This window comes from Hungatella effluvii (assembly GCF_003201875.1).
In the GTDB taxonomy this organism is placed as follows: domain Bacteria; phylum Bacillota; class Clostridia; order Lachnospirales; family Lachnospiraceae; genus Hungatella; species Hungatella effluvii.
Genome location: NZ_QJKD01000017.1, coordinates 1 through 57,671 on the forward strand (window position 1 = coordinate 1; position 57,671 = coordinate 57,671).

Below are 57,671 nucleotides of genomic sequence, written 5' to 3' on the forward strand. Positions count from 1 at the left end.
CATTCGTATAGGATTTGGTAATGTAAAAGGATTCTGAGTTTTTTGATCTGGATGTAGTAACCCGCATAAATAATCACCTCAACACCATTATAGCACATATCACTAAATATTACTATATAATAAATCTAAAAAGTTGACAAAAAAATAAGCCTACAATAAGGCTTTGCAGCACTTTTAGATTGATTGATGTGTCAAACGCCCGTTTCCTTTTCCGAGGTTCGCAGGAACTTAAGCAGAAAGACGGGAAAAAGGGGTGGTGAAATCTGGCCTCCAAGCCAGATTTCAAGTGGACACGGAGGTGAAGTCCTTCAGGAGTTCACCGTAGTTTGCGCGATCCGCCTCTTTTTCCCGTCTTTCTGCTTTAGTTCCTGCCACCGAGGAAACAAGAAACGCTTCCTTCTCCTGCCCCTTCCACACACCGGAACACCGGCGGAAACTTTCAGCGGGGCCGTGAACGGTAACACTATTTTTTATTTTTTTCCAAAATACCCTTGACATTTTATTTCCATTGGGTATAATAATGTCTATATTCCTCGATAGCTCAGTCGGTAGAGCACGCGGCTGTTAACCGCGCTGTCGTAGGTTCAAGTCCTACTCGGGGAGTTTTTCTTATAAAAAAGATCAGATATCTGTCACGATATCTGATCTTTTTTTGCTGTTAAGTATGGGATTACTCTTCCACTGCCTTCTCAATATCCATATTTTCCGGCAGTATCAGGTTAAGTACGAGAGCCAGTACAAACACAACCGCCACACAGTTTTCCGCAAACACGTCCTGAATGATGGCCGGGAATATCTGGAATATCTCCGGAAGCAGGGTAAATCCGATTCCCACGCTCAGAGACAGGGAGCTGATAATCGTGTTTCTCTGGCTGAAACCGGCGCGGGCAAGCATCTGCACACCGCTGATGATGATGGAGCCAAACATCATGATCGTACATCCGCCCAGAACTGCATCCGGAAGTGATGCGAAGAAGGAGCCGATGGGCGGGAACAGTCCGGCCAGAATCATGCAGATGGCGCCCGTCATGATGGTAAAACGGTTGACGACCTTCGTCATGGCAATCAGCCCCACGTTCTGGCTGAAGGAGGTTACCGGAAGGCAGCCGAACAGTGAGGAGATACTGCTGGCAAATCCGTCACAGGCCAGGGAGCCGGATATCTCTTTCTCTGTAATATCGCGGTCGAGGCCGGATACGACCATGGCGGTCGTGTCGCCGATCGTCTCCGTCGCCGACACCAGGAAGATCACAACGACAGACAGAATGGCTCCGGCGTGAAACTCCGGCAGAAACGGCAGAATACGCGGAAGGGATAAAATACCGCCTTCCAGCATCCCGGACAAATCCACAACGCCAAGAGCGATGGCGAGCACATAACCTACCACCAGGCCAAACAGGACGGAAAGCTGTTTCCAGAAGGACTTTGCAAATACATTAAACAGAATACAGCTGAGGAGCGTAACAGTACCGATTAATAAGTTGGTTGCAGAACCGAAGGAATCGGAATAACCGCCGCCGAAAGAGCGCGCGCCCACTGTCAGGAGTGAAAAACCGATGGAGGTCACGACACAGGCCGATACGATGGGGGAAATCAGCTTTCGCCAGTACTTGGCAAACAGGCCCAGAGTTCCCTCCACCAGGCCGCCGACGAGAATGGCCCCCAGCATGGAGGGATAGCCGTATTTGGCCCCCACAGAACTCAAAATGGTCACAAACGTAAAGCTAACTCCCATAACGATCGGTAGCTTCGCACCGATGCGCCAGACCGGATACAACTGAATCAGCGTAGCAACCCCTGCGATGAACATGGCGTTCTGGATCAGGGCAGCCGTCTGGCTGGTCTCTAAGCCCGCCGCCGCAGTCACGATGACGATTGGAGTCAGATTCGCCACGAACATTGCAAGTACATGCTGCAGACCGAAGGGGATCGCTTTTCCCAAAGGCACACGCCCGTCCAGTCTGTAAATGTTGTTAATGCTGACTTCTGCATTGCTTTTCATGATATTCTCCTTTATCATTTTCTTATTTCAATGTTTTTGCCGTCGTCTGCTGAACTGTCCGCGTTCCGCCCCCTGTCATCAAAGCAGAGAGCACCGTCTGCAGTTTCCTTCATCTACGGCACTTTTCAGTCATCATTCACCCCCTCTTTACCATGAGAATCGGAATCTGCCGTATAGCGTGTCATACCGTCCAGCCGGGAAGTCTTTTTGGTTCCTTAGGATGTCCTTTTTGGTGAAACAAAAAAGACTTCCCGGCTGTCGGAGACAGGCAGCTTAAAAGCTGCTCCTGTAGCCCTGACATTTAGGAAGTCGGATAGAAACGTCCAGGCCATTATCCTGGACATATACAAGATGCATACGGTTATTTCTATTCAATTTTCACAAAAACATTGATTTGATATGTTTTATTATAAACATTTTTATCAATAAAGTCAACATATTTTTTAGGTATTCTTAAATTATTTTAGATATCATGCATAATAAAACTTTTTATTTTAATCTGCATATTTTTAAGATTTGTGAATAGAAAAATCCGATCCATCTTCTATTAATTCAACCGTTCCGCCCGCCGGAACCGGTACGGTGAGAATCCCGCCGTCGTCGGTCAGAAGGCCGGAGGACAGCAGCCCGCCTGTACACTCCCGCACCGTCATTTTATACACCGTTTTGCCGCTTCCCAGGCGGAGGAGCAGTCCCTCTCTCCCGGTTCCATTGACAAACACCATCTCTCTTGCCGGCTGACGCACGGAGACCAGCTCCCGGCTGTGGTAAGTGCAGGCCAGCTGCTCCCCCGCACGGCCCATGATGACGTTATAACGGCACTGCGGGTTCAAAGGTTCAAAGCTCCCCTCCAGAAACGCCTTCTTATACCGTTTCCACAGGCCGCAGTAGTAAGCCAGCATCTCCTTATGCTCCCGCGGAAGCTCCTCCAGCCTCATGGAGAGCTGCGGCACGCTGAACAAAATCTGTATCATCTGCAGGGCCGCCCCCGCCGCAGTATCCTCCCGATCCCACATGAGCATATCGGAGTGCACCGCGCTCTCCCCTGCGATCAGCCGGAGGTCCGTCACGCGCACATGGTTCTCTGCATCGTCGAAGGGGCAGTCCACGGCGCGGAAAATATTGCCGAAGCTGCGCATGCGCGGCCCGTTATACGTCTGCCGGAATTCCAGCATAATATCCGCCTTATGGCTTTTTAACCGCGCCATGCAGTCTTTCATCAGCCGGTCGGCCGCCTCGGTAAAGGAAGTGCAGTCCCGCCTTTCGTCCTCCTCCCTTCCGCCAAATGGCGTAACCACGAATTCATCCACAAAGTCCAGCTTGAAGCCGTCTAAATCCCAGTCCAGAAGCGCTTTTTCATAAATACCGATCAAAAACTCCCTGACCTCGGGATACCGCGGGTCCAGCACATGCCACTCCCGCTCCGCATCCGGGTCGATGAGCATGTCCTTAAACCGCTGGAAATTTTCCGATCGCTCACCGATAAAGGGAACCGAATACCATGGGATGACGCCCATACCGATATCGTGCATCCGTTTTACAAATCCAGCCATATCGGGAAATTTGGAGGGAGCCGGTTTCCAGTCTCCGCAGTATGCATAACCGCGTCCGGTATCCTCCGTCTGCCATCCGTCATCCAGAAGAAGGCTGCCGCATCCGAGTTCCTTCGCCAGCTCCGCCTGGGCGAACAGCGTCTTTTCATCCACGTTCTGGTGGTAACTGTACCAGGTGGAATACATGATCTCCCTGGCCGCTTCCGGCACCACGGCCGGTTCATTGCCAGGAATGGTCTCCCACCATTTTGCCGTGTCCGCAAGCGCTTCATAATAAGGCAGGGGACGGGTATCCACGCGCACCGCAACCGAATACTCCAGCCCACGGTATGCCTCCCGGTCAAACAGGGCTATCTCCACATCGTACTGTGCGGTCTCCTCCACGGGGATGCTTTTCAGTCCGATGGTATGAAGCGTGTCGGACAGGGCGATAACGGCGCAGTTTTTATTATCCTGCGCGATCAGGCACTCCACCGGCGCCCCCGTGAATCCGCTGGTTTCATACAGGTTCTCGAACCAGTCCGAATTGAGGGCCTTGATCAAGTGGAGCTTGGGTGTCCAGCGGTAATGGATGCCTCTGGCCGGAACCGCGATATGAACCCGCATCGGCGGAAATACCGTCTCCCGCTCAGCGCGGAAGGACCAGGACAGAAAGCGGACGCCGCCTTCCTCCCACGATTTCCTTACCACTAAAAGCTCCTCCGGCACGCCTTCCTCCCGGATTTCTATTGTTCGTTTCATCATGCTGCACAATGGCTTTTCCTCCTGTCATGTCAGTTTTTTCTGCCTTCGGCCGCTTTAGCTTTTAACAGCGCCTGCAATCATCCCGTCAACGATATATTTCTGTGCAATACCGTAGATCAAAAGAATCGGAAGGATCGACAAAACGATAAACGCGCACACATAGTTCCATTTATACGTCATATAGCCGACAAAGCTGTAGATGCTGAGAGGCAGCGTATTCTTGGCCGTATCCGTTACAAAATACAGGGAGATCTGAAAATCGTTCCATACCCCCATAAAGGTGATAATGATATTTGTGAAGACGGCCGGCTTTAACAGCGGAAAAATCACCCGGTAAAACATGCTTAAGAGTCCGCAGCCCTCCAGCATGGCCGATTCATCCAGGGACCTGGGAATCCCCTTGATGACGCCCGAATAGATCATGATGCTGAGCGGCAGCCTGGAAGCCACATGGATCAGAATAATCGCGGCGTAGGTTCCGCTGAGTCCTAAAAACTTAACGATCATCACCTCTGGTATAAGAGAAAGGGGCGCGATCATGCCGATCAGGAAGTAATTGCTCAAAATCCGGCTCAGCCTGTCGGAACGCCGCGTCAGGACAAAGGCCGTGATCGAAGCCACAAACACCGTCAGCGTCACCGCCGAGCCGGTGATAATCATGCTGTTCTTAAACGCCCGCAGCAGCTGTCCCTTCTCGATTACGTAGGCAAAATTCTCCCACAGGAATTTTTCCGGAAGGGAAAATGTCACCACTGCGGCCTCAGACACGGATTTGAAGGAGGTCAGAAGGACCAGCAGAAACGGAAACAGCACGAGAAACGCCATAAACACGCAGATCACATAGACGATCCCGCGGGAAACTCTCTTTTTTGTCTTTGCATTCATCAGATATCTGGCTCCCTTCTTCTCAGTATGCCTAACAGCGGTGAAATAACGATCACGATCAGCAGGAACTGAATCAGGTTGATCGCGGAGGCGTATCCCATGGTTCCGATCCTCATGGCGTCATATGACAGCTTGCTGATCACCTGGGTCGCCCCGTTTGGCCCGCCGTTTGTCATGGACATGACGATATCGAATATATTGAAACCGCCGATGACGCATAAGGTAATGGTGGTATTAATGGACGGCGTGACCAGAGGAAGCGTGATATGGCGCGTCGTCTGCCATGCGCTGGCCCCGTCCAGCCTGGCCGCCTCGTAGACATCCGTCGAGATCGACTGAAGGCCCGCCAGAATAATGGCCGTATTGAATCCGATCCACATCCAGGATTCCACGGCGCACACGGTAAACAGGACGATCTTCGGATCTCCCAGCCAGTTGAGCGCCAGCCCGCTCAGACCGATGCCGCGCAGAAATTCGTTGAGTACGCCCGTGTCCGGCTGGAGAATAAAGGTGAAGACGTAGCCGATCACCAGTGCTCCGATGGTACACGGCAGGAATATGATGGCCCGGAAGAAATCCCGGCCCTTAAACGCCCGGTTTAAAAGGAGGGCGAACACCAGGCCCAGCCCCACTTTAATGACGGTGGTAATCACGGCAAACGAAAAGGTATGGCCGAGCGCAGGCAGAAAGCTCTGCGACGCGAATAAGTCCTTAAAATTCTCGATGCCGATAAACTCCGGACTTTCAAAGTTGTAGATACTCCAGTTTGTAAAGGAAAACACAAAGCCGCCTGCAATCGAGCAGACATAAAACAGGGTGAATATGATGAGCGCCGGCACGACAAACACCAGCGGATAATACTTTTTCTCCAGCTTGCTCACAAGACTGCCTCCTTTTAAAAAGGACTGTCATACAACCGCTCCCGAAAAAGCTCTGTAAGACAGTCCATTCGATCCAATCACATGTTTAAATCCTTACTTAAATCCGTCGAATCCCAGCTGCTTCCCTACCACGATCACCGCGTCGCTCCATATCTTTGCGCAGTCCTCCGGGCTCTTCTGGCCGAGAAGGACGGAAAGGAACGAGCTGTTGGCATCGTCGGATGGGGTAATTACATACGTCTGGTTATAATGAATTTCTGTCAGCCCCTGATCGATATAGCTCTGGGTATCCTGAAGCGTCACGCTTAAATTTTCCGCGTCAACAGACTTCCAGACCGATGTACACGCCCTCGTATCCATGTTCAGCTTTAAATTCTCATCAGATGCCATGTAATTTAAGAAATCCTTTGCCGCATCTACATTGGCAGACTGATTCGAGATATAATATCCGCCAGGGCCTGCGATCGCAAGACGGCTGTCGCCATCCTTCGTCGGCGCCGCGAACATGCCGATCTTTCCTTTTCCGGATGGCTCTGTCTTGGCATACTCCGGGTCTGCCCAGTCGCCCATGTACATCATGGCAGCGGTTCCGGAAGCGATTGCCTTCTGTCCCATCTCGTACGTTGCGGTAGCCATGTCGCTGTTCACATATCCGTTGTCCACCCAGCCCTTCATTCTAACGTATAAGTCATTGAATTCCGGAAGGGAATCCCAGCGGATCTCGTTCTTATTCAGCTTCTCCAGCACGTCTGGATTAGCAGCCAGAATATTGGGCCACTCGCCGTTGATGATCTGGTTTACGGTCCAGGCATCCGCCATGGACACGTAGACCGGTGTGATGCCTGCCGCCTTTAACGTGTCGCATACCGCGTTAAATTCCTCGAAGGTCTTCGGCACTTCCAGGCCGTTTTTCTCAAATACCTCTTTGTTATAGACGATTCCAAAGGAATTGACTCCTCCGTTGGGGAAACAGTAGATTTTACCGTCACTGTGGGTGACAAATTCTTTCCCCGTATCGGTTAAATTGGCGACCCATGGCTCTGACGACAAATCCACCAGATTCTTTGCATGCTGGTAGGAAGCCGCCTGCGTACCGGTATCTCCAATGAAAATATCCCACATGCCGTTGGTGGACATCTTCGTCTGAAGCAGGGAGTCGAACTGGTCATCATCGATGGCCTGCACATCCACGGTGTTGCCCGTAGCCTCTTCCCAGCCTTTCTTAAAGGTCTCAATATTGGATATCTCCACATGCGAGGCCTTTAAGCCTACGGTGATGGTTACGCCCTTTGCCTTCTTCTCTCCCTGATTCTCCTTCTGGCTTTCCGCCGCAGTCTGTCCTCCTGCCGTTTCTGTCGTCCCGGCCTTCTGGCCGCACCCTGCCAGCATTCCGGCCGCAAGAGCCGCGCATAACAGAACACCTGTCAATTGTCTTTTCTTCATAGCTACCTCCTTCAATTTGTTTCATCTGTTGTGCAATCAGTATAATTGATTCTCAGAAAAAAGCGAATGGAAAAATTTCTCTTATCCGTTTGTATTTTTTTGACCTCTCTTTTTTCCATTGTCATTCCACCGATTTTTGGCTATGATATAGGTAATCACACAGAAGGAAATGGAGACTGACATGGATTTAAAAAAGAGGCATTTCAAACTAAAATTCAAATTCCGGCTGTTTCTTTCCGTGGCCGGAATTTTCCTGTTCATCGCGCTTTTCGTATCCCTTTTATTTTCCATGACTTCACTTAAAAATGCAAAGGATAATGATTACCGCGGCTCCGTCATGGTTCTGGAGCGTATCTCCTCCCAGATCGCGTCGCTGTATGAGCAGATGGATGTGGCCGCCACCTCCATCACAAAGAATTCCACGCTGCGGGGCACGGTGCTGAATTTGAATATCCGTGATTCCCAGCTCACCCAGCAGCAGATGATGGAGGAGCTGGAAAAGACCAGAACAATCCAGAAGACGCTGATTAACATGATGTTTTCACCCATCATCTCCAATGTGCTTCTCTACAACCGGAATCTGGACTATTTCTATTATACGGGCCTCTATCTTCACGATGAAGGCCTGTTAAAACGTGCCCTGTCGTCGGACCGCTCCTTCGAAAAGCTCATGGAGGCACGGTACGACCAGCTCTACTTAGGCCCCCACCTCTCCCCGTGGTCCGGCGACGACAAGGTCGTGCTGTCCGCCATACGGAATTTTTCCGACATCACCACGACTCAGGACACACTCGTCGAGATCCAGGTGCCCTATGCCCACCTGGATTCCATCTGCCGCCAGGAAAGCTTCGGAGACGAGAAGGAGATCGTAATCCTCGATTCCGGCTGCCGCCAGATCTATCCCTACGAGGAGACCGTCACCGTCCTTCCCCCTGAAACCATCGATCATATTGTTGCGCAGTTTAGGGACGGCGTTCCGGATTTCTACAGCGATGAATACGCCTATTACGGAAGCTCCATCTTAAATAACCGTTTTCACGTACTCTTAGTCTCCAACCAGAGCACGCTGGCACAGTATCGGAAGCAGAATGCGACCAATACCCTCCTGGCCGTCATCCTCATTCTGACCACCACCTGCGCCATCATATTCGTCATTATCTCCATCGTTTCGAAGCCGCTGAACCAGATGATCCGCTACATCAACGCGCTGAGCCTCGACCAGGATGCGCCCTTAAACCTGTCCTCGGACTTCCTCGATGAGTTTGAGCTCATCAACAGCTCCTTCAATCAGATGCTGGTAAAGCTGAAGGACTCCATCAAGGAGGTATACGAGGCCCAGATCCGGGAGAGCAACGCCAACTTAGCGGCCCTGCAGGCCCAGATTAACCCTCATTTTCTCTACAACGCCTTAAACTCCATCAGCGCGGCCAGTGAGATTTACGGAAGCGAGGTCACCTCCAGGATGTGCCAGCAGTTCTCTTCCATGATGCGCTACATCACCTCCTCCAGCCCGGAGGCCAAGCTCACCGAGGAGATACGCCACACCCGGAATTACCTGGACTTCATGAAAATCTCCTATGACGGCAGCTTCGATTACACCGTTGACGCCCCGCTCGAAACGGCCAATCTCTTTCTGCCCAGGCTGACCATCGAGCCGTTAGTGGAAAACTGTTTCAAGCACGGCTTCCGGGAGTGTCTGCCCCCGTGGCACATCACCATCAGCTGCGCCATCGAAGGTGCCTCCTGGTTCATACGGATCGCCGATAACGGCAGCGGATTTTCACCGGAGGCGCTCTCTGATTTCCAGGAATTCAAGGACGCCTACGGCTCCAGAAAAACGGCAGACTTATACCGTGACCTGGAGATTGACGGCCTGGGATTAAAAAATATCTACGGCAGGCTGTTCCTGTATTTTAACGGAAATGTGGATATGTACATAGAAAACGGCGGCTCCCGGGCCCTGTGCGTGAGCCGCCCCGACAATCAGAACAGCCCCGGTGGCTGTCTCATCACAATAAGAGGAGAAATAACACATGATTAAGATCGTCGTCGCCGAAGACCAGCCACTGATTCTGAAGGATTTGTGCTTGAAAATTGAAAAATGCGATCCGGATATAGAGATAGCCGGGACCGCCACCGACGGCAGAGCGGCCTATGAAAAAGCGGCGGAGCTCCAGCCGGATATTCTCTTTACCGATATCAAGATGCCGTTTTTGAGCGGACTGGAGGTGATCTCCCGGCTGAAGGCCGAAAACAGGCAGATCCACACCGTCATCATAAGCGGATACCGGGACTTTGAATTTGCCCGGGAGGCCATGAAGCTGGGTGTGGATGAGTATCTCTTAAAGCCGCTTTCGGCAGACGACATCGCCTACGTTCTCTCAGAGCTGAAAGAGAAAATATCCATGAAAAAGAAAGATTACAACCGCCATCTCCTCGAATCCCTGATTCAGTCTCCCGGCACCCGGACCGGGCATATCAACACGACGTTTCCCTACGGCTGCTATCAGCTTCTTCTGATGACGGCGGGCTCTTATTCCACGTTCCTTTTGGATTACGCCCTGCCCCATGAGGATGTGGGGGCGTTTCACCTTTTGGAAACCGCATGCCGCTCCCGGAAGCAGGAGGGCGAGATGACTTACTTATTCTCTGGCAGGCACGAGAACGAACGCATCTGTCTCGTCTGCTTCAGCAATCCCGAATCCACGACGGCGAGGCAGATCGCAGAGGATGTTCTCTCCGCTTCCTCAGGGTCCGGCCTCCCCATAACCGTCTGTATCAGCCGCCGCATCCGCCATGTGGACAACATCGGCATGGAGGTTCAGATCATGCGGACTTATACGGAGCGGAACCTGCTCTTCGGGCGCTCCTCCCTTCTGGAAGCCAAACCATTTGAAATGAATATGCCTGACTTATCGTCCTATCTGACCGCCGCACAGCTTCAGAAATTCCTGTTCTGTGTCAGGAACCAGGATGAAGCCAGATTCCAGGAGACCATGGCCGCGCTTTTGGATGCCCTCGAAAGTCAGAACGCGGCCCAGATCACCGTCGATTACTGCTTAAAAAAGCTGTTTAAAGACTGTTTTCCGGAGCAGACCTCGGTGGACTTTGATTTGGAGATCGACGAATACATCACCTACTCCAAGAGCTACGGGGATCTCTTCTCCTACCTGAAGTTTTTCGTGGAGCAGCTCATGCAAAACGCCTCCCTCTGCAACACCTCCGGCCAGTCCGACTCTGCCAGAATGGCCGCGGATATTCAGGAATACATCGAGAAGAACTACGCCGCCAACATCAATATCAATGACATCGCCACCGCTTTTTCCCTGACGCCGGCCTATTTCAGCCGCATGTTCAAGAAATATACGGGAACCCGGCCCATCGAATATCTGACCTCCGTACGGATCCGCCACGCCTGCGAATACTTTGCCAACTCCGACTTTTCCGTGCGCCAGGTGGCGGAGTTCTGCGGTTACTCCGATCAGTATTATTTCAGCAAGGCGTTTAAATCCATTACGGGGAAATCTCCTTCCGAGTACAGGATTCTTTCCCAGCCGTAGCGCAGGTTCCCCATCAATCCACCGATATCTTAAATACCAGCGGATAACCGCCTGACACCTTCGTCCGGATATGAAGCCCAGCCTCATCGCGGCTCCACTCCGGCGGCTCTGCGCTTTCCAGGACCTCGACCGAGCGGATGATTCCATGGAATTTCGGCAGCTTCGACGCGTCCTGCTCCGCCAGGGATTCAATCACGTATTCCCCGCTTTCACTGCACGCCAGGACGGCAGCGTATAAGTAACCATTGGCCGTCGTAAACCGAAAATCCCGCGGGGTAAAATGCTTTCTGATTCCATCGGTAAACTGGCCCTCCTCCACCTTTGTGGGACCTTCGCCGTATTTTCTCCAGACCCTGCTGCCGTATACCGCCTCGCCGTTGACCTTCAGCCATCTTCCGATTTCGAGGAGCACGTTTCTGTCTTCCCGGGATATGGTCCCGTCTGCCTTGGGCCCCACATTCAGCAGGAGACAGCCGTTTTTGCTGACAATATCGATCAGGTCGCAGATAATATCCGCCGCCGGGCGGTACTCGTTGTTTTCCGTGTAGCACCAGGAATTTAACGCGATGGCCGTGTCTGTCTGCCAGAAAAACGGCTTTACATCGGCAAACTGGCCTCTCTCCACATCGGGAACCGCCGTCCCGAACAGAAATGCGTCATGCTTATAATTGATGACCACCGCTTCTCCCCACTGGACTCCGCGGTTATAGTAGTAAGCCGCCAGCTTCCGTAAATACGGTTTGAAGCTGCTGTGTTGAATCCACCAGTCGAAATAGAGGATTTTCGGATGATACCGGTCGATGATCTCGCAGGTGCGGACCAGCCAGTCGTTTAAGTACTCCTCTGTCGGCTCCGGCTTTCCATAGATGTCGTGATGGTCCGGCTCCGGCATGGCCGGCCAGTAGAAATCCCCCCGCTCCATCGGCTCCTTGATATCGCTGTCGAACGCTCTCCCGTGTCCCATGAAAAACCAGTGCTCCGCCCGATGGGACGACGCTCCGTTTACCAGCCCCCTCTTTTGGCATTCCTTTGTCAGTTCTCCCAGAACATCTCTCTTCGGCCCCATCTCCCAGGCATTCCAGCGGGAAATCTCACTGCGGTACATCATAAATCCATCGTGGTGCTCCGCCACCGGAACTACGTAGGAAGCTCCCGCCTCCGTAAACAAATCCGCCCAGGCGGCCGCATCAAACCGGTCCGCCGTAAACAGCGGAATAAAGTCCTTATATCCGAACGATTCGTGTTTTCCATAGACGGCCGTGTGATGCTCATATTCCTTCGATCCCTGGATATACATATTGCGGGAATACCATTCATTTCCAAATGCTGGGACACTGTAGATTCCCCAGTGAATAAAAATACCAAATTTACCGTCCCGGTACCACTTCGGCGGCTCGTAGGCCGACAGCGATTCCCACGTATCCGTGTAGGGTCCCTGTTCGATCACCCGGTCAATTTTCTCCAAATACGGTTGTAAATAATACATGCTTCTCCTTTCCGTGCGCGGTTCACCGCACAACGCAGCCATTCCTGTTCCTCTCTATCATACGGAATTACGGCTTGGAAACCAAGAGAAGGAGCTGACGTATTTTACCGGTATATGTCGTGTTTTCGAATGTTTATGTTTGACTTTCCTTTATTTACGGGATATGATAGTTCTGTCTGAAAACCAGAACAGAAAACTTCATTTCCACGGCACGGAGGCGGTATTTTATGCATGATAACAGCTTGAATTTTACCTTTCCATTAGAACATGTTTCCTTCCAGGTTTCCATGGTATCCACCGGCAGAATGGTCCAGTCCATCCCCGCCCATGCCCACGGCAGAGGGTGTTACGAGATTCATTATATCCGGTACGGCTCCGGGACCGTGGTGATAGACGGCGTCCCCCGGCGCGTCGGACAGAATACGCTCTATACCACCGGGCCTTCTATCCTTCATGAACAGATTCCCGATCCGTCTGATCCCATGGTGGAATCCTGCATCTATCTGCGCGTATTCCCAGATTTCGAAAAAACGGAGCGCGGAAGCTCCCACGCCCGCAGGCGAAAGGATTCCAAGCGCGCCTCATTCCTGACTCCATTTTTGGAGCAGGCCTTCTGGATGGGGCAGGACACCCAGCAGGTTCTTCCCCTGTTTGATACGATTTTCCAGGAGCTGGAACAGAAAAAGCCGGGATACAGGCCGCTTCTGTCCGCTCTCTTTCAGCAGCTGATCGTCTGTATCGCGCGCAATTATCTGGAGACGGAGGCATATTATCCGGTTCCTGAAAACGGCTTCGAAGATGCTTCCGGGGACAGCAGCCTGTCTCTGATCGTGGAGGAAGCGTTTTTAAATGAATACCGGACCATCACGCTGGAACGGCTTGCCCGGCGGATCCACCTCTCGCCCAGGCAGACGGAACGGCTGATCCGGCAGTATTACAACAGCACCTTTTTGAAGAAACGGACCGAAGCCCGCATCGGCGCCGCCTCTGTTCTGCTGAAAACAACGGAACTGCCGATCGGTGAGATCGCGGAGATGACCGGCTACTCCTCCTCCGAACACTTTTCTTATGCATTTAAAACGTATACCGGCATGAGCGCCCGGGAATTCCGCAGGAAATCGTCTTCCGAAGCAGGTCCGCACCCCTTTTCGGAAAATGTTTTTTAGAAAAACGCAAGATTGGGTCACTACTTTGATAAAATACAATACAATAATTATAAAGACATTAATTAAGGAAATATCTTATGACTCAATTTGAAACGCTTCCTCTTTCCGCAACACAGGCAAATGATGACGATATCGATCCGGGTTTTTTAGTACCGGACTATGGCAACGTAATCCCTCCATTTGATGAGGAGATCGATCCTGATTTTTCCGTTATGCCTCCATACCCGGATGGCGTTATCCCGGATCGTCCTTATCCGGAAGGCCCCTCTTATCCTCCTTTTTACCCGCCGTTCTTCCCGACACCGATGCCCTGTCTGTTCTGCAACACCAACCAGTGGGCGCGCGGAAGCATCCGGTTCCTGAATGCGGCAACCGGCTATAATGCCTTTACCATCTACATCGATAACCGTCCGGTATACTCCAACTTAAACTTCCCTGAGCTGACGAGGTATCAGCAGATCTCACAGGGTTATCACAGATTTTCCGTAGTCGGAAACGGCTATACCTACGTCCAGAAATCCATGTATGTCGGAGACGGCATGGCCACCATCGCAGTGATCAATTCGTCCACCGGACTGGATTTGACATCGATTGCCGACACCACCTGCCCGACGCCCAATGCAAACGCATGTTTCAGAGTCTGCAATCTGGCCTACTACAGCGGGCCGGTGAACACGGTCATCGGAAATGTCTATTTTAACTCGACCAACTTCAATCAGGCGGCCAGCTTCAGCTCTATGGGAAGCGGAACCTATACGGTAAACGTCGCCCGCTCCGCCCAGCCGCAGAATACGCTGGTCTCCACCACCGTCACGCTGCGTCCAGGACGCACCTACACCCTTTACGTATTGAACTGGAGCCCAACTCCTGATACGATCCAGACACTGCTGGTGGAAGACCGGAGAAATTGATCCTGTAAGAATTCCCAGCGGTTGTAAATGAGGATTCACCGGGCAATAAATAGAGACGAAACACAAAAATCCCCTGTAAACACTTATCACGCGTTTACAGGGGATAGATTTATCATCAATTAAGCCACTTTCGCTTTAGCAAGTTCTGCTAATTTGGCGAAGCCTTCTGCATCATTAACAGCCATGTCAGCCAGGACTTTTCTGTTTAAGTCAACACCAGCTAACTTTAATCCATGCATAAATACGCTGTAGGATAAGCCATTGATACGTGCTGCTGCGTTGATACGTGCAATCCATAACTGTCTGAACTGTCTCTTTCTTTCTTTTCTGCCTGCATAGGAGCTGGTTAATGCTCTCATTACGGACTGCTTTGCTACTCTATACTGTTTGGAACGAGCGCCTCTGTAGCCTTTAGCCATCTTTAACACTCTGTTATGTCTCTTCTTAGCGTTCATACCGCCTTTAATTCTTGCCATCGGTTTTTCCTCCTTCTTAACTTAAGATCCTATAAATATGGTAAAATCTTCTTCATTACTTTTGCATTAGTTGCGTCTGTAACGATATCTTTTCTAAGATTTCTTTTTCTCTTTGTAGACTTCTTAGTTAAGATGTGAGATTTGTAAGCTTTGTTTCTTACAAGCTTTCCTGTACCGGTCTTTTTGAAACGCTTTGCAGCTGCTCTGCTTGTTTTTAATTTAGGCATTGTATTTTCCTCCTTGATAATGTTCTATTAACGTTTTGGTGTTAAAAACATAACCATGCTTCTTCCTTCCACTTTGGACGGCTTGTCAATAACCGCTATATCGGCTAATTCCTTTGCGAAATCCTCAAGAATATATCTTGATTTTGACATATGCGCCATCTCACGACCTCTGAAACGTAAGGTTACCTTAACTTTATCTCCTTTTTCGAGGAACTTCCTTGCGGCGCCCATCTTTGTGTTTAAGTCATTTGTGTCAATATTGGGAGATAAACGAACTTCCTTGACTTCGATTACCTTCTGTTTCTTCTTAGCTTCTTTTTCTTTTCTTGCCAGTTCGTATCTGTATTTACCGTAATCGATAATCTTACAAACCGGTGGCTTTGCGGTCGGAGCAATCTTTACAAGGTCCAGTTCTGCGTCTTTTGCCATCTGTAAGGCATCTCTCGCAGGCATAACCCCTAACTGTTCTCCATCTTCACCAATCAACCGAACTTCCTTGTCTCTAATTTGTTCGTTAATCATTAAATCGCTAATTGTCGTGCACCTCCTATAGTGTGTTTGGTCGGAATTCACATTACTGCCCGTCAAGGCATAAAAAAAGTAGATAGACAAACGCTACCCACCATCAAAGTCTCTACACAGTATACCTATGTAAATAAGGCTATGAACCAGGGTCACTTACTCGTGCCGTGGTGAGGCGGATACCTACTTTCCTGACTGTTGTTTCCACAACTTGTTATAGTCTACAATATGACAGACGAAAAGTCAAGTGTTTTTTTTATCTTACGAAATTTGCAAGGAATAAGTAAAGAACAATAAGGAAGATTGTGGTATTGTAAACATATAAAATATATGATACCACAGAACCGCATAAAAAAACAGGAGGAATAATTCTTGAATAAAAAAACATTACTGCTTTCTGCCATTCTTCTCACCGCAGCGCTGAGCGCCTGTTCCAGCCGCCAGGCCAGCCCGGAACCGTCGGAAGAGCCGAATGCCACAGTGGAACTCATGACAACAGACGGCAGAGCGGAAGCGCCATCCGTTTCCGGTCCGGTGGAAGAAAACAGTTCTCCCGTTCCGTCGGAGATTCCTTCCGATGCTTCTGACAGAACCGGACGATTTTTAAAATCCACCAGCGGAGACGGCATTCTGGTAATTGACAACTACGGTCCCGTCGTCTTCACCTATGCCTCCGGCGACAGAAGCGTTTTGGACACGCTGGATAACGGCGACGCCGTTTCCATGAAGATCGGGCCGATTATGGAGACGTGGCCCGGACAGACTACCGTCTATAGCTGTGAGCTTCTCAGAAAGGGAAGACGCGGCGCGGTCGATCCCGATACACTGGCTTCTCTGATGGAGATGGGACAGATTCCAAAAGAGCCGCTCTCTCCCATGTTTTATGCCAGAGATACCCTTTTTATCGGCACAGGCAGAACCGCCAGCCCCACCTGCGGAACGGAAGACGGCAGCTTCTCCTCCGTCATTGACAGCTTAAAGGTCCCGTCGGAAAATGGCCAGTCCAACTTCGGCAGTGAGGGCGACGGCTACATTTCCCTCTGGGATGGCGCCATGGCAGTCAGGGACGGCGACCATTACACGCTGTTTCTGGCAAACGGAACGTTGGAATATGAAGGCCGTTTCTTTCGTCAATCGGATTTGAGCGACGATACGGTCGCATGGCTGGATTCCTATAACAACCTCCCGGAGGAGGGCCGCATGTCCATATCCTACGTCCCTTATGATCTTATGCCGGAAGACAATACAGGCATAACAGCAATGGAGACGGATGCCTCAGCTCCCTGAGGAATCCGTCTCCATTACTTTCTATACTAATTCATTATATTTTCCGCGTTTTACGTAGTGGGTATGCAAAAGCTTATGGGCCAGATGGCCGCCGGGTTCTCCCAGGAACTCCTCATACAGCTTCATAAGATCCGGATTCTCGTGGGACTTGCGCAGAGGCTTGTGTTCGTCCTCGCTGTAGAGCGCCGCCGCACGTTTTTTCCGGAAATCGTCCTCCTTCGGACGCGGCTGGCCGCCGCCTGCGATGCAGCCGCCCGGACATCCCATGACCTCGATGAAATGGTACGGTGAGGTGCCTTCCGCCACCTCTCTCATCAGCATGGAGGCGCCTTCCAGTCCGCTGGTTACCGCCACCTTCACTTCCACGCCTTCCAGATGCTTATACTCCAAAAGCGTGTCTTCGATGACGAAGGACGCAGTCTTAATCTGTTCCAGACCCACGATCGGAGTCACGTGAAGCCCTTCAAAGGGCAGTTCCCGTCCCGTTACCAGTTCGTACACGGTACGCAGCGCGGCCTCCATAACACCGCCGGTTACGCCGAAGATATCGGCGGCACCCGTGGAGAGTCCCAGCGGCGCGTCAAAGCTTCCTTCCGGCAGATTGACGAAATCGATGCCCGCCGACTTGATCATCCGTGCCAGTTCCCTGGTCGTCAGAACCGCATCCACATCCCGGTTTCCGTCTACTTCCATCTCGCCCCTCTGGATCTCATACTTCTTCGCCGTACACGGCATCACGGAGACGACGTATAAATCCCGGGGATCCATGGAAAGGCGGTCCGCATAGAACGATTTTACCACCGCTCCCATCATGGTATGCGGGCTCTTGCAGGTAGACAAATGGTCCAGCTCCTCCGGGAACTGGTGCTCGATGTGCTTGATCCAGCCCGGTGAACAGCTGGTAATCATCGGCAGAACCGCGTCCCCTCCGGTGAGTACATCCTGAAGCCGTTGCAGAAGCTCTGTTCCTTCCTCAATAATCGTTAAATCCGCGGAGAACAGCGTATCGAAAACGTCGTCAAAGCCCAGCTCGTGGAGGGCCGAAGCCATTTTCCCGGTAACCGGAGTTCCGCAGGGGAGGCCAAATTCTTCGCCGAGGGCCGCGCGGACAGCGGGCGCCACCTGAACGACCACACGCCTGCCCGGGTCGCCTAATGCCTTCCAGACCCGGCTTAAGCCATCCGTCTCCTGCAGCGCGCCGGTGGGACAGACCACCGTACACTGGCCGCACATGGCGCAGGCCGTGGAATTAAGCGGAAGCCCCATAGCCGGACTGATGACCGTGTCGAAGCCGCGGTTCTGCGCCTGTATGGCCCCCACGTGCTGTATCTCGTTGCACACGGTCACGCAGCGGCGGCACAGGATACATTTGCTGGTATCCCTGGTGATGGAAGGGGAAATGTCCACGCTGCATCCGGAGCGCTCGCCCTCCAGCCGGGTCTCCGTGATTCCCAGCTCATACCCCAGCTCCTGAAGTTCGCAGTTCTGGTTTCTGTTGCAGCTTAAGCAGTCCTTCGGATGGTCGGAAAGCAGCAGTTCATACAGGACCTTTCTGGCCGCGCGGACCTTCGGCGAATTCGTATGAACCACCATGCCGTCCCTCGCCCTGACGATGCAGGAGGCCTGGAGATTCTTCATCCCATCCACCTCCACGACACAGATTCGGCAGGAACCGTATGTATGGACATCTTTTAAATGACAGAGGCTTGGGATTTTGATGCCGGCTTTGGCCGCTGCCTCCATGATGGTCGCTCCCTCTTCTATTTCTACTGTTTTTCCATTGATTGTCAGCTTTATCATCTCTCTTACCTCCTGTCACAGTGCAGGCACCGGAACGCCTCACCGATTGCGTCTAATTTGTGGAAGCCGCACGCCACTTCCTTAAAGTTGTCGATCCTCTCATCCACAGGAAGCGTTCTGACCGGGAATCTCATATGCGGTTCGGTCACTTCCATGTCGGGGATCACCGGAATCTCCAGCCACTCGCCCATGTTCAGTTCTCCGCTGCCGCCTAAGTACTTGTCGATATTGACGGCTGCTTTCTTTCCGTCGGCGATGGCGTTGACGGCGACATTGGCTCCCCACGGGCTCGTATCGCCTCCCGCAAACACGCCTTCCTCCGAAGTGCGGCTGGTGAACTGATGAACATCAATCCTGCCCTTTCCGTCGAAGTCCAGCTGGGTTGTCTGATGGAATTTGTGATCCACATCCTGGTTGATGGCCGTTATGATGCCGTCACACTCCAGCACAAACTCGGAGCCCTCGATATGTGCGCTTCTGCGCCGGCCATCCGGACCGTAATCCGTAAGCTGCCGTTTTACCAGCTCGATGCCGCAGACTGCGCCGTCTTTCTCTGTGATTCTCACAGGGGATGCCAGGGTGATAATGCGGATTCCCTCTTCTCTCGCTTCCTTAACCTCCTCGGCGCCGGCCGGCATTTCCCGCTCGGTTCTGCGGTAGACGACCGTTACCTCCTTCGAGCCGAGCCGGACCGCCGTACGCGCCACATCCATGGCTGTGCTTCCGCCGCCTATAACGACAAGGCGTTCGGGAACCGAAAGACTCTGTTTTAAACCGATTCGTTTTAAGAAAATAAGGCCGTTTTCCACTCCCGGCAAATCCTCACCCGGAATCCCTAAGGTTCTCGACTGCTGTGTTCCGATCGCCACGTAGACGGCGTCGCTCTGATTTTTCAATTCCTCAAAGGAGATTGCCTCCCCGATTCTCACGTTGCAGTGGATGTTCACGCCGCTCTGTTCGATGGCCTTCACCTCTTTTGCCAGCACCGCCTTCGGAAGGCGGTACTCCGGAATTCCCCAGTAAAGAACTCCGCCGGCAACGCTCTCCGCCTCGTATACGTGAACCTCATGGCCTAAATTAGCAAGGTAATATGCACAGGTCAAACCGGATGGTCCGCCTCCCACGACAGAAATTCTTTTTCCCGTGGCCGGCTTCGCCTCCACCTTTGGAATCTCGTATCCATCCTGAAGCACATAGTCTCCGATGAAGCGCTTTAAGGAACAGATGGAGACGGCTTCGTCCACCTGGGCGCGGCGGCAGCGGTCCTCGCACGGATGCGTACAGATACGGCCACAGACGGACGGGAATGGATTATCCTGGCGGATCAGCCTGTATGCGTCCTCAAACCGTCCTGCGGAGAGCAGGCTGATATAGCCTGGTACAAACACGTTGGCCGGACAGGCGTTGCGGCACGGCGACGTCTGCAGCTCGGAACAGACTCCGGCGCGGCAGTGTTTTTCGTAAATATGTTCTTCGTATTCATTTCTGAAATAACGGAGTGTGGAAAGCACCGGATTCGGGGCGGTCTGGCCCAGGCCGCACATGGCTGTCTGCCTGATGGTCTCCGCCAGCTCCTCCAGCAGTTCCAAATCGCCTTCCTCGCCCTTTCCTTCCGTAATCCGTTCCAGAATTTCCAGCATCCGCTTTGTGCCGTTCCGGCAGGGCAGACACTTTCCGCAGGACTCATCACGGATAAAGTCCATAAAGTATCTGGCGGTATCAACCATACACGTGTTTTCACTCATAACCACCAGGCCGCCGGATCCCATGATGGCTCCCAGCTTCGCCAGGGATTCATAATCCACTGCCGTGTTTAAATGTTCTCCGGTGAGACAGCCGCCGGAAGGACCGCCGGACTGAATCGCCTTGAATTTCCGTCCTCCCGTGATGCCTCCGCCGATTTTATAGATAATGTCTCCCAGCCGTATTCCCATGGGGACCTCGATAATTCCCGCGTTGATAATGTCTCCCGCAAGGGCGAATACCTTGGTGCCTGCGCTCTTATCCGTACCGAACTGCCGGTACCATTCCGCGCCGTTCAAGATAATGGGCGCCGCGTTTGCCAGAGTCTCCACGTTGTCTATAATCGTTGGCTTATCGAATAAGCCACGTTCAAACGGGAACGGCGGTTTCTGCCTCGGCTCCCCGCGTTTTCCCTCTATGGACGCCAGAAGGGACGTCTCCTCCCCGCAGACAAACGCGCCCGCGCCGATCCGGATCTCCAGATCGAACTGAAATCCGCTTCCCAGAATATCGGTTCCCAGAAGTCCCCGGTCTCTCGCCTGCTCGATGGCGGCGGAAAGACGCTCCACTGCGATCGGGTATTCCGCCCTGACATAGACGTAACCCTTGTCTGCGCCGATGGCATAGGCGCCCAGCATCATGCCTTCGATAATACTGTGAGGATCGCCTTCCAGAATACTGCGGTCCATGAACGCGCCGGGATCACCTTCATCGGCGTTGCAGACCATATATTTCTGTCCGTCCTCGGACACGGCTTTCAAGCCCGATTCCCATTTGATTCCCGTCGGGAAACCGGCGCCGCCGCGGCCGCGGAGTCCGGAGGCCTTCATGATCTCCACCACCTCTTCTCTGCTTAAGCCGTCCAGTGCTTTCGCAGCAGCCGCGTAGCCATCCCTTGCAATGTAAGCTTCCATGGAAGCAAACTCCATGCGCCCGCAGTTGCGCAGCGCGATGCGTACCTGCTCTTTAAAGAAATTGATGTCATTAAGCTTCGGAATGCAGCGTTCCTCCTCCGCATCGTAAAACGTATACTCTTCACAGACTTCCCCGCCGATCAGATGGCGCTCCACGAGATCCGCCACCTTCTGCGGATTCATGGCCGTGTAGAAAATTCCGTCCGGCTCCACTAAGAGAACGGGCCCCGCCGCACACGTTCCCATACAGCCTGTCACCAGAATCTCCACCTCCGACTCCAGCTGATGCTCTGCGAGAGACATTTTGAGCGCCTCCTGTACCTCTCCGCAGTGAGAGGAGATACAGCCAGCACCTCCGCAGACCAGAATCCGGCGTTTAAAGGCTTTTCTTTTTTCTATGTAATCCTTTTTGATTTCTGCAAGCATGGCAGAATTTGTTATTTTATTTTCCATTCCGTTATTCCTCCTAGTTATGAGCGCTCAGCGTGCCCGTCATAATATCTTGCAAGAATCTGCTCCAGCTTATCCGGATTCACCTGTTTGTAAACCTGGCCGTCAATGGACATCGCCGGGGCCAGACCGCAGGCGCCGATGCAGCGCGCCACCTCCAGCGTAAACTTCCGGTCCTCCGTCGTATCGCCGATCTTCACATCTAAAAGCTCCTGAAGCCGTTCCGATATCTTCTTTCCACCCCGCACATAGCACGCCGTTCCGAGACAGACGCGGATCGTGTGCTCTCCTCTCGGCTGCGTGGAAAAGAAGGAATAAAAGGAAACCACCCCGGATACCTCGGACAGCGGAATATCCAGCGCGTCCGCAACCGTCTTTTGTACCTCCAGGGGCAGATATCCATAGATTCCCTGCGCCATGTGAAGCACAGATATCAGAGACCCCTCCTTTCCCCTGTACTCCGAAGCCAGCTCCCCAATCCGTCCGAGTAAAGTCTCCGGACTGCTGTCACACCCTTCGCAGCAGCAATGTTCCGTGTTTTCTTTCATCATGATTCCTACCTCCTCATTATATTGTGAAAAATTATACAAAGTTAAAGAGAGAGCAGCCTCATCAGCTGCTCTCTCTCATCCACCATGTATTATTGAAACACCAAAACCTCTTATGCTCAAAACAGTATCCCGACATCGTCAATCCTCACTATTCTGAAATCTAAAAAATTTTTAGGTAATCTAATTTTTTTATAGTTTCATACTATCATGCAGTGACAACTCCTGTCAAGCCATTGTTTTTTTTTTGACACAATCTGCGCTGCCACTATCACAGTTCACTCTCCTGCGCACCAGGTATTTTATGAATTTACAGGCATGATGAGATTGAATATTTGCGGGAAATATCTTACAATCATTCTATCAGGCTTCATGGCCGCCGCACTTTATGAAAGTTCTGGTGCGGTCTGAAGCATTTTAAAGGAGGAATCTCATCCATGTGGTTTTTGTTTGCTCTCCTCTCATCGGTTTTTGCCGCTCTGACATCCATACTCGCCAAAGTGGGGATCGAAGGCGTCAATTCCAACCTGGCTACCGCAGTCAGGACCGTCGTGGTCGTGATTATGGCGTGGGTCGTCGTATTCATGACCAACACCCAGAGCGGTCTTCCCGATATCGGCAGGAAAAGCTGGATTTTCCTGATTCTTTCCGGCCTTGCTACCGGCGCCTCCTGGATCTGTTATTACAAGGCGCTGCAGATGGGGGAAGCCTCCAAGGTGGTTCCCGTAGACAAATTCAGCATCGTGCTCACCGTCATCCTGGCTTTTCTCTTCCTGCATGAGCAGATCACCATCAAAAAACTGGTGGGAATCCTGCTTATCACGGCCGGAACCTTTTTCATGATCCTTTAGGAGGCAAAAACACCGCATGGCAAGAAGCTTACGCGCTTCCCGCCATGCGGTGTTTTTATTTTCTATTATCTTTCCCTGAATGATGCACATTCCGTGTGGCTGGCCTCACTCGCACCGTCTCCGGCGATACCGATATGATCCGCGGAACAGTGGCGGCCTTCGTTATATACACATTTTACCGCTTCACAGTCCACTTCCAGCCTGTTTTCAGGTGTCTTGAACAGGTTATGGTAAGCACCGTCCTTATTCTCGTCAAAGCTGCCGCAGCACGTATCACACGTGTCTTTTGCCTGCTCGCCCTCTACGATGATCGCAGCCTTACAGCAGCAGTTTTCCGCATTGTGAAGGCAGTTTGTCACGTTACAGTCCAATCTCGTCATGGAATATCCCTCCTTGAGAATTCTTAAATTCTATCGCTTCTGCAGGAGTTATTATGCGCAGGCGGAACAGGAACTATTCGACATTAATTGTTTTAATTTCCTTTGTACGGATTTCACAGCTGATGGCGTCGATGAAATCGGAAAGGGACTTCTGCCCTTCGTCTCCGTTAAAACGGCTGCGGACAGATACAAGGCCGTCCTCCTCTTCCTTCTGTCCCACGACCAGCATGTATGGAAGCTTGGCCAGACGCGCCTCTCTGATCTTGTATCCGATCTTCTCCGCGCGCTCATCCACAGTCGCCAGAATACCGTTAGCCTTAAGCTCTGCTTCCACCTTTTCCGCGTAATCATGATACTTTTCGGATATCGGGAGCACTCTCACCTGTTCCGGACACAGCCATGTCGGGAACGCGCCTTCGTACTTCTCGATCAGCCAGGCCAAAGTTCTCTCATAGCAGCCCATGGAGGTGCGGTGGATAATATACGGACGCTTCTTGGTGCCGTCCTTATCCACGAAGCTCATGTCGAACCGGTCGGCTAAGAACATATCCAGCTGAATGGTGATCATGGTGTCTTCCTTGCCGTATACATTTTTCGCCTGGATATCCAGCTTCGGGCCGTAGAAGGCAGCCTCGCCCACTTCTTCCGTGTACTCGATGCCGATGTCGTCGAGAATCTTTCTCATGGCAGCCTCAACTTCATCCCACATCTCAGCATTTCCCAGATAATGGTCGGCATTCTCCGGATCCCATTTGGACATACGGTAGGTCACGTCTTCTTCCAGTCCCAGCGTCGTCAGGCAGTATTTTGCCAGGTCCACACAGCCTTTAAACTCCTCTTCCAGCTGGTCCGGTCTCACCACGAGATGGCCCTCGGAAATGGTAAACTGGCGCACACGGGTCAGTCCGTGCATCTCACCGGAATCCTCGTTGCGGAAAAGTGTGGAGGTCTCGCCGTATCTGCATGGCAGGTCGCGGTAGGACTTGGGACTCTGTTTGTATACGTAATACTGGAATGGACAGGTCATGGGGCGCAGTGCGAATACTTCGTCGTCCTTCTCCTCGTCACCAAGCACGAACATTCCTTCTTTGTAGTGATCCCAGTGATCGGAAATCACATATAAATCCTTTTTCGCCATCAGAGGAGTCTTCGTCCTCATATAGCCGCGTTTCTCTTCCTCGTCCTCGATCCATCTCTGAAGCGTCTGGATGATCTTTGCGCCCTTCGGCATCAGTAACGGAAGGCCCTGTCCGATTACATCCACGGTAGCGAACAGCTCCAGCTCACGTCCCAGCTTGTTGTGATCGCGGTTCTTGATATTGGCTAAGTACTCCAGATATTCGTTCAGCTCTTCCTTCTTCGCAAAGGCCGTTCCGTAGACACGGGTCAGCATGGCGTTCTTCTCACTGCCCCTCCAGTAGGCTCCTGAGGAAGAGGTCAGCTTAAAGGCCTTGATCGGCTTCGTGCTCATCAGATGAGGTCCTGCGCATAAATCCGTAAAGTCCCCCTGGCGGTAGAAGGAGATCTCCGCGTCTTCCGGTAAATCCCGGATCAGCTCCACTTTATACGGCTCCCCTTTTTCCTCCATAAATTTGATGGCTTCCTCGCGCGGAAGCGTAAAACGCTCCAGCTTTTCGCCGGCCTTGATGATCTTCTTCATCTCGGCTTCAATCTTATCTAAATCATCCCTTGAAAAGGAAGGAGTCTCAAAATCATAGTAAAAACCGTTCTCGATGGACGGTCCGATGGCCAGCTTCGCCTCCGGATAGAGGTGCTTCACCGCCTGTGCCAGCACATGGCTCGTCGTGTGACGGTAGGCCGCCAGTCCGGCCGGATCATGAACGGTCAGGATACTTAAGCTGCAGTCCTGCTCTACCGTAGTTCTCAAATCCACTACCTTGCCGTCTACCTCGCCTGCGCAGGCATTTCTCGCAAGGCCTTCGCTGATATCCGCCGCAATCTCATAAACGGACATCGCCTGTTCGTATTCTTTTACTGAACCGTCTTTTAATGTTATCTTCATCATTAAGTTTCTCCTTTTCTATCATCTTTCCCCTTTGTCAGAGGCAAAATACGTTTTATACTTCATCAGGAAAGCCCTTCACCGCGCCCAAGCGTAAAGTAGAGAATCACCGCGATCACAAGAGGCGCCAGAAATCTCACGATAAAACTCCACGTTATCCTCATCACCATCGGGTATCTTCCCTCCGATTCGATCTCCTCCACCGCGTTCTTCGTCCCCCATACCCATCCGACAAACAGGCAGAAGGCCAGAGCGCCCAGAGGGATCATCAGGTTGTCCGTAAATTTTTCCATCACTGTATTCATCGGCAGCATGGTAAAGCCCTGTGAGAAATCGAGCCACGGAAGCTTAATGCCTCTCGCATCGGACTGCGACAGGGAGTATCCGGCGCTCAGCACCGTCATCGGCACCGATAAGGCAATCGTGGATTTCAGCCTGCTGAAATGAAACTCTTCGCTGATAAATGCCACGCAGCTCTCCAGAATACTGATCGCACTGGTCAACGCCGCAAAGAACAACAGGATAAAGAACACCAGTCCGAACAGCTTGCCGCCCGGAAATCCGGCGAACACCTCCGGCAGCGCCATGAAGGCAAAGCCGCCGCCCATTCCCAGTCCTTCCGCCCCCAGCGTGACAAACACAACCGGGATGATCGCAAAGGCCGCCAGGATGGCCACCATGGTATCCAATGCGCAGATGCTGACCGCACTCTTCACCAGATGATCATCCTTCGGAACGTAGGAACCGTACGTCACCATGATCCCCATGCCTACGGAAAGGGAAAAGAATGCCTGTCCCAATGCCCCTACCAGCGTGTTGCCGTTAAATGACTCCGGCCGAATGGTCAGCATAAAGGCAAGTCCCTCTTTCGCACCCGGGAGCGTAACCGCCCGGATCACACAGGCCAGAAGGAGGAGAAACAGTGCCGGCATCAGGACCTTGCTGACCCGCTCAATTCCTGAAGACACGCCCTTTACCACCACATAGATACAGAGTAGAAGAAATGCCGCTCCCCAAAGAAGCGGTTCCACCGGCTTCGCAATGAAGTCCGCGAAATACGTCTGGTACGGATTCGCCGCAGCCCCGAAATGCGCGCCGCTCGCATAGACCCAGATATATTTCATTACCCAACCGCCCACAATGCTGTAGTAAGACATAATGACGAAGAGAGTCAGAACGCCGATTCCTCCCACGAATGTGAATCGCTTATCCAGCTGCCGGAATGCCCCGATCACATTTTTCTGCGTCCTCCTTCCGATTGATAATTCCGCCAGCATTACCGGAAAACCAATCAGGGCGACGATAATGATATAGCAGAGAATAAATGCGCCTCCGCCGTACGCCCCCACCTTTCCCGGAAACTTCCATATATTGCCCAGGCCGACCGCAGAACCTGCAGCCGCCAGTATGAATCCTACGTTGCTTGCCCACTGGCTTCTCTTCTGATGCATAGTTTCCTGTACTCCTCTTGTCTGTTCGTTTTGTTATTCCCGCGAGCAGCGAGTCAGCCGGGCGCGTTTGCGGGTCCACTTAACGACTGCCGCGAGGGTCAAAAACCCCGCCTCTCGCGGCGCTGCGAGTTTGATGCCCCGTTGCTTGCGGCGGGGTTTTTGACTTACAGCAGTATAATAAGTGCGGCTGTAATCGCTGCGATGCTTATGATGATGGAGAGGGAGTTGACCGCGCTCGCCATCTCTACATCTCCATTCAAGGCCCCCGTAAATGCCGGAGCGATCGAGGCCACCGGACCCAGAGACACGATGGCCAGAGTCTGGCGCACTTCCAGTCCGAAGGGGGCGAAGAAATAAAAGCCAACCGCCATCAGAACCGCGATGCCGTAGCGCATCACGAGAATCTGCACAATCTGTGCAATTTTTTCCCGGTCCATGTGGATTTCAAATCCGATCCCAAGCATGAGGAGCGCCAGAAACGCATTGGCACCACCCGCTGTATCCGCGAAGCTGATCATCACTGCCGGAAGCTGCAATTTTAAAATGCTGAGAATCGTCATGACGATATACGCGTCAAACGGAATCGAGGAAAAGAGCTTCTTCGTCATTCCCAGGAGAGACGGCTTTTCATCCTCTCCTACCACCATACCTGCCAGTGTAAACGTCATCCCCGTACACATAATGGAGTTGCCCGCGTCAAACAGGCTGGTGGCCGCAAATCCCACAGGGCTTAAAAAGCTCTGCACAAAGGGCATAGTGAAATTGCCGATATTGTAGCCCGACATATTGAGCATGGCAAAGGCCCTCGTCTCCTTCGGCTTTCTTATATTGATCCCATATCCGACGGCGATCGTCACAAAATTGCAGAGAAGTCCGATTACGCACATGGCAAGCAGTGAATAATCCATGGTTATCCTGCTGAAATTCGATACAATAGCCGCCGGCAGTGTTATTTTAATCACGATATTGGAAATCAGGTAAAAATCCTTTGCGTGAAAAAAGCCCGCCCGCTTCAGAATATAGCCCATGGCGATGATTGCAACAAACGCAAACGCTTTTGTCAGTACTGCTGTCATATCCAGTCCCCTCCCGGCCATTGATCACGGCCATCTTTTGCCTCTTAAAATTTGCACACAATTTTCATCCTAACCTGTTCTGAACATTTTGTAAAGAGTAATTTACGAATCCGTTTCAATTTCTTTGTCCATATGCATTGCATAAGAGACATCCGGCCTCAGTTCGGCCTCCACACGCTCAAAATTCTCCTCCAGAACCGGAAACGGAGGCCATGCGTAATCGCAGATCAGCTGCAGCACCGCCTCTTTCACGGAAAGCGTATTGTCACTGACGATGACCACCTGCAGAAGGTCCACAATGGCGTCCTGATACGGCAGCTGATACCCAAACCACGGATCCAGAAAACGGTCCAGACAGAAAAGAAGGCTCTCCTTCTTCCCCATATCCGTTCCCATCAGGACATTCCTTATGGCCTCTATCCCGCTCTTCACGATCTCCATCTCATCATCGGTATAAGTTATGTAAGACATCTGACATCTCCCGCCTTCCTCTCATCATGACAAAAGGAGCTGCCCACTGATTACCCAGCGAGGCAAGCTCCATCAAAACTTGTCTGTTCCGGTTCTTTTATTCTGTTCCCATTATTTTGCTGCTTCATGCGTTTTCTCTAAGATACCTTCCCCTCTGCCCTCTTTTTTACCTTCCCTGCGGCTCAACTCCTTTTCATCAGCAATATGCCGCTGCTCATCATATTCCGTCAACAGCACCTCGAACACCTCCGCTGCCCTGTAAAGTCACAGGAAAGATCCGGGAAACGGGAGCGCCAGACCAGACAGCAGCAGCCGGAAGCGGAGACTGAACTGTTACTCCGGATCCCGTCTTGTTTTTCCTCACACTACCAGTACACAGCCCGAGGCCTTCCGGGTGGTCTGGGGAGCAGGAGAGACGGGAGAACGAATGGTTTCCTTTTCCGAGGTTCGCTGGAACTTAAGCAGAAAGGCGGGAAAAAGTGGTGGTGAAAGTTGGCCTCAAAGCCAACTTTCAAGTGCACATGGAGGAGAAGTCCTTCAGGAGTTCTCCGTAATTTGCGCGATCCGCCACTTTTTCCCGTCTTTCTGCTTTAGTTCCAGCCACTGAGGAAACAAGAAACCGTTCGGTCTCCCGTCCCTCCTGCTCCCCGGACCACCCGGAAGGCCTCGGGCGGGCGTCCCGGCTTATTCAATCACATGAATCCACCCTTCAGGCGCCTCAATTCTTCCCATCTGAATCCCGGTCAATGTATCATACAGCTTCTTCGTCACTTCTCCCATCTCGCTCATACCGCTCGGCAGGCAGATTTCTCTCTCATGATCCACAATCTTGCCCACCGGGGAGATAACGGCCGCAGTACCACACAGTCCGCATTCCGCGAAGTCCTTCACCTCTTCCAAAAGCACTTCTCTCTCCTCCACTTCCAGTCCCAGATAGTCCCTGGCAACCACCATCAGGGAACGGCGTGTGATCGACGGCAGAATGCTTTCAGACTTTGGAATAACCACCTTCTTATCTTTAGTCACAAAAAGGAAGTTGGCTCCGCCTGTCTCCTCCACCTTCGTTCTCGTTGCGGGGTCTAAATACATATTCTCGTCAAATCCGGCGCGGTGGGCTTCCATGATCGCATGTAAGCTCATGGCATAGTTTAAGCCTGCCTTGATATGGCCTGTGCCGTGAGGTGCCGCACGGTCGAAATCGCTGACACAGATGGTGAGCGGTTTTACGCCGCCCTTGAAGTAAGGACCTACCGGTGTGGTAAAAATCCGGAACTGGTATTCATCCGCCGGCTTCACGCCAATAACCGGATTGCTTCCAAACATATACGGTCTGACATAAAGCGTCGCTCCGCTTCCAAATGGCGGCACGTATGCGGCATTGGCCGCCACTGCCTTCGTAACGGCTTCCACGAAACGCTCCTTCGGGAATACCGGCATCTCAAGCCTTCTGGCGGAATTCTCCATACGCTCTCCGTTTAAGTCCGGACGGAAGGTTACGATACGGCCATCCTCGGTAGTATATGCTTTCAATCCCTCGAAAATCGTCTGCGCATACTGCAGAACACCTGCGCACTCATTTAATACAATATTCGCATCCTCGGTCAGAGTACCCTCATCCCAAGCTCCGTCTTTAAAATTGGATACATATCTTTTTTCTGTCTGTATATATCCAAATCCTAAATTTCCCCAGTCGATGTTCTTCTTTTCCATACGTATCTTCCTCTTTCCCTCGTTGATTTGTTTCCTGATTCATTTTTAATTCAATTCTTAATTTTTTTCATTATTATACTTTTCCATATAAAAGTCAAGACATTTTCCTCAGGAACCAGAGATCGAATAAAAGCCATAACTCTGAGTTATATAACGAGGCAGTTCCATTCTAACGGTTTTCATCGGATTCACGGTCTGGCAGATGATCAGATTGCCTGTCATCGTCAGAAGCATGCCGGCATCCGAAACCTCCATTCCAATCTTTTCTCTCATGAAATCATACATCTGTCTCGTCGCGGCCCGCCAGGCGCCTTCCACATCTTCCGCCGATGCGATGGTGATCAGACGGTCCTCCGTCTCGATCATGGGATATGGGACGCAGTACTCATTCCGCACCACATCGACGCGAACCGTAGCCCGGCCTTCGATCTCCAGGCCGCAGTCCTCCACTTCCCCGTCGCCCATGATGGCGTGGAAATCACCCATGGACAGAAGGCCTCCCTCAGCAAAGACAGGAAGGTACAGCACGGCGCCCTTTTTGATCTGGGTGCAGTCCATATTTCCGCCATGATCCATGGGAGTTATGGTGGAAACACCATCTCCCGCCGGCGCCACACCGATCACGCCGATCATCGGCTCCACCGGGATTTCCACTTTGCCGTCGTAGTATGCCTTTCCATCTTTGACAGGAACGCGTTTTAATACCTTTTTCGGAAATTCCGACCTCTCGCTTCCGCTGTTCGGCCCCAGCATCACAATGCCAACAGGTCCCAGCTCGATATCCAGAATCTCGATCTTAAGCATGTCCCCCGGCATCGCTCCCTCAATGTACAGAGGGCCGGTGGCCGGATTCCCCGGTTTTCTCACCACATTTTCAAAGGTAGCCTCCTCCGGCAGGAACTGGTTCGTAAAGCAGTCATACGTCTCAAATACCACCGTCTCTCCCGCCTGAATGGAAGCACAGGCTGCATTGTCCTTTGAGAGCACGTTCGTTATAAATTCTTTTGTTATCACTTTCATCTCTGTTCTCCCTGATCCTGTTTATTTTTTCTTACCACTGAGCTCCGGCCATACTGTAATCAGCATCGTGATGAAGCAGGCCGCCCCGCCGATAAAGTTGGACACCGGTTCCGCCATGAGCACGCCGTCTGTTCCCAGTCCAAACATCAGAGGAAGGACCAGCATAAGCGGAATCACGATGATTACTTTCCTGAAAATCGAGAAGAACACCGCATTTTTCGCTTTTCCCAGCGCCACAAACACGGATTGGCCGGCGAACTGAAGCGACATCATGAAAAAGCCGAAATAGTAGATCCGCATGGCCGGAATTCCTTCCCTGACCAGATCCGCGTCCTGATTGAAGATGCGGATAAAGAATTCCGGAAAGCCATGGACAAACAGCCACATGACCGTCGTATAGGCGATTGAGACCACCGAAATGAATACAATGGCCCGTTTCACCCGCTTATACTCTCCCGCCCCGTAATTGAATCCCATCACCGGCTGCGCGCTGTTCGTCAGGCCATTAACCGGCATGGAAATGATTTCCCGGACAGAGTTGATCACGGTCATGATCCCTACGTACAGATCTCCGCCATAATGCTGCAGTGACGCATTGTACATGATCTGTACCGAGCTGTTGGTAATCGCCATGGTAAAGCCCGACATGCCGAGGGCCACGATGTTCTTAACCCGCTGCTTCTTCAGCCGGAACGCTGAAGTTTTCAGCCTTAAAATCGCCTTCCCGCCCGTCAGAAACTTTACGATCCAGAGGGCAGACAGAAACTGGGACAGTATCGTGGCAAGCGCCGCCCCTCTTACTCCCATATGAAAGGTAAAGATAAAGATGGGGTCCAGAATAATGTTGGCGACCGCGCCGAGGAGCACGGTCATCATGCCGATGGTGCCGAACCCCTGCGAGTTGATGAAGCTGTTCATCCCCAGACCGATCATTACGAAAATACTTCCGAGAAGATAGATGCTTATGTACTGATCCGCATACGGATACGTGTTGTCACTGGCCCCGAACAGATAGAGCATGGGCTTTTTGAGGGCCAGTCCCACCACAGTCAGCCCGATTCCGAATATTACCATCAGGACGAAGGAGTTGCCCATAATCTGCTCCGCCTCCTCCTTATTGCCGCGGCCGCGTTCGATGGAGCACAGCGGTGCCCCACCCATGCCAAATAAATTGGCGAACGCGATAACCATGGAAATAATGGGCAGACAGAGCCCCAGGCCGGTTAAAGCCAGCGTGGCATTCTCCGGAATCCGCCCGATGTAGATCCTGTCGATAATATTATAGAGTACATTGATCAGCTGGGCCATGGTCATAGGGACCGCCAGCTTCATGATATTTGATACGATACTGCCTTTTGAAAAATCATTTGCTGTGTCTGACATGGTGTTTCAATCCTTTTACCTGTAACATTTCTATCTATCATATCACTAACCGCCGCATTTGCAAAGTGCTTTATCCCCTGCTGCCGTCAGGCGTTCCCGGTCAGTGTTCCAGGTCAGTGCTCCTGATCAGCACTCCCGGTCAGTGTTCCTTCAGGACATTGATCTGCCATCCGATGCCGTACCGGTCCGTCACCATACCGAAACAGCTGCTCCACGCCGTCTCCGAAAGCTCCATCTCTGCCTTACCGCCTTCCTTCAGATACCCGAAGATCTTCCTGGCCGTCTCCTCGTCCTCCGGCATTAAAGCGATCGTGATGTGGTTTCCCTGTTCATAAGGCATACCCGGAAATGTATCGGAAAACATCAATTTCTTTCCCTTCACGTTGATCTCCGTATGCATAATCAGCTTCTTCGCCTCCTCCGGCATCGGCCATGCGGGATTCTCTCCGCTCTCCCCGAAGGTCAGAAACTTCGGCTGCTCCGCTCCAAACGCCTTCGCATAAAATTCCACCGCCTCCCGGCAGCTTCCGTTAAAACGGATATAGGGTGTAAATTCCATCCTGTGTTCCTCCTTGGATTCTAAGATGGAATTAGTATAACCGGATATCCATTTCTTTATCATTTTTCCATTTTTGCCTCCGGCGAGTGGGACATGCTCCGAAAGAACGCTTCCGCCCATTCGTCCTCCCTGTGTTCACAGGAAGCCGTTATCAGCGCAATCTGATATCCGCCTGCCACTTCACCCACATACTGGCTGCACGGACCGTCCGTCTCATGCTCTGTGGTTCCTGCAAACGCAAACCTGTACGCTAAGCAGCCATTCTCTCCGCTTACCGGTTCGCCCTCTGCGCCATCGAAAATCCGCTCCGTGATCTCCGGGCTCTCCTCTCTGCTTTTTAACGCCGTAATCCGGATTGCATGCCAGTCCTCCTCCAGACCGTCATACCATAAATGAGAATTACTGTCCTCATCGTATTCATAGAGATAGTAGCCCGGAACCACAAAGGTCATGGTGCCGATCTTATCCCGCACATTCCCGCGCCTGTAGCCGATGGGATAATCCGGTTCATACACCGGCACATCCGCCACAGCCTCCGGCTCTCTTCCATTTAGCCGGCAGAGCAGGATGTATTCCTCCGTTGGAAATGGAAGGCCCCGGTCTAAGAGAAGGGCTTTTTCGAGATTATCAATGATACGGTCATTCATCCGTTTATCCCGCTCGCTTCTGCTGCCCGGCATAAAATAACACTCTTCCCACATCAGGCTGAGAGCTGTATTTCTGTAATATCCCGCATCTCTTCCCGGCTCATTCCAGATGAAAAATTCCTTTGCGAAGGGCTCAATCCCCTCATTTTCCACCCAGCCCAGCATTTTCTGGACTGAAAACCGTCCGAAGGGAGTGAACACGGTGCCAGGAACCTCCTCCGGCGTGTACTGATCCAGATCCCAGCAGAGACCAAAAGACACGGCATCCGGCCATTTTTCTTCCCGCTCCCGGCATACCGCAACCAGGTTTTTCAGCCATCCGTAAAAATGTTCTTCTCTCATCCGTTCAAAATCATGGTCATCCTCATAGCCGGTCTCATCGTCCAGAATAAATTCCAGATCAGTCTCTCTGGCAAGCTCTTCCACGAAATGAACCGCCGCCGCGTGAAATCCTGCTCCCGCCAGACTGGAGGTACACTCTCCATAGACCATCTGCGCCGGAATTTCCCCATCCAACCCGGAGCTGAACTGAAAAAACACGTCTCCCAGACGGCAGAATCCCACACGCATATAGTCTTCCTCCTGCCGTACCTCATACCGCTTCTCTTCCCCCAGCATCCGGATCATCTGCTTCACAAACCGTTTATCTTTAACCACTGCCTGGCACGTAAATCCCACACTCATACTTTTTTCCTTTCCCTTCGATCACTCATTTTGGCCGCTCCTTCTGTGCTACTGTTCACGAGCCCCGTCTGCACTCTTTTCATTATACTCAGGGAAGCAGCCATTTGTAAAGTATTTGGAATTGTGGTAAAATAAGAAAAACACACATGCTGGGAGGGATATACTTGTTAAGTAATGATGCTGAAGCAAGATTAAAAGAATTCAACGATACCGCGTTTCCGAAAGAGATGATCACAATCACCGACCGCGTCCGGATCGCGGTCGGCTGGGGGCACAGCAACTGTATTATCGTGGAAGGGGATACGTCCCTGATTCTGATCGATACTCTGGATTCCGACGCCAGAGCCGCGCGCCTGAAGGACGAGCTGTCCCGTCTGACGGATAAACCCGTAAAGACCATTATTTTCACCCACGGCCATCCGGATCACCGGGGCGGCTGCGGAGCGTTCCGTGACACGGTGGAGGAGATCATCGCCTTCGCGCCCAAGAAGGCCGTATTAAAAGGGACCGAACGAATTAATCCAATCTTAAACAAAAGGACTTTCCGTCAGTTCGGCTATGGACTGAGCGATGAAGAACTCATTACCCAGGGTCTGGGGATCCGGGAAGGCCACGCCATCGGTGACGGCGTCTACTCGTTTCTTCCTCCCACCACACTTTATACAGAAGATTCCGTCAAGCGCACCATCGATGGAGTTGCCTTCGAGATGGTATCAGCGGTCGGCGAGACGGACGACCAGATCTTTCTCTGGCTTCCGGAGGAGCAGATCATGTGCTGCGGCGACAATTACTACGGCTGCTGGCCCAATCTCTATGCCATCCGCGGCGGACAGTACCGCGACATAGCCGCCTGGGTGGACAGCCTGGAACACATCATGAGTTATCCGGCCGAGGCCCTGCTTCCGGGCCACATGCTTCCGGTCCTGGGACACGACCGGATCACAGAGGTCCTCGGTAATTTTAAAGAGGCCATCCGCTGCATCCTGGATGAGACTCTTGCCTGCATCAGCCAGGGGCTTTCCCAGGACGAAACCGCTGCCCGGGTGGTTCTTCCTGAAACCTACCGCTGCCTGCCGTATCTTCAGGAGTATTACGGCACAGTGCAGTGGTCTGTGCGCGCCATCTATCAGGGATATGTGGGATGGTTTGACGGCAATCCGTCCAATTTAAACCGTACTGCACCGGAGAAATACTCCCGCAATCTGATAAAACTGGCCGGTGGAGAGCAGGCCATTTCCGCCGCTGTCAAAACGGCTCTGGAGGAGTCGGAATTCCAGTGGGCCTCCGAGCTCTGCGACCTTCTTCTTGGCGCCGGAGAAACCGTATCCGAAGAGGGGAAAACAAACGCCCGCCATTGGAAGGCCGAAAGTCTGAGACAACTCGCCAGGCTGGAAACCAGCGCGAACGGGCGCCACTATTATCTCAGCTGTGCAAAAGAGCTGGAAAAGGAATAGGCTCCGTTAAACTTTAGAGTGCTCTTCATAGTGAGTAAAAAAGGATAGGGAAAATACGGTCAATCGCCGTCTTCCCTATCCTTTTCTATCCATTTTTCCCTTCTTGCTGATCCCTACTCTTCTATATAACTCATATCATTAACCGATTCCACGGTAAACGTTCCGTTGTCATAGATAATTTTTGTGATGGAGGCATTTCCCAGTTCTCCCGCTGCTGCATTCGGGTCGATGGCAGCGACTGCGGCTGAAATGGCCATCCCATGTGAAACCACCAGAACCTGTTTCTGCCCGCGCTTTGAGGCATCACCCGCGATCTCACGGATTCCGTCCATAACCCGCTTCTGTGCCGTCTCCCACGTCTCCGCGGTTTTGCTCTCATCGGTTTCCGCCATTGCAGTTACCGCATCTTCAATTTTCAGCTTGCCTCCCATGACCGCTCCCATCATAGCGTCCACACTGTCATAGCCCAGCGCCTTAGCAGCCGGTGTGTATGCTTCTGCCGGCATGGCCCCCTCATAAATTCCGTAGCACACCTCCCGGACCTTGGGATTTCTCTGTAAGGATACCTCTGGCTGTCCATTATTCTTCAGGATCAGCTCTGCCGTTTCCATCGCTCTGCCGCTGTCACTCGTATAAACCGCATCAAAGGTAATTCCGGCCTTTTTTAACCCGCGTCCCAATTTTTCAGCCACCGCCGCGCCGTCCTCCGTAAGCGGAGAATCACACCAGCCCTGCATACGCCCCGTCGTATTGAGCATGGTCTTCCCGTGCCGCGTCAAAAACAGGGTCACCGGTGCCGGCTCCATGGCCTGCGCCTCTGTTGATTCTTCGGCCTGCGTCACTGTTGATTCCCCGGCCTGCGCCTCTGTCTTTACCTCGGCCTGCGCCTCTGTCCGTTCTTTCGCCGGTGCCTTCGCGCAGCCTGTAAGGGCCGCTGATGCGCATAAAATTCCCGCCATCATAATTGCCATCACTCTTCTCTGTCTCATTTTTCTCTCCTCCGTTGTTTATTATTCTTATTCGGTCCGGTCAGAATCCGAACCGCACCACCCCTGGTTCTATCTCATTGTAATCATTTTTCCAGTCGCAATCTACGCATATCTTAACCAAATCATACACGGAAATTGACACTTTCAGCCCTGACAATAAATTCACAGAGACGCAGGCAGACAACAAAAAAGCCGCATCCCGCTGCTGAACGGAATACGGCCATTCGTATCGTATCGACACCTTATACCAATGAGTCGGAGCTATTATATTTGTCAGATACGCACGGCATATAAGTCGAAATTAACAAGCCACTCGCCATCCTCTTTTACCGCAACATCCTGCCAATGAAAATACTTGTCCTCAATTTTAGCAAAAACCCATTTTCTTCTTTTATCCTCAATATTTGTAAGAACGATTTTATCACCCTGCTTTGCCGCTTCAAACCGCATAATTTTTCCAGTATAACAATATACGACATCCCAGGCGTGTGCATCGGGCTTGTAGACTCGAAGCGTTGTTCCGTATTCGAAGCCTGGCAAGACAATCACATCCTGTATTGCCATCCCCTCAAGAACCCATGAAAAATGCCATTCGCCTTTTATCACGCGGGAATTGCTGTTGTCAACATATTCGATTTTCCAACTGCCAATCAGTTTTCCAAAATAATCAAACGCTTCAGGCAGTGCCTTATTCTTTCCTTCGCTTATGAGTGCTTCAAAGAAATGATTCACAGGAAATCCTCCTATCCAATGCATCTTTTAATTCAAACAAATTCTGATTGTATGGTCTTGACCATAATTTTTCGGTTCACCATTTCGACATATCAAAACAGACAGGCAATCTGTATTTTGGGCGGTGTCAATATCTAAAATCTTCGTAATATGAATTCCATGAATGCGGCATACCCTCATATTCCATAAGCGTTCCACCCAAATCAAAAACAATGACCTGTTTCATTATTTCCTCCGTTAAAGTCAAAAATGGTATTATGGATTCATTTTACAGTATTTTGTACTATTTTACCACCCCCTTTCTATGCTTGCTCCATAATTTTCTTACCGCATAATGGATAAGAAAGAGTGTGGAAAAGGTCGTAGGGCGGGATGTCCTCATCCCGCCCTGCATTTTACCATATCTCTTTATAATTTCTTATAAGTTCTCGTAGAACGCAGGCGTCAAAAAGCGCCAAACGTATTTTGAAAACTCTGACGCAGAAACGCACAAACTCGCAAAAGTATGATATTCATGCAGCTTTACGAAGCTTTTATATTTTCACAGCAAATAGACCGTTCTACTATTTTTTATATCCAAATTCCGGAATCTTCGTCCAGCGGTCGCGGAGGTAATGGGCGACCAGCTTCGGCTTTCTGTCTCTTGTGAAGATTCCCTTTTTGTTGCCCTGCACCCGGAGAAGGCTCTGGCTGGTGGCAAAATCGGCAAAATTCCATACCTGCTCGCCTACGAAATTCTCCAGGGAGTCAGCAACCTCGTGATTGACCTTATAGTACTCTACCTGATACTCCTCCGTGTACATCACCGGAGTCGTGTCGTGGAAGCCGCTTACTGTGTCCGCTCCGTATTCCGTATACATGAACGGTTTACCGAGGGAATTCCAGAAGGTCAGTTCTTCCCGGCACAGCTCCTTCGCCATGTCTAAATCGCCGCCGCAGGCATACCAGCCGTAATAGCGGTTTAAGCAGAAGACGTCGCTCAGTTGGATGGTGCAGTCCTCCTTGTAATTAGGCATCTGGACACTGACGATGGTGCAGGGACGTTTCTGAGGATCGGTCTCCCTTGCCAGATCGTATAACGGTTTAAAGTAGGCGTATGCGCCAGGTCCGCCGGAATCGGCCTCGTTGGCAATACTCCACATGACAACACAGGCGTGATTCTTGTCACGCAGAATCATATCGCGGACTACGTCCATATGGTGTTCGTGCGTCCGGATTCCGCCCTCTTCCGGCGGATCGAAGGTGTTGATCCGTTTTCCGTCTTTGAAGTTTGCGCCGCCTCCAAAATTCAAATGAACTCCGACTGCCGGTGTCTCGTCGATCACCACGATTCCCTCTTCATCACACAGACGCATCATCTCTTCGCTGTACGGATAATGGCTCGTGCGGAAGCTGTTGGCTCCCTGCCATTTCATCAGGGAAATATCCTTCGTATTCATAGGCATGTTAAGCCCTCGGCCGGCCGGGAACGTGTCCTCATGTTTGCCATAGCCCTTGAAGTAGAACGGACGGCCGTTGATCAGGAATTTTCCGCCTTCCGTCTTCACAGTGCGGACACCGTAAGGAAGGGAGTAGACATCCTCACCGAAGGTCACTCTCACCTCATATAAATAGGCACAGAGCGGCTGCCACAGGACAACATCGGAAATCTCCAGGGTACCGTCGGTTCCTTCCGCTTCCGCCGCCAGTCTGCCGTCCTTCGTGTATACGGCGATCTTCGCGGTTCCGTCTCCCACGGTCTCAAGATGGTAGGCAATGCGCGCTGTCGTATTCTCCACCTCCGCGTTTAAGAGGATGTCCTGTACATATGCGGCCGGAGTCGTATAAAGCTTGACCGGACGGGTAATTCCACAGTAGTTAAAGAAATCGAAGTTGGGATTGTTTCTCTTTCTGGAGGTCTTTCCTCCTCCCATTCCCATTAAGTCTCCCATTCCGCCGCCCGTCTCGCTGCCGACCGGAAGGGTGGTATGGTCGATCCGGTTGTCCACCGCCACCGTCAGGAGATTCTCCCCTTCTCTCAGATACTCGTTGATCTGTACCTCGAACGGGAGGAAGCCTCCCTTATGCTCTGCGATCAGTTCACCGTTTAAATAGATCTTTGCAATGTGTGTAACTGCGGCAAAACGCAGAACCAGACGCTGACCCGTCATGTAGGACGGCACCGCCAGCGTTCTTTGGTAGAAGCACCAGCCGTAATGGTCACGGAACGCTTCTCCCTCTTTTAAATCATTGTAAGACGCCGGAACCGGCATGGTCATCGCTGACTCCAGTGGCCGTTCATACCATTTTTCCTCAAATCCCCGGCCGTCATCCAGTTTAAATGCCCAGACGCCGCTTAAATCCATCAGTCCCCTCGACTGCGTTAAAATCGGATATAACATGTCCCATACACTCTCCTTTTATTAATCTGTTATCAGTATAACAGATTTCCCGCCAACACTGCTAGGACAGTTTTGACGGGAATCCGGACAATTTTTAGGTTATTATTAAAGTTTACGGCCTCCGCCTGCCCTTGCTTCCCGGTCTGTCCCGGCTGACGCGTGCTCCGTTTCCTGTGACTTTGCAGGGCATTAGCAGTTCTTAACGCGCTGAAGTTTTCGTTCAGGGGAAATCCCCACCTGTCTGAGCACAGCGAGTTTGGGGATTTTCACTGGTTTTTAGAAAAATCCTGCACGTTTAGAAATGCTTATGCCCGAAACCGGAACTGGAAACGGAGCACGCGTCAGCCGGGACAGACCGGGAAGCAAGGGCAGGCGGAGGCCGTAAACTTTAACACGTTATTTATTCACCAACAGAAGGTTTCGTTCGCATGGTATGGTTCAGCTTCGCAATGGAGACGTATCCCATCGCCACAGTTTTATCACCGAAACGCATGACGCGGTTCTGGCCCTTTTCCATAGGGAGCCATTGGGGAAGACCGCCGCCGTTGGGATCTCCGGTGCGGATAAAATTGGAAAAGTAATACACCATACAGTTCGAAAGCTCGCGGTCCCAGGCTTCAAACGGGCGCCAGCTGTTTTCCAGCGTACCGAATTCATACCACAAATCCGCGGAATGCCAGGCGCCCCTGTCATCCCCCGGCAGCTGCCTGTCAAAGAAGAATGCATAGGAGGGGCATCTTCCCAGGTCAGACTGCAGTCTTGCCCATCCCTTTGCCATCTTATGTACAATCGGAGGAACGATATCCTCACTGGTAGAGCCCATGAGATAAGGGATCTCGTGAGCCCCGCCGTCTCTGACGATTTTCATGGCCGGCTCCGGCAAAAAAGCATCGTCCACAATCGGGCCGCAGACCATGGCCGCGTCGGGGCGTTCCTTCGACAGCGCATTAAAGGCTTCAAAGATTACAGAGGGCTCTGCTTCCCTCATCCCCGTTCCGCACGCCTCGGTCACCCGGAGGTCCAGCTCACGCCAGAATGGTTCCACATCCTTCAGGGACGCGGCGGCGGCAAATCCTTCCCTCACACCGCCGCCGCTCATCATAATGGCTCCGCGGATGTCCCCTTTCGTCAGCGGAGAGAGGCAGTGCTGCTGCACGCTCATGGCGCCGGCCGACTGTCCCATCAGGGTGATCCGGTTCGGATTGCCGCCAAACGCGGCGATATTGCGGCGGACCCATGATAAGGCTGCCATCTGGTCGTACATGGCGTAATTGCCGGCATGTCCCGCCTCATCCTTCCACTCCTCCATGCAGGCAAATCCAAGAGGTCCCAGGCGGTAGTTGATCGTCACTACAAGGATTCCCTGACGGCAGTAGGCCGCGCCGTCAAAATGTTTCTCATGGCCGCATCCGCCCTTGAATCCGCCTCCGTGAATATAAAACAGAACCGGTGCATTCTCCGCCTCCAGCGGCGCCCAGATATTTAGGAACAGGCAGTCCTCGCTGTAGGTGTAGGACTCGCCCTCGCGGAATTCGTGGTAATAAAACGCCTTTTCCGGTACCTTTGCCTCATCATAGAACGCTCTCGGCTGATAAGAACAGTTTCCGAACCGGTCTGTCTCATAGATGCCGTCCCAGTGCGTCACCTCTTCAGGGTACTGGAAACGTTTGGCATTTGCATAGCGGATTCCTTTATAGACAATGCAGTCTCCCTTTGCGGAGACAGTTCCTCTCACAGCTCCGCACGGTGTCCCGATCAGCTTCGACGATTCGCCGGACTCCGGCTGTAACTCTGATTTCATCATTTCCTGTTTCATTTCTTTCCCGATTTCCTTCTCTGTTTCTTTCTCGATTTCGTCCGTCATCTCTTCTGCCCGCCTGCGGCCGGAATCCAGGGATACCGCTTCATAACCTCCTGCTCAAAGGCTTCCAAAGACCTCATTTCCTCTGTAATGGTTCTCATATCCAGGCGCTTTACGATCTCATTAATCAGCATCTCCCCTTCGTCCGCCAGTTCTTTTCTCCTGGCCGCGTCAGGGATCGCAGGTGTACTCATATGATCCTTCGCGTCGCCAAAGCAGTAGCCGATGCTGCCGCTCTGGTAAGCCAGGCCGAACAGATGGTCAAACGGCTTCGTCGTCTGCGGCTCCTGATGGCAGTATCCTGTGGTAAACGGAACATCCTCCAGACGGCCCATCATCTGGTACGCGCCGACTGTGATGGCATGAAAACTGTCCATTGTCTTGAATAAATCCCGTGCACTCTGGAACATCTGCATCGTCAGATCCATATACAGAATCGGGACGCCGGTCTCATCAAAGAAATCCCGGATCATTGGACAGCAGGTCATATGGGCGGGGCCGTGAAAGCTGACGTAAATCTGGCGCTTGAAGCCCTGACGGAGAAGACTTCTCGCAATAGCTCCCAGATAGTCGATGCCTTCCCGCACGCTGACCTGAGTCGTGCCGCGTCCGATGGCCGTGGCCCCGGCGTAGAAATACGGCAGTCCCGTCAGCACCAGCCCGTCGGCCGCTTCCGCCATCCGAAGGGCGAATGCCTCGCTGATCACTGTTTCGCTGTCAAGGGGCAGTCCCCCGTGGAGTTCCACCGTTCCCACCGGAACAATGATGACATCATTGCGTGTCAGATACGTTTCTGCCTCGTCATTCAGCATCCGTGGCAGAATCCTCGTTCTCATTTCCTTCATTCCTACTCTCCTTTCACCATCTTCTCTTCTGTTTTCTCATCGGTCTTTTCTTCTGCATTTACAGCCAGCTTCCGGCCCAGCCCAAAGATACGTTTTGCATTGCCTCTCACAATGGTCTGACAGGCGGTGAAGGAGAGCGCTCCCTCCTCCACCTTCTGATCCAGCCATCCGCCCAGCGGAAATTCCATATCCACATTTACCATGTCCGTTCCAAACATCAGCCGGTCCTTCCAGGTCTCCAGAAACGCCAGGCCGAACGCCTCATCCCGCATCATGGCGCATCCGCCGCTGTTGGCCGACAAATCTCCATACAAATTCGGATATTTTTCAAACAGCTGACCCAGCCGGCCGCCGGGCGTCACCGGCCCTTTTCCCCACTCATACCGCTCTTCCCGGGATTCCCCCGCGCCGCCCGATATCTCGTGCCAGAACGGCTGGCTGTGGCCGATAAATATCAAATTGGGGTACTTATTTAAAGCCCGTTCCAGAAGGGGCAGCCCCGGCTCATCCACCACACCGTACTGGAAGCCTTCCTCCGGGCTCATATGAAACAGCACCGGCAGGCCAAGGGCTTCCGCCGCCTGAAATACCGCCTCTAAAAACGGATGATCCAATCTGTGGTTGACAGCCAGTTCTCCGACTCCGACGGCGCCCTCTTCGCGGTACTGCTTTAACCTATCGTATACCGTCTCCGGTTCCGTCTCATCCAGGCCGCACATCCAGGCATACCGGTCCGGATACTGTTCCGCGATTCTTCTGCACGAAGCGTTGGAGCCGAACATCGCCTGTTTCTCGCCCGACGACATGATGATTCCAAACCCGATTCCAAGTTCATCCAGATGCGGCAGCATTTCTGCCCCGCTGGATATCTTCATTCCCAGCCCGTCGGGAATCGGACGTTCACTCAAATGAAGATGAATATCGATCTTTTTTTCCATTCCGCTTTCTCTCACTCCTATGCCTGTTTCTCGCCCTCATCTCTCCGTTTCTTCAGTACCGCGTACATTTCCGTCGTCTTCTTGTTGGTCAGGTTGTATACGAGTCCGATGCCCAGAAGCTCCAGCACGCAGGTCGCTACCGGAATAAAGGTGCAGAGGGAACGAATATGACCGGCGACAGCGGCAGTCTGTGCCTCAATACCGGAAATATAGCCGATCGCGCCCAGTGAGAAGGAAGCGATGGTGGATGCCAGCGTGGAACCGATCTTTCTGGAGAATGTGTAGATGGAGTAAAGGCTTCCGTCGCTGCGCTCTCCGGTCTGGTACTCATGGTAATCGATGCAGTCCGTAACAAACGCCCAGATCAGCATGGTAAATGCCGTCTGTCCGCTGGTCGCCAGGGTGTTAATCACCAGGAATAAGTACACGTTCTGAATCGGCATCATAAACAGAATCAGGGAAATCACAAGGTTATAACCGGAGCATACTAAAATGACATTGCGTTTTCCATATTTCTGGCTCAGCTTCGGAATCAGCGGGAAGAATACCAGCATAATCGGAATACTGATTAAGGACACCAGTGTCAGCACCTGCGGCGCATGGTAGAATTCTTTGTAAAGGTAACTTCCCAGCTGGCTGTTGCCGGTGATGAATAAAAGGCTTCCTACCGTTGCCAGCATAACGCCCAGCATCGGGCGGTTCTTAAATACACTCTTTAACACCTTGCCGTAATTGAACGTCTCGCCTTCCACCTTCGGCTGACGAACGCGCTCTGTGGTAAAATGCAGCAGCAGGCAGTAGCAGATAATGGATAAGATTCCGAATACCACCGCTACCTTGAAGAAACCACTCGGCACGACTTCGCCCGCTTTGTTGAATACGAACTGAGGAACCAGTGAAATGGCTCCGATTCCGACGATCGTGCCGCCGATGGAACGGGCTCTGGAAAGCTTCGTTCTCTCGATCGGGTCATTGGTAACAACAGAGGCCATGGAGCCAAACGGCATGGAAGTTCCGGTATAGCTCATTCCGTATACGATGTAAGCAAATACGACCCAGACGTGCTTCGCCAGGGAACCCCAGCTGCTGACATCAGCAAAACACAGCAGTCCGGATATAGCCAGCGGAATCATTGCAATCTTAATGTAGGGTTTGAATTTATCCCCGCTCTTTCCTATCTGCCATCGGTCCGGAAAGGAACCGATCATCGGATCGTTAAATGCATCCCACAGTCTTGCAAACAGGAACATACTTCCCATCCACGCCGCCTTAATTCCCAGCACATACGTACAGAATGTGAGGAAAAATGCATCGACATACAGGTTCACAAAGCTGCCCGCCATATCACCGCATACATATCCGATCTGGTCTCTGATTCCAAATTTTCGTATCTCTTTCATAAAACCTCTCCTTTTCTTCCCATAAGACTTGAATTTCTTATGTTCATTTGTTATAGTTCTATTATATTGTGTAGTTTTAGCAATTTAAATTGCGCATCTTGCATTATACATTGTAATTCTTGCAAATAAGTTATAAGGTTTTATTTATTTTCAATAATATTCTTTCAACTTTTTATGCATTTTAACCATGGAGGTCCTATGATTAATATCTGGAAAGAAATACAGATGGAGGATTCCTGTACGGAAATCCGCATTCAGACCAATACAGACAATAGCGGCCATGTTTTCCTGCACAGCCATACGTTTTATGAGATCCTGCTTTGCAAAAGCGGCAATATCCAGTATCTTTTAGGGGACAAGCGATTTCGCATCCAACAGGGGGATATTCTGCTCATTCCGCCCGGAGTCAGTCACCAGCCGCTCTTTCCGGAGACGCTTAAGGAACCGTATTCCCGGTATGTCATCTGGATCAACGCCGCCTACTGGCATCAGCAGTGCGAGGAATTTCCGGATCTGAATTTTGCCTTTGAGCAGTGTCAGAAGCGCGGGAGCTATCTTCTGCGCTCCACCCGGGCGACATGGTCAGGGCTCTTTTCCGCTGCTTCCGCCGCCTTAAAGGAGACAGAAGAGCAGAAGCTGGGCTGGGGATACTGCACCCGGACCGCAGTCATCAGCCTCATGGCCCACATAAGCCGCACCTATTACTATCAGGATCTGCAGATGCCGGCCGCGGAAAAAAGTGTTCTGGTGGATGATTTATTCCGCTACATTGACGAACACTTAAGGGAGAAGATCACGCTGGAAGGGACGGCGAAGCATTTTCTCGTGAGCCCCTCCACCATCTCCCACACCTTTCAGAAGAACATGCAGGTGTCCTTCCATCACTGTGTGATCCAGCGCCGTCTGATCGCGGCCAAAAACGGAATCCTGTCCGGAGTCCCGCTCCAGGAAATATGGGAGAGCTGCGGTTTTCCAGACTACTCTTCCTTCTACCGTTCCTTTAAGAAGGAGTATGGCATATCGCCGCGGGAATTTAAGAATTTCCATCGCCATGATACGTAGAAGCATTATTGTGAAGATGCGTGCTGAAACTGTGTATTTACCTGATCTGGGAAACCTGGTTTTTCATATACTGCGGTGAACCCAAGAGTACAGCATAAGCAGAATTACTATTATTTTAAGTAAATAATACTTGACTTTTTCATATATCTGTCATACGATTATCCTATCCCATTTCCGCATTCTGCCGGAAAGCGGTGATGTTCTGAATATCTCAAACAATCTCAGAAAATATCCCTGAAATCATGAAAAACCGGATTAAAGGCAGGTGATGCGTTTTGATTATTTAAGTATGGAACTCTTGAAACTGTCCGTTTATTTACGTATAATAAAAGGAGAAAGAAAAAGAAATGGAAGAAATCGCATATCAGAACAAGGATATTACCTCCAAGCTGATGGCGGAGACATTAAAAGGCAGAAGTCTCGCTGCTTTCGGACTTCCGGAGCTAAAGATTGTGGATATCCTGCCTACGAACCTGCCCGTCATTGAAAGCAATGAATTGAGGCTGGATAATTTATTCCTGTTAAGCGACGGTTCTTTAGCCATCATCGACTATGAATCCTCCTTCAGCAGGGAAAACTTCGTAAAATATCTCAATTACATTGCCAGAGTCATCCGCCGTTTTGCGATTCGCCGGGAACTGAAAGATTTAAAGCAGCTCAAGATGGTGGTCATCTATACGGCCGATGTGGAGCGTGCAGAAGAACGATATGATTTAGGCGGCCTGATCCTGGTCGTAGAATCCGCCTACTTAATTCATTTAGACGGCAGTCAGATCTACCACCGCCTGAAGAACAAAATCGACGCCGGAGAAAAACTGACGGAAGAAGAATTGATGGAACTGATGATTCTGCCGCTTACCGTAAAAGGAAAAAAGCGCAAGCAGGAAACGATTGAAAAGGCCGTAAATCTCGGTAAACGACTGCCTGACAGGGAGGGCCAGCTGAAGGTAATAGCCGGAATCCTGACCTTTACAGACAAAGTCATTGACCGGGCATACGCGAAAAAACTGGAGGAGGAGATGCAGATGACATTAGTCGGACAGATGTTGATGGATGAAGGGTATCAACGAGGGATGGAAAAAGGCATCCAGGTCTTTATTCAGGATAATGTTTCCGAAAACGTCCCGAAACAGCGTATTATTCAAAAGCTGCAGGCCAATTTTTCGTTAATGGAAGAAGAGGCCATAAACTATTACACCATTTTTTCAAAGCAGACACCAAACTAAAGAGCAATTAATAAAAAGCGCCGTTTCATCAATGACTCTTCATCGATGAAACGGCGTCTCCGCTCTATTAATCTTCTCTTACACTGCAGTTTGTCCGAACTCCCGCCCGGCCGATCTTACATCAGGCTCTTATACAGCGCAATAATGTCTTCCAGACTCGCATCCTTAGGATTTCCAGGTGCGCACGCATCTGCCACAGCGGACTCAGCCAGGAACTGAACATCCTCTTCCTTAACGATAGCCGTTAAGTCAGCCGGAATTCCAACGTCCTGGGACAGCTTCTTAACTGCCTCAACTGCCGCTTTGCGGTACTCTTCCACGGTCATGGTCTCGGTTCCCTCTACACCCATGGCCTTAGCGATGGCACGGAACTTCTCACCCGTAGCATCTGCATTGTATTCCATAATGGTCGGAAGCAGGATGGCATTGGCCACACCGTGCGGTGTGTCGTATACGGCGCCCAGGGCGTGAGCCATGGAATGAACGATGCCAAGTCCGCAGTTAGAGAATCCCATACCGGTTAAGTACTGGCCCAGAGCCATGCCTTCACGGCCTTCCGGCTTATTCTCAACCGCATCTCTTAAGCTGGAAGCGATCTTTTCAATCGCCTTTAAGTTAAACATGTCTGTAATCTCATTGGCTCCCTTTGTGGTATAGCCCTCGATCGCATGGGTCAACGCATCCATACCTGTGGAAGCAGTTAATCCCTTCGGCATGCTGGACATCATCTCCGGATCAACGAAAGCGACAACCGGGATATCGTGTGTATCAACACAGACGAATTTGCGTTTCTTCTCAACGTCGGTAATTACGTAGTTGATGGTAACTTCTGCCGCCGTACCCGCTGTCGTCGGAACAGCCAGAATCGGAACACACGGATTCTTGGTCGGAGCCACGCCCTCCAGGCTTCTGACATCGGCAAACTCTGGATTAGTGATGATGATGCCTACGGCCTTGGAGGTATCCATGGAGGAACCGCCGCCGATTGCGATAATATAGTCTGCACCGGATTTCTTGAATGCCTCAACACCGGTCTGTACGTTTTCAATGGTTGGGTTTGGTTTGATGTTGGAATAAACCTCGTAGTCCATTCCATTCTCTTCGAGAATCTTTGTCACCTTCGCTGTTACGCCGAATTTTACCAGATCAGGATCGGATGCAACAAATGCCTTATGGAACCCTCTCTTTGTTACCTCTCCCGGAATTTCATTGATTGCACCTGCGCCGTGATACGATGTTTCATTCAGAACGATTCTGTTTGCCATGATAATCTCTCCTTTTCCTATCTTTTATGGGTCTTATGGATACCATTTACTTTCTGTTATTATTTTAACAAAACCGGTCTGAAAAATAAAGTTACAATCCCCTTCGTTTGTAACAAATGTTACAAATCCCGCAAACTGTAACTTTATTTCTATACAATATCAATACATCCCGTACCAACGGCCAGGCAAAGCTCTCCGATCCGCATTATACGAGACCTGCCTCCTGAAACACAGCCGAAAGCCGCGGCGGCATGGCTTCCACCAGGCTGGCCGCCATCTCCCCCGGGGTCTGCTTCATGCCGCTCAGGACCCATTTCACAGTCATATAGACGGATCCGCGGCAGTACATCTCCAGCAAAAACTGAATCTCCTCCTCCAGAGGCTTATGGGTCTTACGCGTGATCAACTCCCTATAGAACCCCATAATCAGTTCAAAATCGTGTTCCTTCAGGGAGTTGTAATCATCCGAACGGAAGGCCTCGGTGAAGAACACCTTCTCCTTCTTGATAAATTCAAACTTCTCCTCCAGGCTCTGGCAGACCGTCTTCTCCACGCCGATCCGGGCAAAGGATTCCAGCACCAGCTTATCGAAGTACCAGTTGATCAGGTCATACTTGTCCTTAAAATTCCGGTAAAAGGTCTGACGCGTCATATCACAGCCATCCACGATATTCTGAACCGTGATTTTGTCCACTGGCGTCGTCATCATGCACTGCTTGACAGAGTCTGCCAGCCGGTATTTTGTTTTCTCATTCTTACTTACATAAGCCGTCATTCTATGCTCCTGTATCGTTTATTCACACGAAGACAACAGGCCAAGCGGGCATGCGGGCATGTCCAATTGGCAACTGCCGTGAGTGTCTGACTTCTTTTGTGTGCAGGTTTTTCTTCATCCTACCATAAAATACTAATTTTTTCAAATGGAACAGGGATAACACCGGCAGCCTAGTAACAGTTCAGCCCTCGCTTCCAGCCGCCGCGGTCCGTCCCGGTGCTTTCGTTTCCCGGACCTTTCCTGTGACTTTGCAGGGCATTAGCAGTTCTTAATGCGCAGAATTTTTCGTTCAGGGGAAATCCTCACCTGTTTGAGCGCAGCGAGTTTGGGGATTTTCACTGGTTTTTAGAAAAATTCTGCACATTTAGAAATGCTTATGCCCGAAACCGGAACTGGAAAGGTCCGGGAAACGAAAGCACCGGGACGGACCGCGGCGGCTGGAAGCGAGGGCTGAACTGTTACGCAGTCTACGGAGCGTTGATTGTATTTTCATTGGAAGTCCCTATAATAGAGGAAAAGGAGGTATCACAATGGATCAAACTGTTAAATTCACACCGCTCGACATGCAGACATGGCCGAGGGGGCAGATGTTTTACTATTTCTCGAAAATGGCTCCGACCGGATATTCCCTGACCGTCGATCTCGATGTAACGGCGATGAGAACGGCTCTGAAGCATGCCGGTATCAAGTTCTTCCCGGCTTACTTATGGCTCGTCACCAGGACGCTTCAAATGCAGAAGGAATTCAAAATCGCCGAACTGGACGGACAGGTTGGCTGCTTCGACACACTCACACCGCTTTACGCGGCCTTTCATGATGACGATAAGACCTTTTCCTTTATGTGGACGGAATACGCAGATGATTTCATGGCGTTTTATCAGGCCTACCTGGACAACCAGAAGAGGTACGGCGGCAGTCACGGCGTCCTGGCTCAGGCCGGGCAGACACCTCCAGCAAATGCCTATACCATTTCCTGTGTTCCCTGGGTATCATTTAAGCATTTTTCGGTTCACTCCTATGAAAACAAGCCATACTATCTTCCGTCCGTTGAGGCAGGCAGATTCTATGAAAAAGACGGCAGAATTATGATGCCTCTCTCCATTACCTGCCATCACGCGGCGACCGACGGATACCATATCAATCGCTTTCTGGAAACCCTGCAGTCCGAAGCGGAGGCATTTGCAGAGGATGTTCCTCATTTCCGCCTCCTCTGAAGCCATTTCGTCCCCTCTACAAACGGAACAATGCAGACGGCCAGTCCGATTGCCACCGCATACTCGGTCAGGGAAATGTGTTCAAATTCAAACGCATCGGACAGGAACGGGACGTAGATGACCACGGTCGTGCACAGAAAGGAAGCCACCATGGACAGCCACAGCCACGGATTATGATGTTTTAACGTAAATACCGACTGACTCATAGACCGCATGTTGAAGGAGTGGAATATCTCCGTCATGGACAGAGTCAGAAACGCCATGGTCATGCCATCCGCACTGTTCGTAATCTCCCACACGCCCGCCTCCAGATAATGGCCGATCAGATACGAAGCCAGGGTGATTACGGTCACCGCAATTCCCTGAACCACCACATTAAGTCCGACCCCGCCTGAGAAAATCCCTTCCTTCGGGCTGCGGGGCGGCCGGTTCATGACGTCCTGTTCCGGCTCCTCCATGCCCAGCGCCAGCGCGGGGAAGCAGTCGGTAATCAGATTGATCCAGAGGAGGTGGACCGGCTTCAGGACGACAAAGCCGAGAAGCGTCGCAAAAAAGATGGACAGCACCTCTGATAAGTTGGATGACAGGAGAAACTGTATGGACTTTCGAATGTTATCGTATATTCTCCGCCCCTCTCCCACCGCTGAGACAATCGTGGCAAAATTATCGTCTGCCAGCACCATATCCGCCACATTCTTCGTCACATCGGTTCCGGTAATTCCCATTCCCACACCGATATCGGCATTCTTGATGGAAGGCGCGTCGTTGACTCCGTCTCCCGTCATGGCGGTAATACAGCCTTTCTCTCTCCACCCATTTACGATTCTCACCTTGTGCTCCGGCTGGACCCTGGCGTAAACGGAATACTTTTCAATCTCATTGCCGAAGTCCTCATCAGATATCTCGTCGAGACCAGCGCCTGTGATGGCCTGTTCCGGTGATGTGATGATGCCAAGCTGCATGGCGATGGCCACCGCCGTGTCTTTATGATCGCCGGTAATCATAATAGGACGGATTCCGGCTCTGCGGCACTCTTCGATGGCAGGCAGCACCTCGGGGCGCACCGGGTCGATCATCCCGGTGAGACCGAGGAAACAGAGCTTCTGCTCCAGCTCTCCGGCCTCCCAGCCGGCGGGGCGGGCTGTGTACTCTCTCGCAGCAGCCGCAAGAACACGGAGAGCCCGGTCGGCCAGCGATTTATTGGCAAGAAGAATTCTTTCCCTGTCCTCCTCACGCAGCGGAACGGCCCTTCCATCCGACAGTATGTGAGTACAGCGTTTCAGAACCTCATCCGGAGCGCCTTTCGTGAACTGAATCACGGTCCCATCCGCCTTTTCATGTACGGTCGACATCATCTTCCGCATGGAATCGAAGGGTGCCTCACCGATCCGCACATACTCCCGTTTTAAGAGGTTCTGGTTAAGTCCTGCGGACCATGCGTAGGCTGCGAGAGCCGCCTCGGTGGGTTCTCCCTCCACCTCATTCTTATCGTTTAAATAAGCGTCGTTGCAGAGTGCCATGGCCGCCGCCAGTGCCGTCTCGTCGGATCCGGTATGTTCCACGACGGTCATCCGGTTCTGCGTCAGCGTTCCCGTTTTGTCAGAACAGATGATCTGGGTGCACCCAAGAGTCTCCACGGCCGTCAGCTTCCGGATGATAGCATTTTTCCTGGACATGTTGGTGACGCCGATGGAGAGCACGATGGTGACAACGGCCGCCAGCCCTTCCGGTATGGCTGCCACCGCCAGGCTCACGGCGATCATAAATGTATCCATGACCGTATGCCCGGAAATGGCCGGATAGGCGCGCAGTAAGCTGACTGCAAATATAATCACGCAGATGCCGAGCACCAGCACGCTGAGAATTCGGCTCAGCTGGGAAAGCTTTCCCTGAAGCGGCGTCTCATTATCCTTTGTCTGAGTCAGGGCATCCGCGATCTTCCCCATCTCCGTATCCATGCCGGTGCCTGTCACGACCGCTGCTCCGCGGCCATATACGACCGTGCTTCCCATGTAGACCATGTTCTTCCTGTCGCCCAGTGGAATGTCCTTCGTCCCCTCCTCCAGGGAAAGAACGCGTTCCGTCTTGAGAACCGGCACCGACTCCCCGGTCAGGGCGGCTTCTTCCACCTTCATGCTGGCGCACTCCAGAATCCTGCCGTCTGCCGACACCGCATCTCCGGCCTCCAGGACGATGATATCGCCGCGCACAAGCTCCTCGCTCCGGATCGTCTGCTGCTTACCATCCCGCATTACTTTGGAAGTGGCCGCCGCGATCTCCTGCAGGGCAGCTATGGCTTTCTCAGCCTTGCTCTCCTGCGCCACTCCCAGCACCGCATTGATGAGAACGACGATCATAATAATGATCACATCCGCAAACGACTCCCCCGCATAGACCGCCGTCATTCCAGAGACCACCGCTGCAACAATCAGAATGATGATCATCGGATCGGCCAGCTGACTCAAAAAACGCCTCCAAAGCGGAACCGGCTTCGCCTCCTCCAGCTTATTCTTTCCATCTGCCATAAGTCTGCCGGCCGCTTCCTCTGCACTCAGGCCTGTCCGTTTCGTATTCAGTTTTTTCAGAACTTCCTCCGAAGTATCCAAGTATCCCTTCATCACCGCACCTCCTGTCATTCGTCCGGTTGTAAGAGGGAACCGTTTCCGCCTGCTGTAAATAAGGAAAAGACTCATATACAGCGTGTATACTGTATATGAGTCTCATTCTTTATAGATAAACCAGGCCGCCGCAAAGCCGCCATGCTGTTGATTTATCTCGCCTGTGCCATATGCGGAATTACTCCCTCAAATATCCTGTTAACTTAATGTAACTGTATCACAAACCCGCTCCGCTGTCAATCCAGACCTCGCTCGCCCTCGATGTCTTCTTTAGCCAAAAAACCCGCCGCGAGCGGTGGAGTTTTTGACCCTCGCGGCAGTCGTCAGATGGACCCGCAAGCGCGCCCACCTGACTCGTTGCTCGCGGGAATAAGCATAATACAGAAACAGACAAACAGAAAACCGCAGGATATCCAGATCGTCCGCTCCTCAAACAGGGAAGTCATGAAGCTTCCAAGCGCTGCGCCGATACCAAAGACGAGAATTACGCCGTAATACCGGAGACATTTTTCCAGACAGCCCTTTTCCTTCGTATGGCGGTAGCGGTACAGCATCTCCGTCGCGCTGCGCAGATTGCCGATGCACATCGTGCTGGCATAGGCGCTTCCCTTCATCTTCCGGAACGCCTCCACCTGCATGGCGCAGACAAAGGACACCAGAATATTGGCCGCCATGTTCATGGACTGCGGGAGAAATCCCACCACAAACAGGAGCAGTATCTCCAGCACCACCACGATCTGGCGCCAGTGCAGCTTCCCGTACTCCCGGTAGATACCGCGTATGACCTCCGATATGTAGATTCCGCCCGCAAAGGCCAGCACCGGCACCAGGTACCGGAAGGCATCCGTAAAGTCTCCGTTCATCGCATTGTGTCCCAGTAAAATGATATTCCCCGTCTGGGCGTTGGCAAAAACCTTCCCGCGGGTGTAATACGTATAAGCATCCTGAAATCCACCGGACAGAGTCAGAAAGATACCGGTCGACATCGCTTCCGACATTTGACCATGTCGTTTCATCCAGACATCACCATCCCTTCGGCCTATACTATAGCACAAAGGAACCGGTCATGTCAAAAAAACCGTACTATTTTGATGATTGGTCATGAAATTCGTAGATTTCCAAAGCTCCCGGTTATATGCTTATATACAGATCCATCGGAAGCAATGGCATATACATCAAAGGAGGAACGATTCATGTCCAGGCAATTGTTACCAAAGGCGGTGCTCTCCGCAAAAGATCAGCATTTCCGGGAATTTGCCCTCCACGACAACATGTGGAAGGTCGTTCTCTACGTCGGAACGCCGCTGGCCCTGTACCAGAGTTTAAATCAGCTCTTTAAAATCTTTGACTCTATGATGGCGGCCCATATCAGCGCCGGCTCTGTGTCCGCCGTGGCCTATTTATCCCAGATCAGCCTGATGCTGTCAGCCCTGGGAGGCGGCCTCGCCATCGGGTCCAGTCTGAAAATAAGCGAAGCCTACGGTGCCGGTGATTTCGATCTGGTAAAGAAACGGGTCAGCACGCTGTTCGCCATGTGCGCGGTCTTAGGCGCCGTCATTCTGGCTCTGCTGGTTCCCTTCACGCCGTGGTTTCTCCGGCTTGCCCGGACGCCGGAGGCCTTTATCTCGGAAGGGACTCTGTACTTTCGGCTGGAGCTCTTCGGCATGGTCATCAGCTTCTTTAACAACATTTATATCGCCATTGAGCGGGCACGTGGAAATTCCGGCAGAATTCTCCGCCTGAATATGGCCGTTATCGCCATCAAGATGTCCTCTACCGCCCTGTTCGTCTACGGATTTCAGTGCGGAATCAGCATGATTTCCACGGCTACAATCCTTTCCCAGCTGTTTTTGCTGGCTGCGGCTGTGCGAAATATGAATCAAAAGGACAACGCATTCGGCTTTTCCATGAAAGCGGTCTCTTTGAAGCCCGCTGTCACATTTCCCATGATCGGACTCTCCATTCCGGTCATTGCAGAGAAGATGGCCTTCTCCTTCGGCAAGGTCATCATCAATTCCATGAGTACGATCTACAGTTCGCTGACCGTGGGAGCGCTGGGAATCTCCAACAACATCGGCGGCATCACCACCATGCCGCAGAACGGCTTCCAGGAAGGCGGATCGGCCATTATCAGCCAGAGTGTGGGAGCAGGAAAGCCCCGCCGCGCGCTGAAGGCCTTTGGATGCGTTCTCGCCGTCAACCTGGTGATCGGGATCGTGCTCATGGCCTGCTCGCTGTATTTTCTGGATGCGCTCAGCCGCCTCTTTGCCGGCCATGATCCGGCGTTTCAAAAGATGATTATCTCCATCTACCGCTTCGAGGCGCTGGGGGCGATTCCGCTGGGCGTCACCGCGTCCGTCATGGCCCTGTTGTATGGCTTTGGAAAGACGAAACTGACGCTGGCCATCAACTTCTGCCGCGTCTTCATCTTCCGGGTTCCCGTGCTCTGGTTTCTGCAGAGTTTTACTTCCATGGGAAGCTTAAGCGTCGGGGTCGTCATGGCCGTCAGCAACATTGCCACCGGCGTCTTCGCCTTAATCATCGGTGCTTATGAGATTGTGCGCATCTGCCGCCGTTACGAAATCCCGCTGTCTGCCCCATTTCCTTTCTCCGGTTTTCAAAAAGCCTGGGGGAAATCTTAAGCAAATAGTAATGGCCTTTTTCTCAAAATACGGTATACTGGAGGTAACGGCGGAGGAATCCGCCTCCTGCCGACAGATACAAAGGAGAACGCATATGGGATTATTTAAAAAGAAAAAAGAACCGAAAGAAGAGCTGAAGCAGAACCTTGAGGAAAAAGCAGAATTTCAGAACCTTTATCAGATCTATCTTCTGTTTGAAGAAAAACCGGTTAAGCCGGAGGCCGGGATCATACGCACGGCTCTGGAAGAAACCTTCGGCGCGATCGACATCGTGTCCCCTTCACCGGCTCTGACCTCTTTTGCCGTAAAAAAATATCTGGCACAGTTTAAAGACGGCGCCCTGCCGCCCCAGGTCGTCATGGGGGACGTTCAGGAATTCAAGCAGGACTCCATTGACGCATTTTCCCGGAGCCAGCTCTGGGATGTGGCCGACGGAGACGCTCTTTTGGAGCGGTGCCGGTATGAGATTTTTCTGTTTGACATGATGGCTGCCGTGCTGGAATACAAGGAGCGCTGTGAGATGATGATGGACTGGATGGAGACAGCGGTCAGACTGTTTCCTGACTGCACTGCGGTCTGGATCAAGCCGGCCGGGAAACTGTTTACCGCAGATCAGATCAGGGAACACAAAATACCGCGTGAAGACCGTTTCATATACTTTGGCGTCAACGCCCGCCTTTTCAACATCTCCGGCAGCGACGACAAGGTTGTGGATACCCTGGGTCTCTATGCAATCGGACTCCCTGACGTCCAGTACCATTTCCGGGGTCTGGAGCCGCAGGCCGTCGTAAACCATGCGTATAATGCGGCCTCCTATCTCTACGCGGCCGACGCGCCGGTCAAGTCCGGTGAGACCATCGACGGAATCGCAGACGGCCGGATGAGCCGGGAGGTCCAGTGGAGATGCCAGTACGAGGACGCCCTAATCCAGCCAGTCCGGGTGGTCATGGACATCTGCCCCGGGGAATACGCGGCGGGGCATAGGGAATAAGCGGTTGTGACCATAAAAAAGGAAGATACTGCTTCAGGGACTCCTGACTCTGCATCTTCCTCTTTTTATTATCCGGTTTTCTTATATTATCTCTTACATCATCTCTTATACCGTTCTCACCCAAAGTCCTTATACATGAGACTGGCTTGAATCCCACTGTTATTCTGATACTTTCCACTGCTGTACAGATCGTATTCCCCATCAATATCATGGTAATAGATCTGGCAGATCTCCACATTCGGATATATTCTGACCGGCTGCACACAGAAAATCTCCAGCGTCCAGTACCCGGCGAAGCCAATATCGCCAAAGCCTGCGGTCACATGGATAAAGAGTCCCAGCCTGCCCGTGGAAGAACGGCCCTCCAGCATGGGGACATAGCGATCCGTCTTCGTAAATTCGTTGGTCCTTCCCAGATACAGCCT

47 protein-coding genes, 1 tRNA gene and 1 riboswitch (1 of these 49 running past the window's edge) are annotated in these 57,671 nt (G+C 51.7%); of the genes, 13 read left to right on the forward strand and 35 right to left on the reverse strand.

The annotated features are described in order from the left end of the window. Nucleotides 1–530: 530 nt before the first annotated feature. A tRNA-Asn gene (locus DFR60_RS24265) sits at nucleotides 531–603 on the forward strand. Between the two features lie 67 nt (nucleotides 604–670). On the opposite strand, the gene DFR60_RS24270 is transcribed toward DFR60_RS24265, so the two are convergent. From DFR60_RS24270 to DFR60_RS24290, 5 genes are all read right to left on the reverse strand, one after another. Then, nucleotides 671–2,002 carry a uracil-xanthine permease family protein gene (locus DFR60_RS24270; RefSeq protein WP_110325204.1) on the reverse strand — a complete coding sequence of 444 codons (1,332 nt, stop codon included), beginning with the start codon at nucleotides 2,000–2,002 and terminating at the stop codon, nucleotides 671–673. 269 nt (nucleotides 2,003–2,271) lie between these two features. Continuing rightward, a riboswitch (purine riboswitch) is annotated at nucleotides 2,272–2,372 on the reverse strand. Between the two features lie 139 nt (nucleotides 2,373–2,511). Beyond that, nucleotides 2,512–4,299 (reverse strand): glycoside hydrolase family 36 protein, encoded by a 1,788-nt coding sequence (locus DFR60_RS24275; RefSeq protein ID WP_243005173.1) that lies wholly within the window; start codon nucleotides 4,297–4,299, stop codon nucleotides 2,512–2,514. 54 nt (nucleotides 4,300–4,353) lie between these two features. Then, complete coding sequence (locus tag DFR60_RS24280) at nucleotides 4,354–5,184, reverse strand: carbohydrate ABC transporter permease (RefSeq protein WP_110325206.1); 831 nt, start codon at nucleotides 5,182–5,184, stop codon at nucleotides 4,354–4,356. Continuing rightward, complete coding sequence (locus DFR60_RS24285; RefSeq protein WP_002603690.1) at nucleotides 5,184–6,065, reverse strand: carbohydrate ABC transporter permease; 882 nt, start codon at nucleotides 6,063–6,065, stop codon at nucleotides 5,184–5,186. Before DFR60_RS24285 ends, DFR60_RS24280 begins: the two co-directional genes overlap by 1 nt. Before the next feature lie 93 nt (nucleotides 6,066–6,158). Then, nucleotides 6,159–7,508: an ABC transporter substrate-binding protein gene (locus DFR60_RS24290; RefSeq protein ID WP_110325207.1), complete on the reverse strand. Its 1,350-nt coding sequence runs from the start codon at nucleotides 7,506–7,508 to the stop codon at nucleotides 6,159–6,161. A 181-nt stretch (nucleotides 7,509–7,689) separates the two neighbouring features. Here DFR60_RS24290 and DFR60_RS24295 point away from each other — a divergent pair, with 181 nt between their 5' ends. Continuing rightward, entirely contained in the window at nucleotides 7,690–9,549 is a 1,860-nt protein-coding gene (locus tag DFR60_RS24295; RefSeq protein ID WP_167437717.1) for a histidine kinase, read from the forward strand. Further along, nucleotides 9,542–11,068, forward strand: a complete 1,527-nt coding sequence (locus tag DFR60_RS24300) for a response regulator transcription factor (RefSeq protein WP_110325209.1) — start codon at nucleotides 9,542–9,544, stop codon at nucleotides 11,066–11,068. Before DFR60_RS24295 ends, DFR60_RS24300 begins: the two co-directional genes overlap by 8 nt. 13 nt (nucleotides 11,069–11,081) lie before the next feature. On the opposite strand, the gene DFR60_RS24305 is transcribed toward DFR60_RS24300, so the two are convergent. Further along, a complete protein-coding gene (locus DFR60_RS24305) occupies nucleotides 11,082–12,554 on the reverse strand; it encodes an alpha-L-fucosidase (protein ID WP_110325210.1) in 1,473 nt (490 codons plus the stop codon). Nucleotides 12,555–12,781: 227 nt separating this feature from the next. Here DFR60_RS24305 and DFR60_RS24315 point away from each other — a divergent pair, with 227 nt between their 5' ends. Then, the gene (locus DFR60_RS24315; RefSeq protein ID WP_110325212.1) at nucleotides 12,782–13,720 is read left to right on the forward strand and encodes a helix-turn-helix transcriptional regulator; all 939 of its coding nucleotides are present in this window, start codon (nucleotides 12,782–12,784) and stop codon (nucleotides 13,718–13,720) included. A gap of 77 nt (nucleotides 13,721–13,797) precedes the next feature. Continuing rightward, nucleotides 13,798–14,631: a DUF4397 domain-containing protein gene (locus tag DFR60_RS24320; RefSeq protein ID WP_002603684.1), complete on the forward strand. Its 834-nt coding sequence runs from the start codon at nucleotides 13,798–13,800 to the stop codon at nucleotides 14,629–14,631. A gap of 119 nt (nucleotides 14,632–14,750) precedes the next feature. On the opposite strand, the gene rplT is transcribed toward DFR60_RS24320, so the two are convergent. From rplT to infC, 3 genes are read right to left on the reverse strand one after another with little or no spacing between them, the layout of a single operon-like run. Continuing rightward, nucleotides 14,751–15,107, reverse strand: a complete 357-nt coding sequence (gene rplT / locus DFR60_RS24325) for a 50S ribosomal protein L20 (protein ID WP_110325213.1) — start codon at nucleotides 15,105–15,107, stop codon at nucleotides 14,751–14,753. A 29-nt stretch (nucleotides 15,108–15,136) separates the two neighbouring features. Next, nucleotides 15,137–15,334 (reverse strand): 50S ribosomal protein L35, encoded by a 198-nt coding sequence (gene rpmI / locus DFR60_RS24330; RefSeq protein ID WP_002603682.1) that lies wholly within the window; start codon nucleotides 15,332–15,334, stop codon nucleotides 15,137–15,139. Nucleotides 15,335–15,361: 27 nt separating this feature from the next. Beyond that, nucleotides 15,362–15,856: a translation initiation factor IF-3 gene (gene infC, locus DFR60_RS24335; protein ID WP_110325214.1), complete on the reverse strand. Its 495-nt coding sequence runs from the start codon at nucleotides 15,854–15,856 to the stop codon at nucleotides 15,362–15,364. A 372-nt stretch (nucleotides 15,857–16,228) separates the two neighbouring features. Here infC and DFR60_RS24340 point away from each other — a divergent pair, with 372 nt between their 5' ends. Next, nucleotides 16,229–17,143, forward strand: a complete 915-nt coding sequence (locus DFR60_RS24340; protein WP_110325215.1) for a hypothetical protein — start codon at nucleotides 16,229–16,231, stop codon at nucleotides 17,141–17,143. Between the two features lie 21 nt (nucleotides 17,144–17,164). On the opposite strand, the gene DFR60_RS24345 is transcribed toward DFR60_RS24340, so the two are convergent. From DFR60_RS24345 to DFR60_RS24355, 3 genes are read right to left on the reverse strand one after another with little or no spacing between them, the layout of a single operon-like run. After that, nucleotides 17,165–18,943, reverse strand: a complete 1,779-nt coding sequence (locus tag DFR60_RS24345; protein ID WP_110325216.1) for an NADH-dependent [FeFe] hydrogenase, group A6 — start codon at nucleotides 18,941–18,943, stop codon at nucleotides 17,165–17,167. Between the two features lie 5 nt (nucleotides 18,944–18,948). Continuing rightward, nucleotides 18,949–22,026 carry an NADH-quinone oxidoreductase subunit NuoF gene (gene nuoF, locus DFR60_RS24350; protein WP_432764128.1) on the reverse strand — a complete coding sequence of 1,026 codons (3,078 nt, stop codon included), beginning with the start codon at nucleotides 22,024–22,026 and terminating at the stop codon, nucleotides 18,949–18,951. A 44-nt stretch (nucleotides 22,027–22,070) separates the two neighbouring features. Continuing rightward, nucleotides 22,071–22,598 carry an NADH-quinone oxidoreductase subunit NuoE family protein gene (locus tag DFR60_RS24355; RefSeq protein WP_110325303.1) on the reverse strand — a complete coding sequence of 176 codons (528 nt, stop codon included), beginning with the start codon at nucleotides 22,596–22,598 and terminating at the stop codon, nucleotides 22,071–22,073. A gap of 437 nt (nucleotides 22,599–23,035) precedes the next feature. Here DFR60_RS24355 and DFR60_RS24360 point away from each other — a divergent pair, with 437 nt between their 5' ends. Further along, a complete protein-coding gene (locus DFR60_RS24360; protein ID WP_110325218.1) occupies nucleotides 23,036–23,449 on the forward strand; it encodes an EamA family transporter in 414 nt (137 codons plus the stop codon). Between the two features lie 65 nt (nucleotides 23,450–23,514). On the opposite strand, the gene DFR60_RS24365 is transcribed toward DFR60_RS24360, so the two are convergent. The 11 genes from DFR60_RS24365 to DFR60_RS24410 all read right to left on the reverse strand — a co-directional run bounded on the left by DFR60_RS24365 (nucleotide 23,515) and on the right by DFR60_RS24410 (nucleotide 34,853). Further along, nucleotides 23,515–23,829 (reverse strand): DUF1540 domain-containing protein, encoded by a 315-nt coding sequence (locus DFR60_RS24365; protein ID WP_002603675.1) that lies wholly within the window; start codon nucleotides 23,827–23,829, stop codon nucleotides 23,515–23,517. Between the two features lie 73 nt (nucleotides 23,830–23,902). After that, nucleotides 23,903–25,852, reverse strand: coding sequence for a threonine--tRNA ligase (thrS, locus tag DFR60_RS24370; RefSeq protein ID WP_110325305.1), 1,950 nt, complete (start codon nucleotides 25,850–25,852; stop codon nucleotides 23,903–23,905). Nucleotides 25,853–25,917: 65 nt separating this feature from the next. Next, nucleotides 25,918–27,303, reverse strand: a complete 1,386-nt coding sequence (locus tag DFR60_RS24375) for a sodium-dependent transporter (RefSeq protein WP_110325219.1) — start codon at nucleotides 27,301–27,303, stop codon at nucleotides 25,918–25,920. A gap of 164 nt (nucleotides 27,304–27,467) precedes the next feature. After that, nucleotides 27,468–28,379, reverse strand: coding sequence for an AEC family transporter (locus tag DFR60_RS24380; protein ID WP_110325220.1), 912 nt, complete (start codon nucleotides 28,377–28,379; stop codon nucleotides 27,468–27,470). Nucleotides 28,380–28,481: 102 nt separating this feature from the next. Next, nucleotides 28,482–28,850 (reverse strand): hypothetical protein, encoded by a 369-nt coding sequence (locus DFR60_RS24385; protein WP_243005174.1) that lies wholly within the window; start codon nucleotides 28,848–28,850, stop codon nucleotides 28,482–28,484. 111 nt (nucleotides 28,851–28,961) lie between these two features. After that, nucleotides 28,962–29,087: a hypothetical protein gene (locus DFR60_RS31160; RefSeq protein ID WP_278321397.1), complete on the reverse strand. Its 126-nt coding sequence runs from the start codon at nucleotides 29,085–29,087 to the stop codon at nucleotides 28,962–28,964. A 447-nt stretch (nucleotides 29,088–29,534) separates the two neighbouring features. After that, nucleotides 29,535–30,587, reverse strand: coding sequence for a branched-chain amino acid aminotransferase (locus tag DFR60_RS24390; protein ID WP_320934766.1), 1,053 nt, complete (start codon nucleotides 30,585–30,587; stop codon nucleotides 29,535–29,537). A gap of 81 nt (nucleotides 30,588–30,668) precedes the next feature. Continuing rightward, entirely contained in the window at nucleotides 30,669–31,580 is a 912-nt protein-coding gene (locus tag DFR60_RS24395) for an acetamidase/formamidase family protein (protein WP_110325221.1), read from the reverse strand. A gap of 21 nt (nucleotides 31,581–31,601) precedes the next feature. Continuing rightward, complete coding sequence (locus DFR60_RS24400) at nucleotides 31,602–32,963, reverse strand: MATE family efflux transporter (RefSeq protein ID WP_110325222.1); 1,362 nt, start codon at nucleotides 32,961–32,963, stop codon at nucleotides 31,602–31,604. Nucleotides 32,964–33,102: 139 nt separating this feature from the next. Further along, entirely contained in the window at nucleotides 33,103–33,522 is a 420-nt protein-coding gene (locus DFR60_RS24405; RefSeq protein ID WP_110325309.1) for a VOC family protein, read from the reverse strand. Nucleotides 33,523–33,581: 59 nt separating this feature from the next. Next, nucleotides 33,582–34,853 carry a hypothetical protein gene (locus DFR60_RS24410; protein ID WP_110325223.1) on the reverse strand — a complete coding sequence of 424 codons (1,272 nt, stop codon included), beginning with the start codon at nucleotides 34,851–34,853 and terminating at the stop codon, nucleotides 33,582–33,584. 164 nt (nucleotides 34,854–35,017) lie between these two features. Here DFR60_RS24410 and DFR60_RS24415 point away from each other — a divergent pair, with 164 nt between their 5' ends. Next, nucleotides 35,018–36,307, forward strand: a complete 1,290-nt coding sequence (locus tag DFR60_RS24415; protein ID WP_110325224.1) for an alkyl/aryl-sulfatase — start codon at nucleotides 35,018–35,020, stop codon at nucleotides 36,305–36,307. Between the two features lie 113 nt (nucleotides 36,308–36,420). On the opposite strand, the gene DFR60_RS24420 is transcribed toward DFR60_RS24415, so the two are convergent. The 7 genes from DFR60_RS24420 to DFR60_RS24450 all read right to left on the reverse strand — a co-directional run bounded on the left by DFR60_RS24420 (nucleotide 36,421) and on the right by DFR60_RS24450 (nucleotide 45,453). After that, the gene (locus DFR60_RS24420; protein WP_110325225.1) at nucleotides 36,421–37,296 is read right to left on the reverse strand and encodes a histidine phosphatase family protein; all 876 of its coding nucleotides are present in this window, start codon (nucleotides 37,294–37,296) and stop codon (nucleotides 36,421–36,423) included. A gap of 273 nt (nucleotides 37,297–37,569) precedes the next feature. Further along, nucleotides 37,570–38,028: a hypothetical protein gene (locus tag DFR60_RS24425; RefSeq protein ID WP_110325226.1), complete on the reverse strand. Its 459-nt coding sequence runs from the start codon at nucleotides 38,026–38,028 to the stop codon at nucleotides 37,570–37,572. Between the two features lie 563 nt (nucleotides 38,029–38,591). Further along, nucleotides 38,592–40,409, reverse strand: coding sequence for a beta-glucuronidase (gene uidA / locus DFR60_RS24430; RefSeq protein WP_110325227.1), 1,818 nt, complete (start codon nucleotides 40,407–40,409; stop codon nucleotides 38,592–38,594). Nucleotides 40,410–40,809: 400 nt separating this feature from the next. After that, nucleotides 40,810–42,273, reverse strand: coding sequence for a carboxylesterase family protein (locus tag DFR60_RS24435; protein ID WP_110325228.1), 1,464 nt, complete (start codon nucleotides 42,271–42,273; stop codon nucleotides 40,810–40,812). Then, nucleotides 42,270–43,106, reverse strand: coding sequence for a creatininase family protein (locus tag DFR60_RS24440; RefSeq protein WP_110325311.1), 837 nt, complete (start codon nucleotides 43,104–43,106; stop codon nucleotides 42,270–42,272). Before DFR60_RS24440 ends, DFR60_RS24435 begins: the two co-directional genes overlap by 4 nt. 11 nt (nucleotides 43,107–43,117) lie before the next feature. Next, the gene (locus DFR60_RS24445) at nucleotides 43,118–44,053 is read right to left on the reverse strand and encodes an amidohydrolase family protein (protein ID WP_110325313.1); all 936 of its coding nucleotides are present in this window, start codon (nucleotides 44,051–44,053) and stop codon (nucleotides 43,118–43,120) included. Nucleotides 44,054–44,070: 17 nt separating this feature from the next. Next, on the reverse strand, nucleotides 44,071–45,453 hold the full coding sequence (locus DFR60_RS24450; protein WP_110325229.1) for an MFS transporter: 1,383 nt from the start codon (nucleotides 45,451–45,453) through the stop codon (nucleotides 44,071–44,073). Nucleotides 45,454–45,651: 198 nt separating this feature from the next. Here DFR60_RS24450 and DFR60_RS24455 point away from each other — a divergent pair, with 198 nt between their 5' ends. Next, a complete protein-coding gene (locus DFR60_RS24455; RefSeq protein ID WP_110325230.1) occupies nucleotides 45,652–46,515 on the forward strand; it encodes an AraC family transcriptional regulator in 864 nt (287 codons plus the stop codon). 347 nt (nucleotides 46,516–46,862) lie between these two features. Continuing rightward, the gene (locus DFR60_RS24460) at nucleotides 46,863–47,741 is read left to right on the forward strand and encodes a hypothetical protein (protein ID WP_110325231.1); all 879 of its coding nucleotides are present in this window, start codon (nucleotides 46,863–46,865) and stop codon (nucleotides 47,739–47,741) included. 116 nt (nucleotides 47,742–47,857) lie between these two features. Here DFR60_RS24460 and fucO read toward each other — a convergent pair whose 3' ends face one another. Next, nucleotides 47,858–49,006 carry a lactaldehyde reductase gene (fucO, locus tag DFR60_RS24465; RefSeq protein WP_110325232.1) on the reverse strand — a complete coding sequence of 383 codons (1,149 nt, stop codon included), beginning with the start codon at nucleotides 49,004–49,006 and terminating at the stop codon, nucleotides 47,858–47,860. 205 nt (nucleotides 49,007–49,211) lie between these two features. Further along, nucleotides 49,212–49,781, reverse strand: coding sequence for a TetR/AcrR family transcriptional regulator C-terminal domain-containing protein (locus DFR60_RS24470; protein ID WP_110325233.1), 570 nt, complete (start codon nucleotides 49,779–49,781; stop codon nucleotides 49,212–49,214). Nucleotides 49,782–50,311: 530 nt separating this feature from the next. Between DFR60_RS24470 and DFR60_RS24475 the strand changes: the two genes are divergently transcribed. Next, nucleotides 50,312–50,995: a CatA-like O-acetyltransferase gene (locus DFR60_RS24475; RefSeq protein WP_110325234.1), complete on the forward strand. Its 684-nt coding sequence runs from the start codon at nucleotides 50,312–50,314 to the stop codon at nucleotides 50,993–50,995. On the opposite strand, the gene DFR60_RS24480 is transcribed toward DFR60_RS24475, so the two are convergent. Continuing rightward, nucleotides 50,977–53,613 (reverse strand): cation-translocating P-type ATPase, encoded by a 2,637-nt coding sequence (locus DFR60_RS24480; RefSeq protein ID WP_110325235.1) that lies wholly within the window; start codon nucleotides 53,611–53,613, stop codon nucleotides 50,977–50,979. The genes DFR60_RS24475 and DFR60_RS24480 overlap by 19 nt on opposite strands. Nucleotides 53,614–53,936: 323 nt before the next feature. Further along, entirely contained in the window at nucleotides 53,937–54,629 is a 693-nt protein-coding gene (locus tag DFR60_RS24485; protein WP_167437720.1) for a YoaK family protein, read from the reverse strand. Nucleotides 54,630–54,806: 177 nt separating this feature from the next. On the opposite strand from DFR60_RS24485, the gene DFR60_RS24490 reads away from it, so the two are divergent. Then, the gene (locus tag DFR60_RS24490; protein ID WP_110325237.1) at nucleotides 54,807–56,255 is read left to right on the forward strand and encodes an MATE family efflux transporter; all 1,449 of its coding nucleotides are present in this window, start codon (nucleotides 54,807–54,809) and stop codon (nucleotides 56,253–56,255) included. A gap of 94 nt (nucleotides 56,256–56,349) precedes the next feature. Then, entirely contained in the window at nucleotides 56,350–57,246 is an 897-nt protein-coding gene (locus DFR60_RS24495; protein ID WP_110325238.1) for a DUF4261 domain-containing protein, read from the forward strand. 116 nt (nucleotides 57,247–57,362) lie between these two features. On the opposite strand, the gene dcd is transcribed toward DFR60_RS24495, so the two are convergent. Beyond that, a protein-coding gene (gene dcd / locus DFR60_RS24500) for a dCTP deaminase (RefSeq protein WP_110325239.1) crosses the window boundary here: on the reverse strand, nucleotides 57,363–57,671 show its 3' portion. Its footprint extends 210 nt past the window's final position; the window shows 309 of its 519 coding nt (coding positions 211–519); the start codon falls outside the window, past its right edge; its stop codon occupies nucleotides 57,363–57,365.

Bases quoted from the DNA above. Each gene is read 5' to 3' on its own strand.
- DFR60_RS24270 (WP_110325204.1), bottom strand. From the start codon at position 2,002: ATGAAAAGCAATGCAGAAGTCAGCATTAACAACATTTACAGACTGGAC.
- DFR60_RS24275 (WP_243005173.1), bottom strand. From the start codon at position 4,299: ATGATGAAACGAACAATAGAAATCCGGGAGGAAGGCGTGCCGGAGGAG.
- DFR60_RS24280 (WP_110325206.1), bottom strand. From the start codon at position 5,184: ATGAATGCAAAGACAAAAAAGAGAGTTTCCCGCGGGATCGTCTATGTG.
- DFR60_RS24290 (WP_110325207.1), bottom strand. From the start codon at position 7,508: ATGAAGAAAAGACAATTGACAGGTGTTCTGTTATGCGCGGCTCTTGCG.
- DFR60_RS24295 (WP_167437717.1), top strand. From the start codon at position 7,690: ATGGATTTAAAAAAGAGGCATTTCAAACTAAAATTCAAATTCCGGCTG.
- DFR60_RS24300 (WP_110325209.1), top strand. From the start codon at position 9,542: ATGATTAAGATCGTCGTCGCCGAAGACCAGCCACTGATTCTGAAGGAT.
- DFR60_RS24305 (WP_110325210.1), bottom strand. From the start codon at position 12,554: ATGTATTATTTACAACCGTATTTGGAGAAAATTGACCGGGTGATCGAA.
- DFR60_RS24315 (WP_110325212.1), top strand. From the start codon at position 12,782: ATGCATGATAACAGCTTGAATTTTACCTTTCCATTAGAACATGTTTCC.
- DFR60_RS24320 (WP_002603684.1), top strand. From the start codon at position 13,798: ATGACTCAATTTGAAACGCTTCCTCTTTCCGCAACACAGGCAAATGAT.
- rplT (WP_110325213.1), bottom strand. From the start codon at position 15,107: ATGGCAAGAATTAAAGGCGGTATGAACGCTAAGAAGAGACATAACAGA.
- rpmI (WP_002603682.1), bottom strand. From the start codon at position 15,334: ATGCCTAAATTAAAAACAAGCAGAGCAGCTGCAAAGCGTTTCAAAAAG.
- infC (WP_110325214.1), bottom strand. From the start codon at position 15,856: ATGATTAACGAACAAATTAGAGACAAGGAAGTTCGGTTGATTGGTGAA.
- DFR60_RS24345 (WP_110325216.1), bottom strand. From the start codon at position 18,943: ATGATAAAGCTGACAATCAATGGAAAAACAGTAGAAATAGAAGAGGGA.
- nuoF (WP_432764128.1), bottom strand. From the start codon at position 22,026: ATGCTTGCAGAAATCAAAAAGGATTACATAGAAAAAAGAAAAGCCTTT.
- DFR60_RS24355 (WP_110325303.1), bottom strand. From the start codon at position 22,598: ATGAAAGAAAACACGGAACATTGCTGCTGCGAAGGGTGTGACAGCAGT.
- DFR60_RS24360 (WP_110325218.1), top strand. From the start codon at position 23,036: ATGTGGTTTTTGTTTGCTCTCCTCTCATCGGTTTTTGCCGCTCTGACA.
- DFR60_RS24365 (WP_002603675.1), bottom strand. From the start codon at position 23,829: ATGACGAGATTGGACTGTAACGTGACAAACTGCCTTCACAATGCGGAA.
- thrS (WP_110325305.1), bottom strand. From the start codon at position 25,852: ATGAAGATAACATTAAAAGACGGTTCAGTAAAAGAATACGAACAGGCG.
- DFR60_RS24375 (WP_110325219.1), bottom strand. From the start codon at position 27,303: ATGCATCAGAAGAGAAGCCAGTGGGCAAGCAACGTAGGATTCATACTG.
- DFR60_RS24380 (WP_110325220.1), bottom strand. From the start codon at position 28,379: ATGACAGCAGTACTGACAAAAGCGTTTGCGTTTGTTGCAATCATCGCC.
- DFR60_RS24385 (WP_243005174.1), bottom strand. From the start codon at position 28,850: ATGTCTTACATAACTTATACCGATGATGAGATGGAGATCGTGAAGAGC.
- DFR60_RS24395 (WP_110325221.1), bottom strand. From the start codon at position 31,580: ATGAAAGTGATAACAAAAGAATTTATAACGAACGTGCTCTCAAAGGAC.
- DFR60_RS24400 (WP_110325222.1), bottom strand. From the start codon at position 32,963: ATGTCAGACACAGCAAATGATTTTTCAAAAGGCAGTATCGTATCAAAT.
- DFR60_RS24405 (WP_110325309.1), bottom strand. From the start codon at position 33,522: ATGGAATTTACACCCTATATCCGTTTTAACGGAAGCTGCCGGGAGGCG.
- DFR60_RS24410 (WP_110325223.1), bottom strand. From the start codon at position 34,853: ATGAGTGTGGGATTTACGTGCCAGGCAGTGGTTAAAGATAAACGGTTT.
- DFR60_RS24420 (WP_110325225.1), bottom strand. From the start codon at position 37,296: ATGAGACAGAGAAGAGTGATGGCAATTATGATGGCGGGAATTTTATGC.
- uidA (WP_110325227.1), bottom strand. From the start codon at position 40,409: ATGTTATATCCGATTTTAACGCAGTCGAGGGGACTGATGGATTTAAGC.
- DFR60_RS24435 (WP_110325228.1), bottom strand. From the start codon at position 42,273: ATGACGGACGAAATCGAGAAAGAAACAGAGAAGGAAATCGGGAAAGAA.
- DFR60_RS24440 (WP_110325311.1), bottom strand. From the start codon at position 43,106: ATGAGAACGAGGATTCTGCCACGGATGCTGAATGACGAGGCAGAAACG.
- DFR60_RS24445 (WP_110325313.1), bottom strand. From the start codon at position 44,053: ATGGAAAAAAAGATCGATATTCATCTTCATTTGAGTGAACGTCCGATT.
- DFR60_RS24450 (WP_110325229.1), bottom strand. From the start codon at position 45,453: ATGAAAGAGATACGAAAATTTGGAATCAGAGACCAGATCGGATATGTA.
- DFR60_RS24455 (WP_110325230.1), top strand. From the start codon at position 45,652: ATGATTAATATCTGGAAAGAAATACAGATGGAGGATTCCTGTACGGAA.
- DFR60_RS24460 (WP_110325231.1), top strand. From the start codon at position 46,863: ATGGAAGAAATCGCATATCAGAACAAGGATATTACCTCCAAGCTGATG.
- fucO (WP_110325232.1), bottom strand. From the start codon at position 49,006: ATGGCAAACAGAATCGTTCTGAATGAAACATCGTATCACGGCGCAGGT.
- DFR60_RS24470 (WP_110325233.1), bottom strand. From the start codon at position 49,781: ATGACGGCTTATGTAAGTAAGAATGAGAAAACAAAATACCGGCTGGCA.
- DFR60_RS24475 (WP_110325234.1), top strand. From the start codon at position 50,312: ATGGATCAAACTGTTAAATTCACACCGCTCGACATGCAGACATGGCCG.
- DFR60_RS24480 (WP_110325235.1), bottom strand. From the start codon at position 53,613: ATGAAGGGATACTTGGATACTTCGGAGGAAGTTCTGAAAAAACTGAAT.
- DFR60_RS24485 (WP_167437720.1), bottom strand. From the start codon at position 54,629: ATGAAACGACATGGTCAAATGTCGGAAGCGATGTCGACCGGTATCTTT.
- DFR60_RS24490 (WP_110325237.1), top strand. From the start codon at position 54,807: ATGTCCAGGCAATTGTTACCAAAGGCGGTGCTCTCCGCAAAAGATCAG.
- DFR60_RS24495 (WP_110325238.1), top strand. From the start codon at position 56,350: ATGGGATTATTTAAAAAGAAAAAAGAACCGAAAGAAGAGCTGAAGCAG.